At 38.4% G+C, this 57,671-nt stretch carries 41 protein-coding genes (1 of these 41 running past the window's edge); 2 read left to right on the top strand and 39 right to left on the bottom strand.

Translation table 11 applies throughout. The annotated features are described in order from the left end of the window. The 16 genes from N0M92_RS18305 to N0M92_RS18230 all read right to left on the bottom strand — a co-directional run. Positions 1–51, bottom strand: partial view of a CaiB/BaiF CoA transferase family protein gene (locus tag N0M92_RS18305; RefSeq protein ID WP_260287174.1) — the 5' end (the start) only. 1,203 nt of this gene lie to the left of the window's left edge; the window shows 51 of its 1,254 coding nt (coding positions 1–51); it begins with the start codon at positions 49–51; the stop codon falls past the left edge of the window. 404 nt (positions 52–455) lie between these two features. Beyond that, positions 456–1,859 carry an MmgE/PrpD family protein gene (locus N0M92_RS18300; protein WP_260287173.1) on the bottom strand — a complete coding sequence of 468 codons (1,404 nt, stop codon included), beginning with the start codon at positions 1,857–1,859 and terminating at the stop codon, positions 456–458. 68 nt (positions 1,860–1,927) lie between these two features. Beyond that, the gene (locus N0M92_RS18295; protein WP_260287172.1) at positions 1,928–3,121 is read right to left on the bottom strand and encodes an acyl-CoA dehydrogenase family protein; all 1,194 of its coding nucleotides are present in this window, start codon (positions 3,119–3,121) and stop codon (positions 1,928–1,930) included. A gap of 206 nt (positions 3,122–3,327) precedes the next feature. Beyond that, on the bottom strand, positions 3,328–4,116 hold the full coding sequence (locus N0M92_RS18290; RefSeq protein WP_260287171.1) for an enoyl-CoA hydratase/isomerase family protein: 789 nt from the start codon (positions 4,114–4,116) through the stop codon (positions 3,328–3,330). A gap of 530 nt (positions 4,117–4,646) precedes the next feature. Further along, the gene (locus N0M92_RS18285; protein WP_260287170.1) at positions 4,647–5,939 is read right to left on the bottom strand and encodes a TRAP transporter large permease; all 1,293 of its coding nucleotides are present in this window, start codon (positions 5,937–5,939) and stop codon (positions 4,647–4,649) included. 28 nt (positions 5,940–5,967) lie between these two features. Then, entirely contained in the window at positions 5,968–6,504 is a 537-nt protein-coding gene (locus N0M92_RS18280) for a TRAP transporter small permease (protein WP_260287169.1), read from the bottom strand. A gap of 242 nt (positions 6,505–6,746) precedes the next feature. Next, on the bottom strand, positions 6,747–7,811 hold the full coding sequence (locus tag N0M92_RS18275) for a TRAP transporter substrate-binding protein (RefSeq protein ID WP_260287168.1): 1,065 nt from the start codon (positions 7,809–7,811) through the stop codon (positions 6,747–6,749). Positions 7,812–8,285: 474 nt separating this feature from the next. After that, complete coding sequence (locus N0M92_RS18270) at positions 8,286–8,630, bottom strand: AtuA-related protein (RefSeq protein ID WP_260287167.1); 345 nt, start codon at positions 8,628–8,630, stop codon at positions 8,286–8,288. 4 nt (positions 8,631–8,634) lie between these two features. Next, positions 8,635–10,017, bottom strand: a complete 1,383-nt coding sequence (locus N0M92_RS18265; RefSeq protein WP_260287166.1) for an acyclic terpene utilization AtuA family protein — start codon at positions 10,015–10,017, stop codon at positions 8,635–8,637. A 446-nt stretch (positions 10,018–10,463) separates the two neighbouring features. Beyond that, positions 10,464–11,804: a CoA-binding protein gene (locus tag N0M92_RS18260; protein WP_260287165.1), complete on the bottom strand. Its 1,341-nt coding sequence runs from the start codon at positions 11,802–11,804 to the stop codon at positions 10,464–10,466. A gap of 389 nt (positions 11,805–12,193) precedes the next feature. After that, positions 12,194–13,279, bottom strand: a complete 1,086-nt coding sequence (locus tag N0M92_RS18255; protein ID WP_260287164.1) for a zinc-binding dehydrogenase — start codon at positions 13,277–13,279, stop codon at positions 12,194–12,196. Positions 13,280–13,394: 115 nt separating this feature from the next. After that, complete coding sequence (locus tag N0M92_RS18250; protein ID WP_260287163.1) at positions 13,395–14,516, bottom strand: zinc-binding dehydrogenase; 1,122 nt, start codon at positions 14,514–14,516, stop codon at positions 13,395–13,397. Positions 14,517–14,924: 408 nt separating this feature from the next. Further along, a complete protein-coding gene (locus N0M92_RS18245) occupies positions 14,925–16,937 on the bottom strand; it encodes a hydantoinase B/oxoprolinase family protein (protein ID WP_260287162.1) in 2,013 nt (670 codons plus the stop codon). A gap of 22 nt (positions 16,938–16,959) precedes the next feature. Then, positions 16,960–19,077 (bottom strand): hydantoinase/oxoprolinase family protein, encoded by a 2,118-nt coding sequence (locus N0M92_RS18240; RefSeq protein ID WP_260287161.1) that lies wholly within the window; start codon positions 19,075–19,077, stop codon positions 16,960–16,962. 236 nt (positions 19,078–19,313) lie between these two features. Continuing rightward, complete coding sequence (locus tag N0M92_RS18235) at positions 19,314–20,819, bottom strand: aldehyde dehydrogenase (protein WP_260287160.1); 1,506 nt, start codon at positions 20,817–20,819, stop codon at positions 19,314–19,316. 817 nt (positions 20,820–21,636) lie between these two features. Next, a complete protein-coding gene (locus N0M92_RS18230; protein WP_260287159.1) occupies positions 21,637–22,182 on the bottom strand; it encodes a TetR/AcrR family transcriptional regulator in 546 nt (181 codons plus the stop codon). Between the two features lie 399 nt (positions 22,183–22,581). Between N0M92_RS18230 and N0M92_RS18225 the strand changes: the two genes are divergently transcribed. Further along, positions 22,582–23,505: an alpha/beta hydrolase gene (locus tag N0M92_RS18225; RefSeq protein ID WP_260287158.1), complete on the top strand. Its 924-nt coding sequence runs from the start codon at positions 22,582–22,584 to the stop codon at positions 23,503–23,505. A gap of 499 nt (positions 23,506–24,004) precedes the next feature. Here N0M92_RS18225 and N0M92_RS18220 read toward each other — a convergent pair whose 3' ends face one another. The 14 genes from N0M92_RS18220 to N0M92_RS18155 form a co-directional block, all read right to left on the bottom strand. After that, positions 24,005–24,991: an MBL fold metallo-hydrolase gene (locus N0M92_RS18220; RefSeq protein WP_260287157.1), complete on the bottom strand. Its 987-nt coding sequence runs from the start codon at positions 24,989–24,991 to the stop codon at positions 24,005–24,007. A 245-nt stretch (positions 24,992–25,236) separates the two neighbouring features. After that, on the bottom strand, positions 25,237–25,815 hold the full coding sequence (locus tag N0M92_RS18215; protein ID WP_260287156.1) for a TetR/AcrR family transcriptional regulator: 579 nt from the start codon (positions 25,813–25,815) through the stop codon (positions 25,237–25,239). 539 nt (positions 25,816–26,354) lie between these two features. Then, on the bottom strand, positions 26,355–27,473 hold the full coding sequence (locus N0M92_RS18210; RefSeq protein ID WP_260287155.1) for an acyl-CoA dehydrogenase family protein: 1,119 nt from the start codon (positions 27,471–27,473) through the stop codon (positions 26,355–26,357). Between the two features lie 305 nt (positions 27,474–27,778). Next, complete coding sequence (locus N0M92_RS18205) at positions 27,779–29,062, bottom strand: TRAP transporter large permease (RefSeq protein WP_260287154.1); 1,284 nt, start codon at positions 29,060–29,062, stop codon at positions 27,779–27,781. 34 nt (positions 29,063–29,096) lie between these two features. Continuing rightward, a complete protein-coding gene (locus N0M92_RS18200) occupies positions 29,097–29,615 on the bottom strand; it encodes a TRAP transporter small permease (protein ID WP_260287153.1) in 519 nt (172 codons plus the stop codon). Between the two features lie 130 nt (positions 29,616–29,745). Next, the gene (locus N0M92_RS18195) at positions 29,746–30,840 is read right to left on the bottom strand and encodes a TRAP transporter substrate-binding protein (protein WP_260287152.1); all 1,095 of its coding nucleotides are present in this window, start codon (positions 30,838–30,840) and stop codon (positions 29,746–29,748) included. A gap of 79 nt (positions 30,841–30,919) precedes the next feature. Next, positions 30,920–31,666 carry an SDR family NAD(P)-dependent oxidoreductase gene (locus tag N0M92_RS18190; RefSeq protein ID WP_260287151.1) on the bottom strand — a complete coding sequence of 249 codons (747 nt, stop codon included), beginning with the start codon at positions 31,664–31,666 and terminating at the stop codon, positions 30,920–30,922. A gap of 584 nt (positions 31,667–32,250) precedes the next feature. Continuing rightward, positions 32,251–33,861, bottom strand: coding sequence for an AMP-binding protein (locus tag N0M92_RS18185; RefSeq protein ID WP_260287150.1), 1,611 nt, complete (start codon positions 33,859–33,861; stop codon positions 32,251–32,253). Positions 33,862–35,044: 1,183 nt separating this feature from the next. Then, positions 35,045–37,219, bottom strand: coding sequence for a hydantoinase B/oxoprolinase family protein (locus N0M92_RS18180; RefSeq protein ID WP_260287149.1), 2,175 nt, complete (start codon positions 37,217–37,219; stop codon positions 35,045–35,047). 21 nt (positions 37,220–37,240) lie between these two features. After that, entirely contained in the window at positions 37,241–39,316 is a 2,076-nt protein-coding gene (locus N0M92_RS18175) for a hydantoinase/oxoprolinase family protein (RefSeq protein WP_260287148.1), read from the bottom strand. A 477-nt stretch (positions 39,317–39,793) separates the two neighbouring features. Continuing rightward, complete coding sequence (locus N0M92_RS18170; protein WP_260287147.1) at positions 39,794–40,594, bottom strand: glucose 1-dehydrogenase; 801 nt, start codon at positions 40,592–40,594, stop codon at positions 39,794–39,796. Between the two features lie 76 nt (positions 40,595–40,670). Continuing rightward, positions 40,671–42,140, bottom strand: a complete 1,470-nt coding sequence (locus N0M92_RS18165) for an aldehyde dehydrogenase (RefSeq protein ID WP_260287146.1) — start codon at positions 42,138–42,140, stop codon at positions 40,671–40,673. A gap of 569 nt (positions 42,141–42,709) precedes the next feature. Beyond that, the gene (locus tag N0M92_RS18160) at positions 42,710–44,791 is read right to left on the bottom strand and encodes a sigma 54-interacting transcriptional regulator (RefSeq protein WP_260287214.1); all 2,082 of its coding nucleotides are present in this window, start codon (positions 44,789–44,791) and stop codon (positions 42,710–42,712) included. 439 nt (positions 44,792–45,230) lie between these two features. Then, on the bottom strand, positions 45,231–46,433 hold the full coding sequence (locus N0M92_RS18155; protein WP_260287145.1) for an MFS transporter: 1,203 nt from the start codon (positions 46,431–46,433) through the stop codon (positions 45,231–45,233). 277 nt (positions 46,434–46,710) lie between these two features. On the opposite strand from N0M92_RS18155, the gene N0M92_RS18150 reads away from it, so the two are divergent. Beyond that, positions 46,711–47,607, top strand: a complete 897-nt coding sequence (locus tag N0M92_RS18150; protein ID WP_260287144.1) for a LysR substrate-binding domain-containing protein — start codon at positions 46,711–46,713, stop codon at positions 47,605–47,607. Positions 47,608–48,295: 688 nt separating this feature from the next. Here N0M92_RS18150 and N0M92_RS18145 read toward each other — a convergent pair. The 9 genes from N0M92_RS18145 to N0M92_RS18105 all read right to left on the bottom strand — a co-directional run bounded on the left by N0M92_RS18145 (position 48,296) and on the right by N0M92_RS18105 (position 57,379). After that, on the bottom strand, positions 48,296–49,297 hold the full coding sequence (locus tag N0M92_RS18145) for a 2-keto-3-deoxygluconate permease (protein ID WP_260287143.1): 1,002 nt from the start codon (positions 49,295–49,297) through the stop codon (positions 48,296–48,298). Positions 49,298–49,365: 68 nt separating this feature from the next. Next, the gene (locus N0M92_RS18140) at positions 49,366–50,523 is read right to left on the bottom strand and encodes a UxaA family hydrolase (RefSeq protein ID WP_260287142.1); all 1,158 of its coding nucleotides are present in this window, start codon (positions 50,521–50,523) and stop codon (positions 49,366–49,368) included. A gap of 43 nt (positions 50,524–50,566) precedes the next feature. Beyond that, complete coding sequence (locus tag N0M92_RS18135) at positions 50,567–50,878, bottom strand: UxaA family hydrolase (RefSeq protein WP_260287141.1); 312 nt, start codon at positions 50,876–50,878, stop codon at positions 50,567–50,569. A gap of 17 nt (positions 50,879–50,895) precedes the next feature. After that, complete coding sequence (locus N0M92_RS18130; protein WP_260287140.1) at positions 50,896–52,014, bottom strand: UxaA family hydrolase; 1,119 nt, start codon at positions 52,012–52,014, stop codon at positions 50,896–50,898. Positions 52,015–52,142: 128 nt separating this feature from the next. Beyond that, on the bottom strand, positions 52,143–53,090 hold the full coding sequence (locus N0M92_RS18125) for a U32 family peptidase (protein ID WP_260287139.1): 948 nt from the start codon (positions 53,088–53,090) through the stop codon (positions 52,143–52,145). 45 nt (positions 53,091–53,135) lie between these two features. Next, entirely contained in the window at positions 53,136–54,602 is a 1,467-nt protein-coding gene (gene gucD, locus N0M92_RS18120; RefSeq protein ID WP_260287138.1) for an alpha-ketoglutaric semialdehyde dehydrogenase GucD, read from the bottom strand. 28 nt (positions 54,603–54,630) lie between these two features. Next, the gene (locus N0M92_RS18115) at positions 54,631–55,416 is read right to left on the bottom strand and encodes an IclR family transcriptional regulator (RefSeq protein WP_260287136.1); all 786 of its coding nucleotides are present in this window, start codon (positions 55,414–55,416) and stop codon (positions 54,631–54,633) included. Positions 55,417–56,101: 685 nt separating this feature from the next. Then, entirely contained in the window at positions 56,102–56,632 is a 531-nt protein-coding gene (locus N0M92_RS18110; RefSeq protein WP_260287135.1) for a peroxiredoxin family protein, read from the bottom strand. 39 nt (positions 56,633–56,671) lie between these two features. Next, on the bottom strand, positions 56,672–57,379 hold the full coding sequence (locus N0M92_RS18105; RefSeq protein WP_260287133.1) for a cytochrome c biogenesis CcdA family protein: 708 nt from the start codon (positions 57,377–57,379) through the stop codon (positions 56,672–56,674). Positions 57,380–57,671 lie beyond the last annotated feature (292 nt).

Genomic DNA, 57,671 nt, shown 5'->3' with positions numbered 1-57,671 from the left:
TACACGCATACCTTGTAAAGGTTTTTGTATTTCATTTGTTGAATCTATCATTTGGCAAACACTCCTTATTTTTGATAGATAGCAATAAATCCTCATCCTCACTTCATTTTTGTGGAATATTCTTAAAATTCACTCAATTATCTCGCTATTTTCTATTTAAATAAGATCTAGTCTTCTAAATACGGGAATTTGGGTTACCTTAATGTTAAAAATAGCAAATGAAAAATGATTAAAACAGAACTCCTGCCTAAATATTACAATATTACGGTAGTATCTACCACTAATCACCTGTTATACCACGGGGCGCATTTACCGTTAAAACCATAAGTTGGTTTTAGGCAGCGCACCGTGAATAAATAACTTTGCTGCGTTTAATTTTAACGATTTAGCTCTATCATTAATCTGAAAACTCCAAGCAGAAAAGAAAATTTATACTTCACTTTTCGGATTTTGCTTTAAGCCTGCATGTATTTAGTGATTTCGCTTACGTCCTTGACTTTCTCTACATTAAGCACCAATTCTTTGATTCGGCTTACTTTGTCAGAGGAAAGGACCGAGCTCGCATTATTTTCAAACTTGCCAATAATCTCTGCTTCACTCGCAGGATTTTCTCGGCCTCCCCGGTTAGTCTTCATTCTGCGCTCTAACACTCGACCGTCTTTTAGTTTAATCTTAACCCAGCCTGGGAAAGCTCCTGGATAACCCGTTTCTTCTGATGTGATGTAAGTGAATTTTCGAGCCAATCGCAAGACACTCTCATCCTTAATTATTTCACCGGTGAAGTCACCTAAACCGCACTGACCACGATGAAGCATGACGGATAACACGTAAGGAAGACTAAACTTAGCATCGTAAGGAGTCTTTGGTTCATACTTTTCTTCTAGCGGACTGCAAATGATTTCAGCTTGTTTCGGTGAAATAATACACTTAATTTCTTCAATCTCTTCTAATCGGAAGTCCTCTTCATTTCTGATTTGTTTTGTGCAGTCTAAGAAGGCTTGCGTATGGTGGCAGCACGGATATAACTTATAAGCTATGTCATTGACTTCCCATACTTCGTTTAGTCCCTCTAGCACTTTATTCTGATCATGATCTGTCTGATACAGGTAAGAGTTAAAGAAGCCGTACCTTCCTTCAAATACGCTCAATGGACCTGTCATGCCTTCCTCCGCTAGCATAGCGGCAATAATCCCACTATAGGCAGACCACCCTGGCTGCATTTGCTTTAAGGAAGAACCATTGGATAAGAATTCGATAATCCCTGACGCTTGACTTCCACAAATACCCAACGCATGGGTAATAACGGAGGGAGAAAGACCTTTTAATTTGCCAGTCATTACGGCTGATCCGAAACCTCCAAGGAGGGCAGTTGTGTGGAACCCTCTGGCATGGTAGTTTCCCGGCGCAACCATGCCCAGACGGTTAGTCACCTCATATCCTGCCATGACCGCCGTAAGATAATCCTTACCACTGGCTTTTACAGATTCTGCAACAGCTAGGCTGGCAGGAACGACCACTGAACTTACATGGACAACGGAACCTCCGTGCGTATCATCAAAGTCTGGTCCATGCGCCATGGTGGAGTTCGCCATGGCAGCAGCTGCCGCTGAAAATTTTTCCTGGGAACCGATTACGGTACTTTCACTAGTCGTACCCAATTTTCTCATGACATTTTTTACAGTTTGCGCGGTGTCACTTGTCGAGGCAGCGATGCTTATACCAATCGTGTCTAATACGTGATACTTGGCATTTTTCAAAGCTTCATCCTGAATTGCTTCATATTTCAAGTTGGTCACAAAGTCAGTAAGTTTTTCTGATAGAGTATTACTAGTACTGGCCTTTTTTTTCAACTGATACATTTCTACCACTTCCTTAATCTATTTTTAATTATAAGGTCTCTTAATAGAGAATTGGTTAAAAAATTTTACTATTGTTTGACAGTAGTATTTAATTTTCCAAAGTACCTATCGATTTTTTTCCAACCAAGCTCGTCTTGAGCGATAAGATTCCTTTGGATGTTTGGAGCACCTTCACCCGTACGGAAAACTCTAGAAATCATAAGGAAACGATTAATGGGATACTCATTAGCAAACGCATACCCTCCATATACTTCCATAGCTAAATCAGATACCTCTGTCACCGCCTCACCTGCAAAATATTTTGCCATGGAAGCAGCTTTTCCAAACGGTTCCTCTTGATCAGCCAATGAAGCTGCCTTTTGAACCATTAAACGGCTCGCTTCCACCAATACCGACATTTCTGCTATGTTATGCTGGATGGCTTGATATTCAGCTATTTGTTTACCAAAAGCCAATCTTTCCTGGGAATATCTAATACTGTGGTCTAGACAAGCCTGCCCTATCCCAACAGCACGTGCAGGTACACATACACGACCGTATTGTAAAGTCTGAAGAGCTACTTTCATTCCTTCGTTCTCTTCGCCGAGCAAGGCATCGGCAGGGATTTGACATTCATCAAAGACAAGATCTGCAGATGGGATGATATTTGTACCAATACTGCTTGGAATTTTTCTGCCTTCGAATCCTTTGAGATCCTTGGTCTCGACTAGAAAGGCCGAGACTCCTTTTGCCCCTGCAGAAGGATCCGTTTTAGCGAAAACTAGGATTAAGTCTGCAACGTTACCCAAAGTTGCCCACATCTTAGACCCATTAAGAACGTAACCATCTTTGTTGGATGTAGCTCTCGTTTGCATACCGGCATTATCTGAACCAGCATCTGGCTCAGTAAGCGCAAAGCAACCAATCATCTCAGCACTGATTAGTTTTGGAATGTACTTTCTCTTCTGTTCCTCCGTTCCAAACAAATAGATGGCCATTGGAACATTAACAGCTTGATTGTTCCAGCAAATAGCCGTTTCTACCGAAGCTCGAGAGAATTCTTCCATTATAATAGACAAGGTTAAAAAACCACTTCCAGTTCCGCCGTACTCAGGTGGAAACAAACACCCGAAGAAACCTTCTTTCCCCATTTTTTCGAAGACATCACGTCTAAATACCCCTTCTCTTTCGCGTTCCTCAATAAAAGGAGTAATTTCCTTTTTAGCAAAATCACGACAAAGTCTTCTCACTTCTTTTTGTTCATCAGTTAATTCAAAAACCATATTCTCATCCTCCTAATCATTCTTTTCTATTTATCTAGTCATCATTATCTAGGAAAGTAAATTACATCCTAAAGGTAATGACATTAGACATGTCCTTTCATTCATAAGCTTCACTATACGATGTATTCATTACATATATTTGGAATGCTTTTATTCCGTTTACTTGGCGTACAGAACTTTTGTAAACTTGGTTATCTTATTTAGGATTAATATCCTACATATGCTGGTTGTCTTTTCTCAAAGAAGGCTTTTACCCCTTCTTGTCCGTCATGGCTGCAGCATAATAGTGTAATCATTTCTGCGGTATACTCGATTGCCTTATTGTATTCCATGTCTTCAATATTATGGTAGACCTGACGCCCCAATTTTAAAGCAAGTGGACTTTTGGTAATGAGCTTTTCAGTAATTTGATTGGTAGCATCCCTAAGCTCATCTTTTTTGCAAACAAAGTTGACCAAACCGATTTCCTTAGCTTCTTCAGCTGGTACATTTTCTCCAAGCATCATCATTTCCAGCCCTTTCTTTCGTCCCACTGAGCGGAATAGGACAGGCATAACTACCATTGGCCACATTCCAATGTTGATTTCGGCGCAACGAATGTTAACATCTTCAGAAACAATCACCATATCACAGGCAGCAATCATTCCCACTCCGCCACCTAGCACATGACCACTTATCGAAGCCACAAGGGGCTTGCTTAAAGTAGTAACCATTTTCCATAAATCTCCTACTGTATGCGTATACTCTCTGTAAATAATATGGGGCTTATCTTTATACCCTTGCAGATCTCCTCCTGCACAGAAATACTCACCGGTGTGGGATAATACAATGACTCTTACCTCAGAATCCTCGTCTAATTCCTTAAAAGCGCTCATCATCTCTAACGCAGTGTTTCTACTCATTGCGTTCTTTACTTCTGGTCTGTTAATAATGACTTCCCCTACTCCATTACTTTTTTGAACAACGATATCTTGGTAATCCTGGTAATCTTTCATGAATTTCTCCTCCTAAAAAATAATGTTTTTAATCTTTCATTGAATATACTTGCAAGAAATATGCCAAGTGACGATTCAAAATTTTCAGATTTTGTTAGGCGCTGTCATTTAAAAATCTTTAATAAGTAAAAATGAAATAACTGCTTTATTTCCCATCCCCTTCTTACATTACTTGTTGAATTTCTTCATGATAAACCGTAATACTCCGTTTACTTTAATCAGTTTACTTGGTAAAACCCTTCAGCTTTTGTATACTTCCGCCTCCTATTAGTTTATTTCATTTATTCTTGCGAACTTCGTGCAAAACACAGTTATTATTAGAATCCAGATATTCTATGTCTAGTTATAAAAAGTTGATGTGTATTTTGCATTTTTGATGTAATTCTACATTTTTAATGTAACTTTGCATGAATGGAAGATTTATATCCTTTTAAGATTTGCATTACCTCTCAACCCTTCTTCTACCGAAAGACAACGCCAAAAATTTTTCCTGTGTTACCATCAATTAAACACATGAATTACATTTGAAACTATTTCATTATCATCTCCGGTAACCAAGTAGATATGACTGGGAATAAAATCAAAATCAGCAAGATAATAAGTTCGCAGATAACAAATCTCGTCACACCTCTAAACGCTTCATGTGTCTTGACCCCTGCCGCACCAGCAGCAACAAAGACATTCATTCCTACAGGAGGTGTTACTAAGCCAATTTCTGCTGTTTTCGTTACCACAATACCAAACCAAATTGGATTAAATCCTAAAGACATCATTAAAGGAAATGTAAAAGGCAATGTTAAGATAAGAATAGCTACTTGATCCATGAAGAAACCTAAAATTAAGTAGAGTACGACAACGATTGCTAACACAAGCCATTTTGACATCCCAGAATCGGTAACCACATTAATTAAATTTTGTGTAACTTGCGTTGCAGTCAAAAAATAACTGAAAATCATAGAACAAAAAACGATAGTTACAATCATTCCGGTCGCTTTTAATGTTTTTTGAAAAGCAGTTTGAGCGGCTTTAAATTTTAATCTGCGTGACGATAAAGCAATCAAAAAAGCTCCGAAAGCCCCTAATGCACCTGCTTCAGTCGCAGTAACTATTCCTAAATAAATACCCCCTATCACAATAATGATAAGTAGCACTGCAGCCCATATATTCTTTAGTGATTTAACTTTTTCACTTAAACTAGTTTTTTCATAAATTTTAGGGGCAACGTCTGGATGCCTTTTAACCCAATACACAACCGTTAAAATATAGCCCAAAGCAGTTACAATACCTGGTATAACTCCTGCAACCAGCAAGTCACCCACTCCGGTTTCGGTCAAGATTCCATAAAGAATAAGGACCATACTTGGGGGAATCATAATTGCCAATGTTCCGGATATACTGGCAACTCCCATGGAAAAATGGGTCTTATAGCCATATTTTTCCATTTCCGGCACAGCTGAAGTTGCTAGCGTCGCCGCACTAGCTGTACTGGAACCACTCAATGCCCCCAACCCAGCTCCAGCAATTATTGTAGCAATACCTAAACCACCAGGTAGGTTACTCAACCATTTATGTGAAGCGTAAAAAAGATCTTTTGTCATATTACTGGCCGTCATTAGTTCAGCCATTAATATAAACATCGGAATGGTTGTAAATAAGAAAGCAGCCACATTTTCATAAGGGGTCGTTTGCAACACTCCAAGAGCTAAATCAGAGCCCCCAAGGATATAAAGACCAACTACACCGGAAATCCCCATTGCAAATGCAATTGGCATTCCAGTTGCCAAAAATACAAATAATAATATTATTACAATAGCAACTGTCATCCACTATTTCCCTCCCACATTACATCCCTTAGTCTTCTGAACTGCTGCTATGAAAGCCAAATGCTTCAGAATCTTCTTGATTAAAAGTTAACAACATATAAACCACACTCAGTAATAAACGGATTGTGAAAATGTAAGGACCGATCAGAACCCATACCCATGACAGCCACGTTGGCCACGGAATAAGACCAGCAGCAACATAATTATTAATATAAGCTTCTTGAGTACTTATCATTGCCTGGTACCCAATGAGGAATATCAAGCAAGCGGCGGCTAAAGTATATAAAATATCCAGAACTTTTACTAGTTTGTTAGGCATGAATTGAGTAAGTAAGTCAATTCTAATATGTCCACCCAATTTCCATACATAACTAATACTCAAAAATACAAGAATCACCATTAAATACTTTTCTGAAAATTGGTAAGCCCCCACTATTGACTGATTAAATACATAGCGCATAAAAGCATCCGCTGAAATAAGTATCATCATGATGAATACAGCGATTTGCGCTACAAAGAAAATAACCGAATCAACTTTATCAAATAGATTCATAACTTTTTTCATTTCTAGACTCCTCCTCGTACCATGAATTGCGAAGGGAATTTGAAAGCGCTTCCATTTTAACTACACAATACAGATATATTTGTTAATATAGTCCTATAAGTTGAGATTTTCCAATTCTTGATATAAATAATATACAAGAATCAAATAAAACAAAGAAACGAGTGAGCTATTGGTGAACAGAACATCAATAGCTCCAATTTTCCTTGTGATGCCGTTTCTTGGTTTATTATTGGTACTTAATTTTACTGTTGAAATTCTTCAATATATTGTTGGAACTTCTCTAAAATCTCTGTTCCTGGTAATCCTTTTGCCTCCAAATCTTCAGCCCATTTTTCATTAATCGGTTTTAATTCTTCATTCCATTTCTTTAATTCGTCTGGTTGAATTTCATAAAACTCAATACCCTCTGCTTCATATTCCTCTTGTAAACTTTCCTCTAGTTCTGCAATCCCAGTTGATAATTTTTCAATAGTTTCTTCGCTTGCTTGCGAAACAACATTTTGTACATTTTCCGGCCAACTGTTCCACACCTCTTCATTTACCACATAGGCAAAACCAACTGAGGTTAATTGTGCATTAGTAGAGGAATATTTAGCTAATTTATCCACTTGATAACCAGGCCAACTAAATAAAGTCAACATTGCAGAATCAATTGTCCCTCTATCCCATGAAGTATAAATCTCACTTGCAGACATTGAAACCGGTGTAGAATTAAAATGATGCATGATTGCTTCCTGTACTCCACCTGATGTGAAGACCCTTAGACCTTTAAAATCTTCAACCGACTTAACAGGACGATCGGCGGTTACAATTTGGTAGGGATTCAAGGTAGCTGCCCACAATGGCTTAACACCATTGGGCTTAAACTCTAATTCATATAAATTCTCCTGTACAAGTTTGTTATACGCTTTTGAACCAACAACAGTCCCTGGTACAAGACCAGGATTCGAGGCAATACTGCTTAAAGGCATCTTATCAGCAAAATACCCAGGCATAACGTAAGTAATATCTGCCACTTTATTTTTAGCAAGATCTAATAAACTGGCTGCTTTGCCCAATTGTTCAGCTGGATAATATTCAACCTCTATTTTTCCTTCACCTAACTCTTCAATTCTCTCTATCCACGGAATTACTCCTAATTTTGCAATCGAATGTGTATTAGGAAAAGAGTCAGCTATTTTTATCTTGATTACTTCTTCATTCGATTTCTTAATAACTTCTGTTTGAGTCTTCTCTGTATTACTACAAGCCGCTAGTCCCAATGTTAACAGTACAAATAAAAGAATCATCATCCACTTGCCTTTCATAACAAATCCCTCCCCTTTGACTAGATTCTCTTTTTTCTAGTTTACTTATAAGTACATTCCTTCTAATAAAACTGCAAGCGATTGAATTTATGCCGATATTTCTGCTAAATAGAGCGGTTAAAACTGCAGCAATACAATGCATACTTACATCCTTTTACAATCTTTATGTTTGAATTGCCTTACCATTCACCGCAGCTCACTTACTGTCTGTTTTAACTATGGTTATATAGCAGACACAAAAGAAAACGCTTTTGCAATTAACCAAGCAAATCAAGTAAGCCTGAAAAACTTACCAAGGCAAATAACCATTTTAGAAATATCAAGTGATTTATGCCGACCTAACACACGATAATTGTAAAATGAATCATAAAACACATACGTGTAATGTAAAAAAATTTGATACCAAACTATGTTGTATCGGTGCTAGGTATGAGCAGTGGTGATCGCTTCGGCTAAATCGTATTTTTTAGTCTATTAATTATGCACGAGCTCAAGGTCGTTTTCTTCAACTTCTAATGTAAGTCGTAAAAGAGCCTGGCACATTGTCTTACCTGTGAAATCCATGCGTAAACTTCTAGTTGCCCCTCCACCTAAAGAATTTCTTAAAACAAAATTCATGGCATCAAGAGTAGCAACCTCATATCGTTCCACACTTCCTTTCACCATTTCACCAAAGAACTCTCTTACCTTTTCTGCTGTAAGGTATTTCTGAAGCAAAGGGTAATACCTTTTCTCTTTCGCTATCACAACAATGTTTGAGATATCCCCTTTATCTCCTGAACGTGAATAAACGATATCCTTTAATTGAATCTCTCTCATTTTTTTATACCTCCTTTACCACAACAGTTTCGACTTCCTTTATCTCCACACGAGTTTTAACTTCTTCTCGTGGGACTAACGTTGGCCACAAGGCAAATACTTCACGCGGAGCAGGAGCACCTAGTTGTCCGGTGGCACCAATCGGCCCTACTCCCATCAGTGAAGTGGTCTCTCTTGCCACTTTTGCTGCTTCCTTCTTTTCACGGCATTTGGCAGCAACTCTTAACCTAACCTCATTTATGTCAGGATCTGGTTCAGGAGATGCCGACCAATGACATGAATCCACCCCAATTAAATCGTAGCGCACTTCCTCAGCTTCCAGTTTTACAGTCTCGAAACGGTGCTTAAGAATTTCGATTGCCCTTCTAGCCTTCCCAACTGCGTCAGGCCAAGTAAAAGAGCACTCTCCCTCTCCAATATAGCCATCCGTGTAAGCGATTCCGGCCTTAAGCGATTCCGGCGCTGTTTTTCCCTTGACACCCCAGACCTTGACGGTATCCTTATCTATTTCCTCCATTTGGACGTTTGTGAAATCCGAAATTACCTCTGGCATAATATAGTTCCCGGGATCATGTACTTCGTAAAGGAGGTGTTCAGTAAGGGTCACCTTATTAATCAGACCGCCTGTGCCGGGAACCTTTGTAATGATTAACTCACCGTTTTCGTTTACTTCTGCGATTGGATAGCCCATGTTCCATGGATTTGGTACCTCTTTCCAAAGGCTAGTAATTCCTCCCGAACATGCTGCAGCACATTCAATTAAATGGCCAGCCATAATGCCTAGCGCCAGATTATCCCACTCATTCCATTCCCAACCAAATTCATAGATCAATGGGGCAAGAATAGCGGCATCATCTGTAGTTCTTCCGGAAACAATAATATCCGCTCCTTTTTCAATCGCTTCCACATAAGCTTCTGCTCCAACATACGTATAAGATCCAACAATGCGCTCTCTTATCTTGCTAATATCTTCATCACCCGTATCCAGATTAATCAGCTTTAACCTTCTTTCAACAAGGTCATCAATTTTATCCCCGATTTCATCAGTAATGACGACACCAATTTTTAGATTGTTGATTCCTAACTCTTTAGCTACCTCGGCAATTTTTTCCGCACAAGCTTCAGGATTAGCTCCTCCGGCATTGGTTAATATCTTTATTCCTTTTTCAAGGCAGAGAGGCAACACAGTCCGACAAACGGTGCTAATCGATGGCACATAACCTTTTTCCGGACTCTTACGACGCATTTTTTGTAGGAGGGGTATAGTCGGCTCCCCTAAAAAGTCGTAGGCAAGATAATTAATCTCTCCTTTCTTTACTAATTCAATAGCGGGGTCCAAATTATCGCCCCAAAAACCGCTCCCCGAACCAATTCGAACTGTTTTCATAATTACAATCATTCCTTTCTTTAGGTCTATTAATTAAAGATTTTCTTTCAACATTAAACTTCCAACCAAAGGACTTTTATCGCTGCCAAACAACATGTTCAGGAACATTTACAGCCCTTCCTCCAGTTAAATGAAACTTTGCACGAAGCTTCAAAGGACCTTGTATTTTTGCGCCTTTGGTTTATGTGTCCTTCACCTCCTGCTTGTTATGTTCGTCTTTTAATCTTGCAAAATTCATGCCAAAATAATTACTAGTATAAGTTTGATTTATCAAGTTTTTGGTATTTTAGAGTAGATGCAATTTTGCATTTTTAATGTAAATATACGAATATTTACATTTTTCAGAAATCCATGAATTTACCGCAAGGGACTGTATACATTACTAGCCAGGCCAGTTATTTTAGCGTACAGTCATAATAAGCCAAATATTTGTTTTAACGGAAATTTCAATCCATGTAATAATCTGTAAACCGTTTTACAGCAAAGATACAGGCATCAGTAGTGCGATAAAAAGGGAGTTGGCTTTCCATCAATATTTCGAAGCTCGTTTCCATTTCTCCCGATAATGATGCCCAAATTGGAATAATGGGTTTATTCATTCGCTTGGCTACCTTTATGGTTTGTCTTACCATTATTTCTGTATAGGTTCCTAATTTATATGGAAAAGGAACTAATACCACATCTAAATTTGGATCATTCGCAAATATCTCTAAGTACTCCCCAAAAGCCCTTAGGTTTTCAAAAATGGAAGTTGTCAGATGAATAGGGTTTGTAACCGTTGCTAAATTTGGTAAAAAGTCTTGTAAGAGACCTTTTGTTTTATTAGTAAGATTAGGAACATCAAGATTAACTAACCGACACTTATTCGTAATTAAGGTTTTAATCCCTGTTGAGTAAGCGAATATACCTATACGATTTCCGGTAGGCATTCCATATGTGTCAAAAAGCCAACCTACATCAAGCATTTCATCTACATCTGTAGTTGTAATAACACCTAACTGATTATCGTCTATTCCCATATCAAACTGGTTAATGTTTAATAAGATAATCGGCTTTCCTGTCCTATTTGCGAAATCTGCAGCATTTCGAAATTTCTGTTGATCTTTGATTCCGTCTACTATCGCAAAAATAACCCGTGTGGAGGAATCATATGCCAAAAAGTTGATAAAATCGGCAACTTCTAAATCCGCTTCGTTTCCTGTAGAAATCCAGTAATTAAAACCTATTCCTCGATCATTTGCATCTAAGATTGTCCTCCCTAATCCACCATCTACAGTAATAAGTGATATTTTTCCACTTTGTAAGCGATTTGGTTCATAAAGTAGAGAGGATGAAACTCCGAATGGTTCAGCAAGATTATATAGACCGAAACTATTTGGTCCTAAAATTCGAATCCCGGTCTTTTCAGAAAATGCTTTTAATGTTTCCAACAATTCATGTTGGTCATCATCTAAACCTGCAATGGAAGTTAATAGAATTATAAATTTCACTTTTTTCTTTTCGCATTCATTTAGTAAAGGAGGTACGGATGTAGCAGATGCCATGATGACAACTGTATCAACATGCTCTGGTATATCTTTTAAATTAGTATAGGTTCTCACCCCAAAAATTTCATTGTACTCGCTGTGAACTGGATAGATTTTACCCTTATAATGAGATTTTTGCAGATTAACAAGGACTCTTCCCTCGATTGTATCGGTATCCACAGAAGCTCCTATGAAGGCAACGGACTTCGGATACAGTAAATAGGATAAATCAAGAGTGTTATATTCTATCAGAATGTTCACCTCCTTTTAAATTTTATATTCAATTAACATGCAACAACTATGCCAACATGGAAGGGTTCAAATAAATGGATTTCTTTTCAATTAATTTATTCGAAAAAAATGCATTTTTCCATTTTCGATGTATTAATACATTATTGAGCCAATTGTTATTCATTTGTGATGTAAAATAATTATAGATTTCAAAGATTTCGTTTAACTATGGCTAAAAAATAGGACTCTCTATTTTTCCAATTCTCAAAAATACTTTGAATTTTTTAAGTAATATTCAAAACTTCCATCTGTTTTATGCCTGAATAAAAAAATGCAAGGGGAAGATGTACATCCCCTTGCTTTTACTTGCCTATTGCCCCATTCCTATAGGACTGCCATTTTAATAAATACATTTCGAATTAATCAATCACGATGGATGCTCTTGTTACTTCTCTTTTTAATGATTTGTTTAAAGCATCTTCAATTTCCTCAAACTTAAAATCAGCATCCACCAATTCTGTAAACGGATATTTATCGATATTAATGGATATAAACTCCAACGCCTTATTTAAAAACGAAGGTTGATAGCGAATAACCGGATAAATAGTAATCGATTTTCTGGTCAATAAACCCGGATCAAATTTGGTAGTCGCTCCAGGTATAATATTTCCTATAGATAAGTACCTTCCTCCTTGTCTAATATGATGGATTCCTTCACTAAAAGCATCCGGTACACCTGTAACCTCCAAGGCAACATCGGCTCCTTTTCCATTAGTGAGTTCTTTTATTTTTGCATTCCTTTTTTCCACAGTATCATATTCATTTAAATTAATTACATAATCAGCACCAAATTTCTTAGATTGATTTAATCGTTCTTCCACCGCATCGATGATAATCACTTTAGCTCCGCTTTCATTAGCAATAGCGGCTGCATATAGACCCAAACCACCTGCCCCTTGGATCAGGATCGTTTCATTTACTTTCAGCTGTATTTTGTCTATTCCATATAAAACCTGGGAGATGGCACAGTTTGCACTCGCTGCAACAGAGTCCGGTACGTTGTCAGGCACTTTATAAAAGTATTGATTAGGATGTACATAATAGTGTGTTGCATAGGTTCCATGAAAATGGGGAGATTCTTCTGGCAATCTACCCACAAATTCATACGTATTTTCACATAAAACTAAATCCCCATTTGCACAGAAACTGCATCTTCCACATGCCTGAAAATAGGTTGCAGCTACACGGTCTCCTACCCGAATAGGTTTTCCCGAATGATCCGTGGTAACTCCTTCACCGATTTTTTCTATTTCCCCTACCATCTCATGTCCCAAGACACCATCCTTTACCACTGGATGATCTCCATGCCAAATATGTAGTTCCGAACCACAAACGTTCGTCCTTACAACCTTCACCAACAATGCCCCTTTTTCTGGAGTTGGTAAATCATATTCTTGATATTCGATTATACTTGGTTCTACCATTACGGCTAATATTCCTTTCACATAAATAACCTCCTTTTGGATTGTCCCTTTTTGACGCTAATTATCTGTATATATTCATTGCTATAGTAATAAGAGCGATCTTACTATCACTATATAGCGAAGAGATCATTATTTACTAATAGGGCTTGATTAAAGGCTTAATCTCTTCAAATTCACGCATTTTCTCGATGGCCAAATTAATTTGGTTTAATTTGTAAGTATTTGAAAACATAAGGTCAAAATCAAATCTGTCCCGGTATTGTTCAATAAAACGAAGAGCCTTATAATATGCATCGATGTCTGCGGACAACATGCCAATTATAGTGGCGTTCTTTTTGGTTATTAAGTCCGCAGCGAAAGGAACCTCGGGGCCACCGACCTGCCCAAGCACAATATACCTTCCATTATTGGCTAAAATGCCCATCCCCTCAACAAAAGCTCCTATAGCTCCGGATGCTTCAATCAAGACATCGGCACCCTTACCGTTCGTTAATTCCATAATCACTTTCTGTCTGTCAGCAGGATCAGGATGCTGATCAATCGAAATGATGTGAGTAGCTCCCCATTCCTTGGCAATTTCCAATCGTTTATCAGGTGCACCTATCACGATGATATCCTTTGGTCCTTTCGTAGACGCAATTGCGGTGGCATACAGCCCTAAGGGGCCAGATCCCTGAATCACTAATGTATCATTCCAGTTCATACCGCCAATCCGGTCTATCCTGACGAAGCCATCAACTACTGTCCTGAAAGCACAAGAAGCACCGCTAGCCCATTCACTTTTTACACCATCAGGGATCTTAACCGACGGACTAAGAGGAAAAACATAACAATATTCGGCAAAGCCCCCCGTGAGGTATGGATATTTCTCGCTGCTTTGCATCATGTAGTATTTTCGGTTCTTACAGGCGTTTGGCATCTTTAACACCCTGCACGTCTCACACCTGCCACATGAGGCATGAGTGAATAAAATCCTATCTCCGATCTTAAGTTCCTGCCCGATGGAGTCATGGGTAACCCCTTCCCCGAACGCTTTTATTATTCCAACCATTTCATGTCCAAGAATAAAGGGAAACTCAAGCGGAAGACCTAAACGTCCTTCCCACTGGTGAACGTCACTTCCGCAAATTGAGGCAACATCAATCTTGACCAGCATAGCCCCGGGCTCCAGTGTCTCCGGCATCTTAACGTCCCGAACTTCAATCGGCGCTCCGTACTCCGTAACAACTGCGGCTTTACAAGTTTTAGGCAATGTCATTTGTTTTCCTCCATTCTTACTGACTTTTGGAGTGAATCAGCTGATTATAACTAATTGACTCCTAAATGTAGAACCCTTACTTAGAGTTTTTTTGTTGATTAATGAAAAATTCTCGCGATGCTCTTTCTGCAGGAGATGCTTCCCAGTCATAAGCTACAGCCCGGTAAGGAGGCCATTTATCCTCTAGAGTGGGGTGTTCTAACTTGACAATATGCATACAAATTTGGCACTTTGTTACCATTCTCGGACCTAAATGGCACGCAATTGGATATCTTCTAATGTTATCGCTTCCGCACTCTGGACAAGTAGCACCTGGTATGAGCTTTCGTTCCAGAAATATTCGTTCCTCTTTTGGAGGGGAGTAAATTACTCTTTCAATCCAAGACGTCATTCTGAATAACCTCCTTCTTATTTTAGGCTGTACATTCTTTCAAGTTCTCCAAATTCTTCAACGGTTTTTGGCCAAGATTGCAGCACTGCCATTGGTGCTTTCCATTCACCCATAGCTTCCTTTTTCCTCAATTCCTTACGGAGTTCTGTTGTGCCTATAGTATCAACAGCCAAAGTAACGGGATCAATAACCACACCATATGCATGTTTTGCAAACTCAAATGAAAGCTGTTCATTCCAAACGTCTAACCGAACTAACTTCGGGTCACGCTCTAAGGGGCTTCCATAGCCAGCGCCACTCGCGCAAAAGAGGTGATATAGTTCTCCTTCACGAAGCGGATATGAAGTAAGCTTCAGTGTTGATAATTCAGCACCTCCGCCACCCCATTCCCCATTTTCAGGATCAGGTGTTCCATCAACAGCGAACATTCCTGCAACAGGTATCAAATCACAAACTGGGGAAATGCCGTTGAAAAGCCTTATAGACTCATCGGGGTTTCTTTTTATTTTGGAAATATACGAAGGCATCCCCGCTCCCCCTCCGTTTGTTCCTTGGCGAGGGAACCTTCCCGAATCAAGAACAGCTGTAAGGGTACCTTTACCGTCATTTATCTCGTAAATTACATAACTGGAATATCCGGAGCGGTATTTTCCGGCACCAGCACTATCCATCATCAATCCCCATCCACGTATTAACATCGGCATGTCGCGTTCCAATAATTCCACCACATTGCTGCGGCAATTAAATATAGGAGAAACATTAAAACTAATGCCGTCACCCCTGCTGGTTCCACCATAAGAACCTCCTGCTAACGTAACTCCACCGAAGGGTATACCTTCACGTCCGGACCTTTGATCTACCCCGCTGTATAAATAAGCCGCAGTAGTAGCACTATCAGTTGCAATTGCTCGTTCAGGGATCATTTGGCCAAACAGATTTATCATCAGTGCAGCGACTTTTGTCGCCATTTCAACGTGTTGGCTTGCACTAGTAGGCGGTAAACCCATTACTAATGATCCAGGTGGTGCAATGACATGGAATGGTCTCATTGCACCTGCATTCATTGGATGTCTAGGGTCGAAAATTGTTTTAGGTCCGATCAAACAACGGTTTGTATCTTCCCAACATGTGGTGACTGCAGCTATAGATTGTTTATCGCTGCCTGAGTAGTCAATTTCTACGGAATCACTTTTAACCCTTGCAGTTGCCTTGATTCTTAACGGAGGGCCGCCGTTTCCATCATCATCTATAAATTCTTCTGCTTCATATATTCCATCCGTGACCTGTAATATCTCATTTCTCATCCGGCGCTCGGCAAGATCCAAGGTATAACTTCCCCCTGAGCGCACAGCCTCTAGTCCATATCTTTCTAACAAGCGGATTAGGCGGGCTTCCCCCACTTTAAGAGTGCCAAATAGAGCTCTTAGATCACCCAAATTATGTATAGGCAACCTAGTATTTTCAATTAATAGATTAATAGTTGACCGTACAGGTTTGTCTCCAGATAAAATTAATGTAGGTGGTATCCGTAACCCTTCCTCGTACAGTGAATTGGCTGGGGCGTTCACACCTCCTGCTACCGGACCACCAATGTCAAGCAGATGCGAAGCACAACTAAGGATGAAAACAACCTCACCTTGCCAAAAAACAGGACGGAATAGATTGGCATCCGGAAAATGTATACCGCCGCGCCAATTATCATTGCAAATTATGGTGTCACCAGGGCCTAAATTTTCAAGTCCCCATTCATCAATAACCATATTAGTCATATGTTGGTGAGTGAAGGCAAATTGGGTGACACCTTCAGTAATTGAAACCATTTCTGTCCCTTCTTGGCCCACCAAATGAACACAAACCCCCATATCAAGGGCTTCCCTTACTGCATTTGAAAAGGCGCTGTGTTGCAAGGAGGTAGCCATATGCCTGCTGGTCTCGATTAAACCGGCACGGATTGTTTCCGCTGTAATCAAATCAATTCCATACCGTTTTTCCACTTCTTGTGCATTAAGAAAAATATCTCTTTGTTTCATAAATATTTTCCCACCTTTCTATCTAAATAGTTAAACCCGAACTTTGATAATTATGCCTTCCTTCTTCTTGGTTATCTGAACTAAAAGTTATATGGATACTCCCAAACTTATCGACTTCAGCCACTGAACCAGGAATAAGTACAATGGTTCCAAGTTCGTCGTCAATTACCGCTGGCCCTTCCAATTTATTCCCACCTAATAATTGTTGCCGTACATAAAATTTGGTTTCATAATACTTTCCATCGAAATAAACTTGTTTAGTGGTTAATACAGAATCAGGATTAGGAGCCTCTGTTCCTTCAGGTATCCCTGGAATATTGATTATGTTAATAGAACCGTATCCCACTAAATTTATAGTTGTAGCAATAATTCCAATTTCCGGAGCAGAATATCCATAAACTTGTTCATAGAAGTTATGGAAATCCTTTATCCAGTTTTCGAGGGAGGATTCAGTTAAAGGCCACTCTTTCAATGCTAATCTGTTGTCAAAACTCTGGCCGTTGTACATTCCATAAAGATTGCGTTCTATCACGATATCCTCAGGTTTAGCTGACTGTTTAATCAATTCTTCCTTAATTTCGTTTTCGAGGTTATCAAATATTTCATTCAGTTTCTCAACACTGATATCATCTAGCGATTGTACTAAAGAGATAGATCGCTCAGCTTTCAAGCGGCTTGAGACCATACCCAAAGCACAAAACCCTCCTGGAAAGTACGGAACAATTACCTCTGGAATGTTTAAATTTTTTGCAACTTTGACTGCATGAATTGGTCCTGCTCCACCGTATGCGAACAAGGAAAACTCACGTAAATCGTGTGCACGTTCAAACACCATTTTACTAATTTCGCTTTCAATGGATGTATTCATGAGATCAATGGAACCTTGGGCAAGTTGAATGGATTCCATTTTTAAGGAATCACCAACGTTTTCCAAGGCTGAAAACGCCAGTTTCTGGCTGAGAGACTTTTTCCCAGACAAGAAAAGTTCAGGTTGTAGGTACCCTAAAGCAACGTATGAATCTGTTACTGTAGGTTGTTTACCACCAAGACCATATGCTGCAGGTCCAGGGTTGGCCCCGGCACTTTCAGGTCCGACCTTGAGGCTTCCGACCGTATCAGTTTGAATTAAACTGCCCCCACCGGCTCCAATACAGCGCACATCGATTGTGGGAACTCCTAAAGGGATACTAGGTTCAACTTCATAGTCTTCAGTTATCTGTGCATCCCCACCGTAAACAATACCTATGTCAGTACTGGTGCCTCCAATATCCATGCAGATGAGGTTCTTTTGTATAAGAAGTTCTTTGGCGTAATATTCTGCCCCGAGCAAACCAGCAGTAGGTCCGGACTGGAGGGTATATGCAGGAAAGTGTTCAATCGTATTTTCTATTGTCCGCAAACCACCATTCATTTGCATAACCATTACCTGACCTTGATATGAATCAGCGGATAATTTTTCTTTTAAATTTTTTAAATATTTCGTCACTTCCGGTCCTGTGTAGGCATCGATTGCTACGGTACATGTTCTGTTGTATTCCCCTACTACAGGATGGACCGTCGAGGATTGGATATAGGCTTCCGGAAGCATTTCTCGGACAATATTAACTACCCTTTGCTCTTGTTCAAGGTTTGCATAAGAATTGATTAGACAAACACCTACTGCCTCTATTCCTTCACGACGTAGAAATTCAATTTCTTTACGAAGTTTTTCTTCATCAAGTTCTACATAAACCTTTCCATTATACAAAGTTCTTTCGGAGACTTCTCTGACATAACGGCGATGAACAATAGGACGCGATTGGTGAGGACGAATCCAATTAGGATCATATAATTCATCACCCGACGGTCGTAATAAACGGCCCATGTCCAACAAATCGCGGAACCCTTGTGTACTAAGCAACCCAACCTTAGCACCTTTTCTTTCAAGTACTGCATTAAGTCCAACCGTGTACCCGTGGTGGAAGTAAGTTATTTCCTCCATCGGAACTCCGAATTCTTCAATAGCAGCCATTGTTCCCTTTGATTGATCTTCTGGTGTCGTTGGAACTTTTGCACGCTTAATTAAACCGCTTTCGATATTTATCAAAATTGCATCAGTAAATGTGCCACCTACATCAATTCCAAGTCTGTATTTAGCCACTTTATCTACCCCTTTCATATAGCTTCTGTCCTATCAAACACTTTCAATCTATTTTGAATCTAGATCCTTATGGAAAAAGGACCTAGATCCATCCTGACAAAACAATCCATAGTCTCCTTAGATATATATATTCATGTACTGCTTCAATTTCGTTTACTCTCTATATTGCTAGACTTAAACCGCAACTTAGACCGAAATGTTTCATGGTAACGTCTGCTAACGGTAAAATTGGATTATCAATTCAAGGTGCGAACAGTAAATGGATCTCTAATCTCATCAGAAAGTTCAACTAAAACACTTTTCGTTTGCATAAAGTCATAAATAGCGTCTATTCCCATTTCACGTCCTAGCCCGCTATTCTTATAACCACCAAAAGGGGAGCCGGGAGCTGATGTACGATAGGTATTGACCCAAACTGTACCTGCTTCAAGAGCTCGAGCCATCCTATGACTCCTATTAAGATCATTTGTCCAGATACCTGCTGCTAGTCCAAATTCCGAATCATTGGCCAATTTTACGACTTCCTCTTCCGTATCAAAAGTCATAACACTTAGTACTGGACCAAAGACTTCTTCTTGAGCGATTCTCATAGAATTACGAACGTTACCTAGAATTGTTGGAAGGTAAAATAATCCTTTTGATAATTCTGGATCACAAGGCCGTTCCCCTCCTGCCAGTACTCGAGCACCCTCATCTGTTGCAATATTGACATATTTCTCAATTTTCATAAGTTGAGCAGGTGTAGCCGCTGGACCCATTTGAGTATCAGGACTCATGGGATTCCCTAATCGTATCTCCTTTGCACGTCTCACAAGACTATCTATAAACTCGTCCGCAATGGACCTTTCAACAAATAAACGAGAACCAGCAATACACGTCTGACCGCTTGCTGCAAAAATACCGGAAATCACCCCTGCCTCGGCCGCATCCAGATTAGCATCTGCAAAAACGATATTAGGACTTTTTCCACCTAGCTCCAATGTGACACCTGTCAAATTAGAAGCTGCATTGACCGCTACTTTACGTCCGGTTTCTGGACCACCGGTGAAGGTTACTTTATTCGCTAGTGAATGTTTAGAAATAATATCTCCTACCGAATGGCCGTATCCTGTAACCACATTAAGGGTTCCAGGCGGAAAACCTACCTCATTGAATATCCTGGCAAATTCCAAAGAGGAGGCCGAAGTAAATTCCGAAGGCTTAAGCACAATGGTGTTCCCTGCGGCCAACGCAGCAGCCATTTTAAACGTTGCGATCAAAAGCGGTGAATTCCATGCTGTGATACATGCTACGACACCTAAAGGTTCCCGTAAGGTATAATTAAAAACACTTTGTCGGTCAAGTGGAATGACTGTGCCCTCTACCTTATCTGCTAAGCCAGCATAATATTCATACCAGGAAGGAATAATCATCATCTGACCCAGCATTTCCTTATAAAGTTTTCCATTATCTTGTGTTTCGGTTCTCGCCAGATGTTCCGCATTTTTCTCTAGGGCTTCAGCCAGCTTTCGCAGCAGTTTACCTCGTTTAGTAGGAGATAAACTACTCCACTCCTCTGATTCATAGCATTGCCGCGCAGCTTTAAAGGCTCTGTCAACATCTTCCTTTCCGCCTTTAGGTATATAGGCCCAAATCTCTCCTGTAGCTGGATTAGTAGATTCAATATATTCCGAGTTAGATGGATCAACAAATTCCCCACCGATATACATTTGATAATGTTTTATTGCAGTTTTCTGAACCATTTTTACACCTCTATTTTTCGTCTATTTTAATGACATTATGTAAATCTAGCTGCTAGTTTATCAAGCCGGGACAAGGTGATAAGCAACTGCACACCAACCACCGGGCATGTTATTGGCCCCCAAAAAACGATAAAGCCCTAATACTTTAAATAGCCAGGATAGGTACGGGTATGCATGTCTTTACAGTTCCCATATTCCGAATGAACATGGGAAATACGGAATCTAGTTCACCACTATGTGAAACGCTTTCATTTCTAGAGATACTTCCACCACACAGCCGCAATCCAATTCTAATAGAATGTCCGGCCAATTAATCTTTAAAACTATGGATGTCATTACAAATCTTCTGCGTTTTTAAGTCAGAATATTCAAATAATTCTTCGTAAACCTCCGTTCCTTGCATCCTTTCACCTCCTATTAGCTTTGTTAATGTTAAGAATGCAAGATTTGTACCAAATAAATTACGAGTTAAAGCTTGATTTTACAACACCTAAATATATAATAATGATGTAATTTTACATTTTTTAATGTAACTCTGCGCAATGTCTAAGCGCTTTAACTTAAACTAATACCCACACTTTTCCATAGATTTAACTATACAAAAATGAAAAAGGAGGGGAATATCTTATAAGACCTAAATCGTAAAAAGTCATAGAAAATAAAGGGTGATACATATTATACATTACTAATATGTAGCACTCTTTTCTTTCTTGTTCAATAAATGCGTCCGCTTGTTGAATGAAGGAATAACTCATACCAGCAGCTTTTTTAAAAGAAATCACCTAATGTAAATTCCTAATTGAATTTAATAATCTTTTTATAAATTTCTTTCAAGTAAAATACTAACTTGTTCCGCTATTGAATCAGTACTTTCAGGTGTTGCATCTAACATATACAATTCCATGACCCCGATAATTGCCATGCCTAAAAACCGGAAAAACACTTTCTCACTAATTCCTTTATTTTTCCCATTTTTAAAATCCACTTTTTCTTTTATTTCCTCAATTACAAAATGTAAGAAACGATTTCTAAATGTGATTGTCCCGTTACTTGAGAATAAAGGTGAAAAGAATGACTTATATTGCTCGAAATATTCGAACCAAATAATTGACCCCTCTACTAAACCCTTGTCTTTTTTTTGCTGACAAATAACTTTCAATTCAGCTAAGTGTTCTTCAATGAGTTTATCGAGTAAATCAAATTTATCTAAGTAATGAAGATAAAACGTTCTGTTCCCCACATTCGCTCCATTGCAAATATCCTTTACCGTAATTTTATCAAAATCTTTCTCCGACATGAGTTCCATAAAAGCGTTTTTTATGGCTTCTTGAGATTTAAGTATCCTTCTATCGACTTTAGTCATGGTCTAGTCACCAAACTTTCCTTAAGATTAATGCGCAATTTCAATAAATTCGTGCATTAATGCGTAAATTGATCGAAAATGACGTTTGAAAACATCCGGTTTTTCTTTTATATTATACACACGGATGAAATAATACATCAATAAGCATTATTTCATCCGTGTTATTTAACTACCTGCAACATATTAAAAGAGGAAATCTCAATGAAAGAAGGGATAGAAATTTGAAAATGAAGTGCTTACCCATCGTACTTTATGTGTAGGTTGATTTAAAAAAATGTTTTGTTATTATAGTGACCAAAAATTAGTTACTAAGTAAAAACATGGGTGTTAAAAAAGTAATGCTTTTTCCATATAGGCTGTGGGATAGAAACTAAATTTATTATAAAAGGAGAAAAAAGCATGAGAAAATCAGTAACATTTAAAAATGGTAATATTAATGTGGCAGGGCATCTTTATTTACCGGAGGGATTTGACGAAAATAAAAAATACCCTGCAATTCCCTGTGTTCATCCGGGCAGTAGTTGTAAAGATCAAACTGCAGGCATCTATGCCGAAAAACTTGCTAAACTAGGATATGTAACCATTGCATTTGATGCGTCATATCAAGGCGAAAGTGAAGGTGAACCTCGATATATTGAAGAGCCGTCTGCACGGGTTGAAGATATTCGTTGTGCGGTGGATTACCTGACTACGCTTGATTATGTAGATGAAAATCGTATCGGTGTATTAGGAGTTTGTGCAGGAGGAGGTTATGCAGTAAATGCCGCAATGACAGAACGCCGAATCAAGGCTGTTGGTACAGTCGTTGGTGCTAATATCGGTCGTTTAAATCGTGAAGGTGATGGCTCTCCTGGTGCAGCTATCAAAGCATTGGAGGCTATTGGTCAACAACGAACTGCAGAAGCCCGTGGAGCAGAGTCACTAATCACGAACTGGATTCCGAATAGCCCTGAAGAAAGAGAAAAGGCTGGTATTACTGATATAGATATAACGCAAGCCGTTGAATATTACACAACACCCAGAGGACAGCACCCTAATTCTCCTAATAAGTTGAAATTCACTAGTGTAGGTTCAGTTATAGGTTTTGATGCTTTCCATTTAGTAGAAGAGCTACTAACTCAACCTTTACAAATAATTATTGGTAACGTACAAGGTGGATTCGGTTCATATAAAGATGGTCATGAACTCTATAGTAGAGCAGCTTCAGAAAAAAAGGATTTGTTTGTTGTTGAAGGTGCAAGTCACTATGATTTATACGACCAACCAGAACCTGTTAATCAGGCTGTTGAAAAACTTGAAGCTTTCTATAAAGAAAACCTTTAAGTAGAAGGTTAATTTTAGACTTTAAATGTGATGTATAAATAAAAACAGAAGCTTGTTATCATTAAGAATATAGCCGTTTTCCTAGTTATTTAGGAAAACGGTTTTTAAATGGCTTGAAACTTCCTTAGCGTAGTAAATCCACATTTTTCTGACGTTACTCCTTTATAGGCCAATGAAAAAAGAATCTTTCTTTTAAAATGAATAAACTTAAAGGTTTTATACATAATAAACATGGTTAAAGGCAAAAGTAGCTTTTTACAAAAATTGCAAAAAAACAAAGGAGATTTATTAAAATGACACAAAATAATCAGAATAAACAACAACTTTAGCAATTTCAAAACCAAGTAGGGGATCAAGCTAACGCACAACAACAGCAACAAGCACAAAAACAAGTACAGCAAGCCCAATATACAGATCAGGTACATGGAGGAGTATTTCATTTTTGATTCCATTCCACCACAGCCATTTATTCTTTATATTTAATTTTCATCAGTTTACTCTATAAGGAATAGTACAGTACCTCATTTCTCTGCTTGACCTCAAGCTGATGAAGAATTTGCAGCAGGTCAATATGCCCCAAAGTCTCCGATATGGGCAGCGTTAGCTCTTTTTGATAGACATTTGGAAATAACATAGTTGTCAATTCATAAACTGTTTTTTCAGACTCCTTTAGCAGACCACGTATTGTATCTGTTCGTTTCCAATTTTCTAGTAGCCTTTGTAAAATTAAATCCCTATGGTTAATTACTGGTGCACCATGACCTGAAAAGATGATATCGATCTCCATGTTTGCACACATTTCCAATGAAGTACGGTATTGTATTAGGGATAGTGGCCGTTTGCTGGACGGATTGGGAGGTGGTTCAATTAAAGCATTGGATGAAATGTGTTTGATAATGTGATCACCCGAAATCATCACTCGGTCATCAGCCCGATATAAAGAAAGTTGGCTTTGTGAATGACCGGGTGTAAAAAGCACATGCCAATCTGGAAAATGTGGGAGCGCCTGATCGTGCTTTAAACATTCATCAATGTGGCTTCTCTCGGTATATGACATAGATAAATCATTGAATTCATTAATAATGATGAGGGATTCCTCGGGGACACCACATTCGTAATATAGCCTATTAAAAAACTTGGCTTGAAAATTCATAAATGAATCATCTATCTTCACATAAGGAATAGCTAGAGGATGCGAATATGTAAATGCTCCGGAAACTTGTCGAACACGTTCGAGTAAGCCGCAATGGTCAGGATGATGGTGGGTTAACACCACTTGTCGAATGTCTTTCACTTTGTACCCAATATCCCTAACTCCCTGATTCAACGTTTGCCACGCCTCCTCTGTTAGTGGTCCAGTATCAACAAGTGTAAGATAAGCACCTTCAAGCAAGTACACGTTTACTGGGCCTACAGGAAAAGGAGTGGGTATTTCGATTTGATATATCCCTTTGGCCACTTCTTTTGTTTTTCCTATCTTTTCCATCTACTTCCCTCCTGCATATCATAAAAAAGAATAAATAATGACATTAATATATTTACCTCTAACTTCTCTCAAGGCATTAGTATCAATTACTTCAGAATAGAGAGAAAATTTCGTTGAGTGAAATACTTCATTTCCATGCCTCCTAATTGGTCACGCCAAGAAATATAGAGTGATTAGCAGAAAGAATTGATATTTTTGAATTTATGAGAGTTACCAGTTTACATCCCTACTATAAACACCCTAATCTATTTTGATTGAAGAATTAGATCTGTTAGTTGAGAAAAGTAATCACATAGTTTTTCAAATGGAATATCTTTATTTGAATCCCACCAAATATATGTCCAATCTAAAGCACCTTTAATGTATAGAAATAGTAATTTTTTCTCTTCTTCATCAAATTTATTATCGGAAAGTACTTCAAAAAAGGGTTTGCGAAATAGGTGGTCGTATTCATTTTTTTTACTTTGAATTTGTTCCCGTAACTCAAATGATAATGAATCAATTTCACGATATAGAAGTCTTATATCAGTTTGAAAGTTTGAAATTATTAATAGATGATTAGTAATTGTAGATTTTATTTTTTTATTTAAACTCAAATCTGAATAAATAACCTCTTTTAACTTTTCAATACTTACATTTAGTACATTATCATGAAGTTGGAATAAAATTTTTTCCTTCGATGGAAAATAATAGTAAAGACCACCTTTTGATATCCCTGCAGCATTAGCAATATCTTGTAATGAAGTTTCATGAAATCCATTATTATTAAAACATTCACTCGCTGTCTTCAATATGTGCTTTTTTAAAACTTCATTTTCTTTCATTGTTGTTCAGTCCTCCTTATAAAATAGTATATACCACCACATCTGAATTAACTAAGCCATTTGTTACAATAGTAAAGTGCTATAATAAAACACAAAATAATTATGTATGTTCTATTCTACTGCTTTTCCTTTATTTTCAATAATACATAGAACCTTAACTATTTTTCTAGATCCAAGAATATGACCGTTTTAGTACATACTCTGTTTTCTAAATTATAAGGATAAATAGTTTACCAATATAACTCAAGCTTCAAAATAAAGACTTCTTGCAAATTACCTTCATTTATAAGAAGAAACATTATCTAAAACATGGCAAAATTAAATTAAAAAAATTTGTTAAAAAAATTGGGGGTGCCAATAGATTTATCTTTTTACTTTTCAGAAAGCCCTATGTCATACTGATATAGCACCCAAAAACATTTCTTGATGAACTCGTTCAACTGTAACGAGCTAAATTGAACTATGCCTCTTTTCTCCTGCATACCTCTTCTTGTCCATGCGACAAATCTTATCAGAATTTTTATACTACTTTATTCTCGTCACTCTTTTTCGCCATTAGTATTCCGTTCCTTTAATATTTGGGAAGCAATTAAATTCCTCATCACCTCTATTGAACCACCACCAACCTCAAGAGTTTTATTTGAACCATAAAGCTTCATGAAAGGACTATTGTTATAAAGTGCATTACCACCATTAATACGCATGCAAGTGGAAATAATATTTTCTGCAACTTGTACCGCTTTTAACTTAGCCATAGCAGTCTCTTTAGCATGTGGATAGCTCATGTCACTTTTCCAAGCCGCTTTATCTCTCAAAAGTCTTGCTGCCTCAAGTTCAGTATACATATCAGCTAAATACCATTGGATTCCTTGAAAATCAGTAAGGTAATTATCACCAACACGCCGCTTAGTAATAAAATTCATGGTCTGGTCTAGTGCTGCCTGCGCCCAACCAATCGACTTTGAAGCGTTTCCAATACGAGTGAGATCGAACCATGAAAAGAAAAGCTTATATCCTTCGCCCTCATGTCCTAATAATTGAGATACTGGCACCGTACAGTCTTTAAAACGGACTTGGTACACAGGTGCATCCCGAAGTCCAATAGGATCACGTTTATAATATTTTACTCCATCTACATCTTTGTCCACTAATATACATGTCAAACCTTTATCCGTATTGGTAAATACTAAAAGCACATCAGCTTCTTGTGCAACGTTGATATGAATCTTGTTTCCATTAATTACATAATTATCCCCTTGAACTATTGCAGTTGTAGAGAGACGCTTTAAGCTTGAACCTGCATCAGGTTCAGATACTGCTACTGCAGCTAGATACTCACCACTGGACAGCTTAGAAAGATACTTTGCCTTCAATTCCTCGATACCGTGATGTTGGAGCACTTTAGCTAGTGGATTACTCATATGGATTGCATACTGAGGAACTCCAGTGCGAGCCGTCTCCTCCATTAACACGGCGTATTCCCGTGCACCTTTTAACTCAAGCCATCCCTCTTGTGCAATCGCATTATGGACCTCCCAAGAAAACTCGCTGTAAGTTTCACTGTGTTCGATTTCCACATGATATTTTTTGCGTATCTCCTTAATCTTTTGCTTAACATCTTGTCTCCATTTTAATTGCTCCTCAGTATAAAAACTCATAATTTTTTACCTCCATAATCACTTTAATAACAATTAAGCCGGCCAGTCGGATTTTTTAAATTATAAAATCAATTATAACACAAATCATCTGAAAAGTTAGAATATTGATGCTTACCGCAAAAATTGTTTCACTTCTGTCGAACTGTATAAAATCCATAAAGAACTACGCAGCTGTAACACTTTAACGAGAAACATATTTTTTTGATTGGTTAGTTTATTACTTGCTTTTCTTTACTCATTTTTAAAAGTAAAGGGAATGCAAGGAAGTCCGTCTTTTTCATGAGAATTAATGCATTTCCATGCTTCTACCTCATTAGGCTTGGTAACCATGTTGCAATTTGTGGGAATAAAATAATTAGTATAATCATAAGCAGCATAATATAAAAGAATGGCAAGCTGCCTTTTATCACACTAGCTAAATCAACCCCTGTAGTTCCTTGTATTACAAACAGATTCATTCCTACAGGTGGCGTTATCAATCCACACTCAACTAACAATACTAAAATGACACCCATCCAAATCATATCAAAGCCAGCAGCCTGTATCAGTGGCATTACAAAAGGTAGTGTTAACAAGAATAATGAAATTCCGTCAAAGAACATTCCTAAAATTAAATACATCATTATTAGAAAAAGAAGTAATAGATATGGTGAAAGACTACTTCCAATACCAGCGATTAGATCAGGTATATTATGATAAGCAAGCATCATCGCCATAACATTTGAAGCTATGATAATAAGGTAAATCATACTCGAAGTACGAACAGTTTCTATACAAATTTCAGTAAAACTCTTTATCGATAATGATTTGAAAGATAATGCGATTACAAGGGCTGCTACAGCACCAATTGCAGCGGATTCGGTGGGTGTAGCAATTCCGCCATAAATACTCCCGAGAACAAAAAATGCTACCAATAAAAACGGCCAGATGTCTATTAAACCTTGTAAACGAACTTTTAAATTGTAATGCTCATTTGAGTTCTGAGGTACTAACTCCGGCTGCATTTTTACTTTTACTCCAATGTAAACCATAAAAAGAAGGGCCAAGAGTAAGCCTGGAAGAAGCCCTGCCATAAATAGCTTTCCGATAGACTGCTCTGTCATAACACCATATAATATAAACATAATACTTGGAGGAATTAAAATTCCTAAAGTCCCCCCAGCAGCAAGAGAACCGGTTACCAACTTCGGATCACAACCACGGTTTATTACCTGTTCTTTATAACTCATTGGAGCCAATGAAGCTGCAGAAGCCACACTTGATCCGGAACAAGCAGCAAATAATGTGCTAGCTAAAATATTTGTTTGAACAATCCCTCCGGGGATACCATGAATGAGTTTAGCTAAACCTGAATATAGTCGAGTAGCTAATCCAGAATAATTAATCACATTCCCCATAAAAATAAACAATGGTATTCCTGCAGTTGTAAAACTAGTTAACGTTTTCCATGAAATTAGGCCTATTAAACTTATTGTACGTTCACCTATTGCGTCAAAAAGACCTATTGAACCAACAAATCCTATGGCGAATGCGATCCATACACCGCCAAGAATAAATATTATTAGTGAGAGTGACATGATATAAATCATCTGTTTCCTCCAAATTTATATAGTGGTTTTCCTCTCAAGAAACATTTGCATTATCATTTGATTGTAATACTTGATCTGTTTGAAAACATTCAATAACTTTTACGATAATATCTAAACACAGTATGAAAGACCCAATTCCTATAAATACTGCCGGAATCCATAAAGGGGTATGAAGTGGTGTGATTGAAACAGTTTCGTTTGTTAAATACTTTGCAATAAGGCTTTTGGCGGCAACTAACATGACAACAGACCAAAGAAATGATAGGACTAATCCAATGAGAGTAAAACCCTTTTTATACCTTGAAGGCAGCCGATCAAACAATATTGTTGTTCGAATATGTCCATTCGTCCGAAAGGTGTAACCTAATCCCATACAAATAGCGAATATAACGATATATCCTGTCAATTCTTCAGTGAATGAAAATGGGGAATTAAATATATACCTAGCAACCACCGACAAAAATACGAAAATAATCATTAAGAAAATAAGAAACCCACTTAAATACGTTGCCGTACTAGAAATAACGTGTATGAATCGTAATATCTTTGACATGAAAAGTTGACACCTCTTTTATTTGATAAAGTAAATTACGGAAAGAAACAGAAGTGAAAAGTACTTTTTGGTCTCTTCACTTCAATTTCGTTCAATATTACTATTTGAAGAGTCTATTGCCTATCTACCGTTAATTATTCAGCTCTTCCTTAATGACATCCATCATTTGTTTACCTACATCTCCAGCTTCACTTTCCCATTTATCAATAATCGGTTCAGCGGCATCTTTCATAGCTTTTATATCAGCATCACTAGGTTGATAGAATGTTACACCCTTTTCTTGTAATTCTTTCTTAATTTTCGTAGCTTCTTCACGCATACGCTGCTGAATCTTAGCTTCTGCTTCGACAGCTACCTCTCGTACAATTTGCTGGTCTTCCTTCGATAATGCATAAAATGCGTCTTTATTCACCACTAAAAACCATGTTGCAATACCAGCACCAGCTGGATCAACTTCCAAGGCAAATTTAGCTTCTTCATAAAGCTTGTTACTGAGTGTAGCACTGTTTACCATCCAAGCTCCGTCCAGTACACCTTGTTGTAAGGCCGTATAAACTTCTGTATAATCAACAGGTGTGGGCACACCACCAATTGCATCCGTCAACTGAGTATCTGTATCCCCACTAGGACGGATTTTTAGGCCTTTGAAATCTTCAAGTGATTCAACTTTTGAAGTTGTTAAAATATTTCTCCCCTCAATCTGTGTGGCAGCTAGAGGAATCGCATTAAATTGTTCACCCATTCCTTTTTCCCAATAAGGCATTAATTTTTCTTTAACACTCCTCATTAATTCCAGTTCATTTGGAATTAGGAAAGGAAGTCCCATTATGTCTGCAATTTTTAAATCACCAGCAACATGTGGACCATACATCTGCCCAGTTTGCATTAATCCCTCCCCTACCGAACTTAATACATCGGCTTGAGGAATTCCTAAACCTCCACCCGAATAAAAATCAAACTTAATTCTTCCCTCGGTTCTTTTTTCTACTTCTTCAGCAAAATACGATTCAGCTTCAGTAATCAGATGACCTCGTGGAGTCAGAGATTGATGAACCCATTTTACAGGCTTTGTCACTGTTTTTTTGCCAGCATTTTCTTGGTTGTTGCCAGATTGGTTAGACGTATTTGAAACAGACTGGTCCCCTCCACCACAAGCGGCGAGTAAAAAAACAAGCATGATTGTCAACACTAATAGATATACTTTTTTCAGTTTCTCAAATTCCATATTTTACCTCCTGATGATTTTGTGTGAATAGGCCATCCAGTCATTTCAATCCTGACAAGTAGCTTGAACTAGAGTACGATCATCCGGCAAGAACACCACCATCGACAACCATCGACTGACCAGTAATATGGCTAGCTAGATCAGATGCAAGAAAAAGAACTGCCTGGGCGATTTCCTCCGGTTCTGCACAGCGCCCGTCAGGAATTGAAGCAGTTGAGTAACTCATTTTCTCCGCAGAACGGAGCATTGGGGTGTTAGTCGCCCCCGGACACACAGCGTTTACACGGATTCCTTGACGGGCGACCTCAAGAGCCACCGAACGCGTAAACCCCATAACAGCGTGTTTACTAGCAGCGTATACTGAAAGGCCAGGGACTCCTACGAAGCTGCCCCTTGATGCAATATTCACAACCGCACCAGCTTTCTGCTTTATCATAACTGGAAGAACGTACTTGAGCCCTAGGAAGACCCCCTTTAAATTAATAGCCATGACCCGCTCATACATTTCCTCGGAGTATTCATTGATTGGCTGGAATACGCCCTCGTAACCGGCATTGTTCACAAACACATCGATTCGGCGATAGGATGCCACAGTGTTCTCCACATACCTCTGAACATTGCCTGTATCGCTAACATCAGCTGTGAGGAGGATGGCATCTCCACCGGCTTCCTTGACCTTAACAACTGTTTCCGCACCAAGCTCCGGGTTGATATCCACACAGGCCACTCGTGCTCCAGCCTTTGCAAGTTCAAGACATATCGACCTACCTATTCCGCTCCCACCACCTGTAACCAGCGCGACCTTGTTGGTATAATCTACTTTCACGTTGTTAGTCAACTCCCTTAACTAAAATAGATTTGAAATCATAGTTTCAACGATTTCTGAAAAGTACAACAAAAATATTTTTGATTTTTTACTTCCATCGTCTAATGTACTTCCCCCACACACTTTCAGAAGTGAAATTACCCATTTTTCAAGTTTTGAAAATCCTTTTTTAAAGAGTGATGGGCCGGGGAGCATCGGTAAATATGCAATGCTTATTATACGTTTTTATATTCGTAACATCCTAAAATATAAATATGTTAAAAATCGCCTTTAAGGGTGAATTGCCCTTGTCTAATAACTAGGAATTTGGGGAACCCTTAAAAACACTAGATTTCATTTCCTTCCCCCTAATTATAGTTTTATTAATATCTTACTAATGATCCAAAATGTACGCCTACAGAAATTAATAGTAAAAACTTAATATTACTATTCTAGATATTTTGTCGATATGATTGGAAGTTCACCGGTTCAAATTTCCAAGCAATCATATAACGCATTCTTAATCTCTTATTTCAGTACTACTAATAAAGTCTTACTTATTAAAATCTCAAGGAATAAAACCTATCTGGTCTCGGCATGCTGCGTTAGGAACGTACGAGCTTGTAACCTGCCTTCTCCCTATCCCAGCTGTTACCGACACCTTGAGCCTCTAAGGCGAACCTGGCCACCTTTTCCGTTCCAGCAAGCCGCGGAAGTTCGGGTATAAATTCCACATACCGAGGGATCATGTAGTGCGCAATCTTACCTTCGCACCAAGCTACAATTTCTTCTTCCTTGAGAACCTCGCCTTCCCTGAGCTCAATCCAAGCCTTAACTTCACTCCCCACCATTTCATCTTTAATTCTCACCACAACACAGTCCAGGGCCTTGGGATGAGCGCGGATTACATTCTCCAAACCTGGGACGTCAACCCACTCACCCTTGATGTTGATGCCCTCGGCACTGCGGTGAGAATAATGCAACCTGCCTTCTCTGTCAATAAAGCCCATGTCATTCGTATGGAACCAAAAGTTTCGGAAGGCATCAAGTGTCTTTTCGCTCCTATTATAGTAGCCCTCGCTAATTACATGGGGCTTTAGTCCTCGAACGACTATCTCTCCTACTTTTCCAGGAGGAAGTGCCCTGCCCTCTTTATCCACCACAGCTATCTCTACATTCCTGTTCGGATAACCTCCTACCGAGTACAGACGTTTGTCATCATTAGGTAAGTATGATTCTGTAAACGGCAGGCGAAACTTCTCATAACAGACTATCCCAGCATCAATGGACCCGTAGCCTGAAATCCCCATGGGTATCCTAAACCGTTCCATGAACTCACGATCGGCTGGGAAGCACACCCGGATTAAATGATCAGTCTCCCCCGCTTGTACGGGTTGCTTTTTCATAAACTCTATAGGAGTGAAGTGAAGTACTAGAACTGTTGCTTTATGATACCTTACCTCCTCCCACAATTTAGATGCAGAAAAACGTGTTCCAATAACCATAGTTGCATTAGCGTAAAGACTGCCGGAAATCATAAACATTTGAGAATTACCGTGGAACATCGGGAGAGGATCGTACACTCTATCACTTGGCACAATCCCACTAAAATCCGCAAAGAATCTTCCCTGCTCTAGAAGAAAGGCGAAAGTCTGGATAATCCATTTAGGACGCCCCGTCGTTCCCGAAGAGTGAAGAAAAAGCATTGGGTCGGCATCACTCACCTGAACAGTAATATCCAAGGAAGCTTTAGCGTGTGAGAATAGCTGGTTGAAAGAAAATTCGTTAACCTGGTGTTGCTCTCGCCCCTTAGGAAATTCCGGATACCAAACGATTTTTTCCACTCCAGGTAATTGATCACGGATTTTTAAAAAGGCATCCTCTAACTCCGTACTCACTACCATGACCTTAGAATCCGCGGAGTTAATAAGGTACTCCAAGGATTCACCACGAAAAGTAGTAGCCATACAAGCACTAATCACCCCCACCTTCACTGCACCATAAAGAAAATATACAAATTCAGGACAATTTGGTAGAAGGAGCCCTATTTTTTCACCTTTTTTCAATCCTAACTCTTTTAAAATGTTGGCGATACGATTGGTATGCTGGCCCAGCTCAAAATAGGAAACTTTTTGGTCCTTAAAACATATTGCTGTTCTGTCACCATTAGCCGCACAGATTGTATTCAGCCATTGACTGGGATTATTATAAGACATGGGATAGACTCCTTTCGTTTAACTTATTGGGATTATTTCTTTCCACACTTGTCTGTTTAATTATTATTAAAAGTTATTTAAATACCTCAAGTTAGAAATAATGCAAATCCCCTAGTAACAAATTTTGTGTTGCATTTTATTTTTGAATTACAGTTGAGATCATGTTCCTTTGATTTGATACCATCCAACTAAATTAAAGCGCTTTCATAATTAGACTCGACTTATTTCATATCCTCTTATCTTTTCCAGTAGAGATAAACACTGTTACACCACAGTATTAATAGAGGTATCATTTGACAATTACACTCACTATGATTTACTACAATCCATAATATTGTAATGTTTTTGCTACGAAAACTTATAATGACTTTCATTCAACTAAAATTATTAATTCGGCCGGCCGGCTTAATTAGATTATAATGGAAAAACATAGCCTCTTCAATATATTTTTTAATAATTCTGAAATTTAAAACTAATTAATGATAGCCCTCTATTTTCTACAACATTCAATAAGGTCCATGGCAATTTTGCCTTGAATATTTACGCTTGTTTGGTTTGCCACCTAGAGAAGATATCAAGCGCCTGTGGGTGAATGATACCACAGGATAAACGTATGATTCCCTTACTTAATAGGAAAACAACGTATGCGAGTTACTCGTTTATTTTATTGACTACCAAATATTATTATCAAGAATTAAATGCGTTTATCTGTCTCATGTCATAGCACAGTAAAACGGGGTATTATTTTAGAGAGAATTCCTTTTGGAGCGGGTTGTACTTAAACAAACAGGTGTTTTAATTGAAGAAGAATTAAGTGTTTTATGACTAATTCATACTTTAGTTTAGTCCAGAAAAGGGTTCTTTAATTTAGGAGGGAGTGCGCCCCTTTCGTATTTAAGTGTTCATTGCAAAAAACAGCTAATACTATAATAAGATATTAGCTGTTTTTTCAACTTCAGAGTCAATAAAGTTATATTACCTTCAACCTAATAGGAATTCGTTGGTCCATATTAAGTTGCAAGGTTTCATAAGGATTCATGGTTATATGTTCGTTTAGAATATCCCAACACTGTAAAATTGAGATTCCTATGGTTGATTACAGATTGACCATGACCTGTAAAAATCTCGTCGAATTCCATGACTCCTCCACACATTTTCAATTTATTTACCCTATCACTTTTACTTAGTTCTCACCGATTGATGTCCCTATATGAAGCATACTTCCGCACCCTGGACAGATGTACTCATCTACAAATACAAATGGTGCTTCCTCACGATTTTTAACCCACATTCCAAATTTCCCAAGGGCTTTTGGTGCCTCTGTCTTCAGGACTTTTGCCCCTTCCTTCCAGTCTGAATTTTCATCTGCTAGAGGGTACTCACAACCTGAACAGCACACATAGCGGAGTCCTTTTATGTCTTCCTTAATGACTAATGATTCTCCCGATGACTTTATATGAGTTAATTCGTTAGAATTCACTAAACATTCTTTTTTTGGCTTCAGACCTTTGTGTAGCCGATTGCTTTTAATATTTATTCGGAGTACTTGTGTACCCTGCTCAACTATCCTTCCATTTTCATCAATTACAACCCCATATGCTTCCTTCGCCATCTTTTTAGTGATGTATCCATCTTGCCAATCCTGAAGAACAATTTCAGGGTCTCTCTTCAATGGATCACCTAGGCCCCCTCCTCCTCCTTCAAATTGAACAAAGACATCATCAGGATGAATAGGGAAACCAATATGCTTGGCTGGCAATAATTCCTTCTTACCAGCCAATTCGCTGTACATAGGAACCTTCCCTTCTTCCATGAACTGATGTACATTAGAATTTTTTATGACCCAGTATCCACTAGTTCCACCTGGATATCCCCCCATGATACCCCGTGGTGGCACCTGCCAACAAGCAGTATTTACTGTTTCATGACCGCCAGGCACTCCCCAAGGGATCCAAGCAAAATCAATTCCTTGACCTCCACGATATTTACCAGGTCCGCCAGAATTTACGTTCAACTGTCTCCATAAATAAAGAACCGGAAATGTTAACTCATTAATTTCTATATCAGGAAGTCCGTTGCTTAATTGTGTAAAACAGCCTGCCGCATCCATTCCATCTTGATTGGTTTGCGCTCCCCCACCTGCACCTCCACCGTTACTATCAGCAAGTATGAACATCTTTCCTTCACTGTCTGATCCATAAAAGATCCCCGCTGGCCATGCGTCATGAAAACATGCCATAGCATAACTCCTTGTCTTTTCTTCATCGCTTTCCATCATGGCTTGACTAATTAATTCGGTCAATAGTTTTGAGATACGCATTCCCGTTTCTGCATGCCCCATTGAAGTCGGAGCTGGCATTTCGGCACTTACCACGGTCCCTTCAGGGAGTATAAATTCTATTGCTCTTAAAATCCCCTCGTTAAATGGTATGTCTTGCGTTAATGCCAGCATAACAGGTGTAAGTGCACAACCGATTGCCGTTCCCTTAGATACATTGATAAATCCGTCAGTCTGTGCAACTGTTCCGTTAAAATCAAAAGTAAGGTGGCCTTCTCCAACGGTTAATTTGCAGTGAATTTGGAATAGATCGTTTACATGACCATTATGTTCTGCCCATTCTGTCCCTTCATATGTCTTCCTAGGTAACTGACTAATCCGTTTTCGAAATGCTTCTTCTGATAATAATTTGTTTAACTCCACATATTCATGAAACTCGTCCACTCCATACTTATTAATTAAATCAACGATTTGATTTTCACTAGCATTGCAAGCGGCGATAAAGGAACGAATTTCATTTATATTTCTTTCAGGAAGCCTCCAATTTACTTTTATGAGATGAACAATGTCTTTTACCAACTTCCCTTTTCTTACAATTTTAATTCCTGGAAATCTCAAAGCTTCAGAATATGCATCATGGGCTCCAACTGTAAATCCGCCGGGAGCCATGCCACCTACATCTAATACGTGTCCTTCTGCCCAGGACCACGCGATTAACTGGTTCTGATAAAATATCGGTTTCACAATTCCTACATCTGGCGGATGACAAGCAGCTGTCGTATGAGGGTCATTACATATAAAGGCATCACCAGGTAATATTTCCTCTTCCGAATAGTTTTGTAGAATATAGCGAATGGCTGCCTGTGCAGGGCCTGTATGCATCGTCATATATCCGGAGAAGGTGATAATTTCCCCGTTTTTATCCGCAATAAATGTAGAGAAGTCTACTGCTTCCGAAATGATTGGCTCACCCGACGTCCTAATCATTATAGTTCCCATATCCTTTGCAATACTGTATAGCTGCTGGCGGAAGATTTCTGCTTTCACTAAACGGTCTGTCGATACCATTATTTCAGTCATCCTAAAGTCCCCCTTCTCCCTTTACATTTCCAGAACATAATTTCGGTAATCATCCATATGAGCACTTGCACCATTGGGAATAAATATAGTAGTTTGTGACCTCTCTATTATGGCTGGACCTGATAAACAAGTGCCTGGGGTAATGACTTGATCATTGTATACTACAACCTTTTCTAATTTACGTTCCATCGGTAAATAAATACTTCTCTGTTTCTTAGGCAAATCTGAAACCATTTGTGGATTGTAATCAAACGATTTTGGCTTAAATTTAACTACAGACCCAATGCCTGTCACACGAACAGTAAGCAAAATAACTTCTGAATCAATCCATGCTGTACCTGGTCCGTATTCCGCTTCATACAACGGGGCAAAATTTTTGGAGATCTCATCCAGGTCTTTTTCATTCAGTAGTCTGGAAGGCAGTGGTACAGATATCTCAAACATTTGTCCTTCAAACTTAAAGTCACCAAATCTTTGAACCTGGATATCATTTCTTTCAAATCCACTTTGAATCAAGCTATCTGTTACCTTCTCTTCCATTTCCAATAAGTCATTATTCACTCCATCGACGTCTTGTCCCGCTCTCCAAAAGGAGGATTTGACCAAACTACGAACGTCATCTCCAGCTAATAGTCCTTGTGCAGAAAAAACAGCTGATGACGCAGGAATTACTGCTCTCTTAATTCCAATTTCCCTACAAACTTCTGCAGTAAACAAAGGCAGTGCACCTCCATAGGAGACAAAGGTAAAATCTTTTGGATCATGTCCCCGTTCCACACTTACACTTCGTATGGCACTACTTATCCTTGCAATAACAAGCTGATATATGGAAGCAGCAGTATCCAAAACACTCATTTTCAAGGGTGCTGCAAGTTGGTCACGGAAGATGTCCTCAGCTTTATCTTTCTCAAGATTCATCCTTCCACCTAGAAAATACGCCGGGTCAATAAAACCTAATATTACATTCGCATCGGTAACTGTAGGAAACTCCCCACCACGACCGTATGAAATAGGACCAGGATAGGAACTAGCACTTTGTGGCCCTACTTGAGGGATACCACGAGAGTCAATCCATGCGATTGAACCTCCACCAGGGTCGCTCGCTGTTACGTCAATCTTACTTAAGCCAGTCAAAAATTCACGCAAATAGACTCGTTGAGTTTGGGTGTATTTATTACCCTGAATAATAGAACAATCGAAGCTTGTCCCTCCCATATCTCCAGTTATCATACTTGTTATTCCTAAAGTTTTCCCAAGATAGTTCGCACCCAACACCCCTCCAATCGGGCCAGAATCCACCAGTTTGATTGGAGCTACTCTGACTTCTTCTGCACTAAGACTACCACCGAAAGATTGAATAAATACAATTGGAGTATTAAGTCCCCGTTCTTCTAAAGACTGATTGATAATATCAACATAACGCACTACCTTTGGACCAGTGAATGCGTTTAAAGTTGTAGTATTCATTCGCTCATACTCACGCATAACAGGGTGTACTTCGCAGGAAATAGATACATAAATGGAAGGATAATGTAATTCGATAATACGTTTTACTCTTTGTTCATGAATATCATTTAAGAAAGACCAAAGAAAAGTAACTGCAATCGTTTCTACATTTTGAACCTCAACCAATTGCTTAACAGCCTCAAGAACTTCCTCATCGGACATTTCCACAACCACACGACCATTCTTATCTAACCGTTCATTAATTTCAAGAATACAGTTACGTTCAACAAGATTAGGCATATTGCTTTGTTTGTGATGATCTCGATCCGATGTTCTTGGTGAACGTGCAATACGTAAAGTATCCTTGAATCCTCTAGTAACTAATAAGCCAACCTTGGCCCCTTTTAATTCAGCAATACTATTAGTCACAATGGTGGTGCCATGGACAAATCGAGTACACTGATGAAGGAGTTGAACTTGAGAGACACCCATTTGATTAGAAACATTTTCTATGCTATTAAGTAAACCTTCAATAAGATTATTGGGGGTTGTATCCGCCTTATCGGTCCATATTTCTCCCTTATGATTTATTACTACAATGTCTGTAAACGTTCCGCCCATGTCTATACCGATATGATATGAATCAGCCATGTGCATCCCTACCTTTCTCGATTGATTATGAATAATGTGTTTTCAAAGGTTTGACCTTACCGAGATTTAAGTATCATCCTTCAAAACAGTAATCTGGTTCTCCACTAGTAAAATTTCCGAATCTTCATTGACTCGGAATCAAAATGAAACCGTTTTCATTAATTTGTGGTTGGTTATTAATGAGCAATTCATTTTAGATTCAATCTCCCTCTATATGACCGGCTAACCAGATCCTCAGATACATGAGATGCACATGCTTGAATTTGGGCTCCTTTAGAAAGTCATTTTCATTACACTTTTCTTTTTAAAAATAGAGGCCACGAGTGAATAACGAGGCCGTCCATATGGCTCATCGCTTTCCGTGTCCTCAATTCATACAAAGTCACAATCTTGTTATATCTGCTATACACGGAAATTTCAGAACCAATTTAGTTTTAAGTTCCTCCGTGACTCAATATATGTGGGCCTTACTGAATCTTAGGTAGCCGTCCAGCCTCCGTCTACTGCTAAGTTAGTGCCCGTTACAAAGGTTGCAGAATCAGAACAAAGCCAGAGCACCGCTTCAGCAATCTCCTGTGGCTTCGCCAGCCGGCCAATCGGTTGTTTTGCAGCGTAGGCGGCCTCCCTTGAGGGATCAGCCTCAATCGACTTTTCCATTAAAGAAGTTCGCACTGCCCCCGGAGAGACACTATTTACCCGCAGCCCCTGTGCTGCGTATTTGGCCCCTGCCCACTTGGTCAGTCCAACTACACCATGTTTGCTCGCCACGTAAGCCGGATGTGTGACCACTAGCCCCCGATACCCTGCCACCGAAGCCATATTGACAATTGCTCCGCCTTCCTGTTTAAGCATTTGGGCGATTTCATGTTTCATGCAAAGGAAAACGCCATTGAGATTGACCTCCATCACTTGATCCCAGCTTTCCTCATTATATGGGTCTGATGGAGAGCCGAGACCTGCGATGTTTAGAGCAAAATCAAGGCCGCCATATAGTTCTACCGCCCGCTGTACCGCCGCTTCCACCGAGACGGATTTCGTAACATCGATGAACGTAAATTCAGCAGTCCCACCGGTATCTCGAATCATTTTACAAGTTTCCTCTCCAGCCGTAGAATTGACATCTGTAACCAACACCTGGACACCTGCATCGGCGAAAGCTATGGCGGTCTCCCTGCCAATACCAGAGCCAGCCCCCGTAATCATTGCTACTTTACTATCAAATTTTTTAGTCAACCGATGTATCCTCCATCCCGAAAAACATTTCTTAAAATCTTCCATAGAGTTTAAATTAAAAGAAAAAATATTTTTACTTTACTATGTCTAATTATATTAAAGTCGATGAAAATACAAACTATTAGTTCTCAAGATCCATAACCACCGTTTTTACTTGAGTAAAGTCTTTAATAGCCTCTACTCCATTTTCTTTCCCCCACCCACTAGCTTTATAGCCTCCATATGGGGTTACCCAACGAACATACCTGAAAGTATTTAACCATACCGAACCAGCCCGTATCTCTTTGGCCATTCTAATTGCTCTGGTCATATCCTTAGTCCAAACTCCGGATGTTAATCCATAGGAAACATTATTTGCAATTTCAACAGCTTCCTCTTCACTGGAGAATGGAATAATGGAAACAACAGGTCCAAAAATTTCTTCTTTCGCAATACGCATGGATGGTTCTACATCTACAAAAACAGTTGGATTTATATAATATCCTTTTTGCAAATCTTTTGGTCGCCCGCCACCTACTGCCAGCGTTGCTCCTTCTTCTTGTCCAATTTTAATATATTCAAGGGTCTTATTAAGCTGCTGTTCATGTGCATGTGGACCGAGATTCACATTTGTAAAAGGATCACCCACCGTAATTAATTTCACTTTTTCTAGATATTTAGAGACAAATCTATCATAAATGTCTCTATGCACAAGAAGTCGTGATCCTAATGTACAACTTTGGCCTGTTAATAAGAAAGCATTGGATACAGCAGATTCTAAAGCAGCATTTAAATTAGCATCAGGAAAAATGATTTGAGGAGATTTCCCGCCAAGTTCCAAACTTACCTTCTTCATATTAGATGAAGAAGCATAATTCACTATTTTCCTTCCGGTATTTGTTGCTCCCGTAAAAGAAATTTTATCTACATCCATATGTGAGGCTAATCTTTTTCCTACATTATTTCCGCGTCCCGTTACTACATTTATAACTCCTGGGGGGAAACCTGCTTTTTCAGTTAGTTTTGCTATTTCTAATGCGGTTATTGGAGTAGATTCAGAAGGTTTTAGTACTACAGTATTTCCAGTTGCTAATGCCATTGATAGTTTCATAGTTGTCATAGTAAGAGGCGTATTCCAAGCTGTAATTGCACCAATAACCCCTAAAGGTTCTCTAATTGTAAAAATATGCTTATTGTCTTCAAAAGGAATTGTTTCCCCGTGAATTTTATCTGCAATCCCTGCGTAGTAATACCACCATTGATGATGATTCTTAGCTTCAGGCAAAGCGAGATGATAAGGCTTCCCCATCTCCAATGTTTCAATTTTAGCCAAACGTTCTGCATTTGCTTGGACTAAATGGGCCATCTTTCGTAAAATCTCAGCACGTTCATACGTACTCATCTTGCGCCAAGGGCCATGATCAAATGCTGTTCTCGCAGCTTTAACAGCTTCATCGACGTCGGCCTCTAAACCTTCTGTTACTTGTGCCCAAACTTCCTCAGTTGCGGGGTTTATTATATTCATAAAATTCCCTGAACTAGCCTCGACCCATTTGCCACCAATAAAAAGTTTATCGTACGTTTCCACAAAAGGCTTATCCGATATTTTCAACCTAGCACCTCTCCCTTAATAATTCTATATAGGATTTTTTACTATTTGAAATAAAGTTGTGGCGGTATTTTCTAATTCTAACTAATTATTACTGAACTATTACTTTAAACATATCCAAATTGTAATTTCCCTTAACCAAATAATGATAAAATCCTCCCCGTTTCATAAGCGTATTGGTTTATCTTCCAACTTAAAATTCGATTACGAGTATTCGAATTTTTTTATTAATTAAGAATTATCCCTCCCTCTAAAATTTAAATATGCAAAATCTATGCCAAAAAAAAGGTGTCCTTTATTGGACTACCAAGCCTATTTTCTTAATAAAAGATGCATAATTCCATTATTAATGTCCTTATACATTGTTGATAAGCAAATTCCTTCATCAAAAAAACCTTTCACTATTTGTAAAAGGCTTTGATTATTATTTAAATTAGAACACTACCTAGAAAAGGTGGACGACCGAGAACATTCTTTTATCTAGTAGATATCTATTTATATAAAGAGGTTGATAAAACTTTTTTGGTTTTCAAGCATTCATTTTCCATTATAAGAATTATGTTATAGCGTGATTATACATTTTTAAGTTTTTGTAGCTTTCGAACAATGGTAGATTGGTCTACATGTAAAATTTCAGCGGCTTTATAGGTATTCCCATACTTCTCTAATGCCTTTCCAATCAGTTTTTTCTCATACTCCATAATCGCTTCCTTAAGTGGACGAATTTCATCAACATCCACCATACCTTGTTCCTTCGATACTTCCTGAGGAACGAATATTGGATATTTAATTTCTTTTACATTGATGTCATTCCCTTCTGAAAGAACAAAACAACGCTCAATTACATTTCTTAATTCACGGACGTTTCCTGGCCAGTTATATTTTAATAACATTTCATAGGAATCTGAAGTGAATTTTTTTGACATCCGGTATAATTGATTGAATTCATGAAGGAAAATCGCAATGAGCGGGATTAAATCTTCCGCTCGCTCACGGAGTGGAGGTATCATGATCGGAATCACATTTAAACGGAAAAATAGATCTTGGCGAAATTCCCCTCTCTTAACTTTTTCATCCAATTGCATATTGGTGGCAGCAAGAATTCGAACGTTCACCCCTATTGTCTTGGTTCCCCCGATGCGTGTCACTTCCCTTTCTTGAATTACCCTTAAAAGCTTCACCTGTAATGGAAGAGGAAGATCACCAACTTCATCAAGAAAAAGTGTCCCTTTATCAGCTAATTCAAACATTCCTGGCTTTCCTTTTTGCCCAGCTCCAGTAAACGCTCCTTTTTCGTATCCAAATAACTCAGATTCGAGAAGTGCCTCGGGAATTGCACCACAGTTTATCGTAATTAAAGGACCTTCACTCCTTGAACTATTAAGATGAATGAGCCTTGCTATTTCTTCTTTTCCCGTTCCAGATTCTCCTAATATTAAAGTAGTAGAGTCAAATGAAGATACTTTTTTGATTAAATGTAAAACGTGTTTCATTTTCGGAGATTCAGCTATGAAATTGACCCGAGATTTTAATTCCGTCCGATATTGGGATAATTCTTCCTTATAACGCTCAGTCAGTAATTTATTTTCTTCTACCTCCTTTTTTAATTGAATTAAGTCAGTAATATTTCTTACATTTACAACAATATAATCTATATTTTTCTCACCGATTACTGGATTTAATGTAATAATTAAGTTAATCCCTGCCTCTTCCATAACAACTGGTAGAGTCATTGATTTTCTTTCATTCAAAACTTGCTTAATGATATTCGTCTTAAACGAAGGAAAATTCTTAAATAAATTTTTATGATACCGTTTGGAATAATCCAATTCGAATAGCTTTTCTATCGCTTGGTTATATCGAATAAATTCTCCATTACAATCGGTAATGATTATTCCATCATAGGAAGCAGTAATAATGGCTTCTAATTGCTTGTTTAGTTTACGAACAGAGTCCAGTTCCTCTGATATTTTCTCAAGATTCGAGATATCCTGAAAAACAGAGACAACTCCTTTAATATCTGTTCCTTCCATAATGGGCGTTCTCGTTGTAATGTATTTTCTTCTTCCTACCTCTAACTTTTTGGCAAAGTGGGATTCTCCTGTTCTAAGGACTTCCAGCAAACCAGTATGAACAACCACATCCGATAACAGATGGCCATTAGCATCTTCTTTTTTAATGCCAATAATCTTTTCCGCTGCTGGATTTAAGGATGTAAATAATCCATTTTTATCGATCGATCCAATTCCAATTGGTGCATATTCAAAAACAGCCTCCATTTCCTTTAACCGGGATTGGAGCATATCGATATAAGCAGTATGTAATTGTCTTTTGCTAATGATGCCTACAATCGATTTATATTTATTTTTAACTAAATAAAAAGCTCTTTTTTGTTGAATTAACGAATTAATGTCATCCATTTCCGAAACAAATAGATAATCTTGTTTCAATAATAATTGTGATACTTCATTTACACCTTGCTGAGCTGCTATCATTACAGTGTCCCTATCCAATATCCCAATAATTCGATCATGAATACTATATACAGGTAGACCATCTAAGCTAGATTGTTCGAATAATGGCAGGACTTCTGTTACATATTGATTTTCTATTATTCGTATAGATGTTTTGACAGCAATATCTCGACATATCATCCTTTTCAATCCGAACACCTCCATTAATCTAAAAAAGGAATTTTATTGAAATCTTTGATTTTGAACGGTGCAAACCATTTGAGAACGGTTTCATTAATAAGAATAATATCAATATTCCGACAATTTTACAATTAAGTTATTTATTTATAATTAGACGATTTGTTGACCGTTTCTTCAATGAGACTATCCAGTAAATCATATATCCAAATAAACAAAGTATATAGTTATTCAGGCAACATTTACCCTGTCGGCTTATCCTTTATTTTTATTAAATCAAAACTCTATTCAGTCAACATTCAATAAAAGCACATAAACCCCCACTCTCACCAAAAAATGAAAGTGGGGGATGGCCTTGGTCCGATGAACTCCTTTATGAATGCCTTTTTTCAATGTTTAGTTATTTCCTATAAACCAAATATTAGAAACCCGTTATCATTTATTACTTCGAGGTCTCTTCTTGCAATGACGTTACATTACCTTTTTTCCTACCATGTAAGAAATAATATAAAATAACAGCAACTAAAACAACGATGGCCATCATAATATATAAATTCGTAAAACCTAAGACCGGAATTAAAAATCCAATTATAAATGGTCCAAATCCTGCACCGAAATCTGCAAACATAAAGAACGTTGATGTAGCCAAACCCATTCGATCGCGAGGTGCTACCTTAACAGCAATGGCTTGGGCGCTTGGAATAAATGACCCATAGCCGACCCCGATAAAAACAGCGGATAATAAAAGCATCGATCCATGATGTACTTGACTTATCATCAAGAAACCGATAGCAAATATGATAAGTGAGGGATACACCACATAATTTTCCCCTTTATTATCAAATAACCGTCCTGTGAATGGTCTCGATACCAAAGTAGCTATAGCATAAACAATAAAGAAGAAACTGGCGACATCGACTAAATTAATTTGTTGTGCATAGGTGTTAAGGAACGATAGAATACTGGAGTAAGTAACACCAATTAAGATACTAACAATAGAAATCGGTATTGCTTTCGGTTCAAAGAAGTTTCTTAGCTTAAACCCTTTCATGCTATTAAGTTGTTCTTTATTAATTTCCACTTTTTGAACCTTTAGAATAAGAGCAAATAAGAAACTTATCACGATTAATCCGGTACATACAACAAAGTTCACTTTAAATCCTAAATAATGATTAATAAATATACCGACAAACGGACCAATTGCGGAGGCAAGAGTAGTACTTAATGCATAGTAACCAGTCCCTTCGCCTCTACGCTCATCTGGAATAACGTCCGCTACAATGGTCCCTGTAGCTGTTGAGGCGATTCCAAATCCAATACCGTGTAAAAAGCGTACCAGTAAGAGAATGGATATGTTTGTTACGGTAAAATATAGTAGTATCGTTATCATTGAAAAAATAATTCCTGCATAGAGCATCTTCTTTCTTCCAATAAGCTCTATATATTTACCTGAATAAAGACGTCCAAATAGCATTCCTATGATAAAAATACCTGCAGCCAACCCGCTCATACTTGCAGAGGCATGAAACGTATCGGCTGTAAATACGGTAATACAGGCAATTAATAAATAATGAATAAAATAAAGAAAAAAATTAGTTAGAGATACAACAAAAAAATCTTTTGTCCATAAATTCTGTTTATCCAATTTTAATGAACCTCTTTTCTATTTCTGTAATTAAGTATTGGATTTTTTCACCTTGGATTAAAACTTACAAGTTACTTCATCTAATATTTCCACTTTAATATGCAACACATAACTTACTTCTATTCCATTAACTTAATGAACACTGATTTAAGTTTTATGTTTCATTTTCATCACTCCAAATTAGATTACATTTAAATTATATGGTTAATAATTATTAATGTAAAATTATCATTTATGATGTTAACATAAGAATAATTAATACAAAGAGGGGGATATAATGAACTTCGAACAACTGGAGTATATAAAAGAAGTAATTGAAACGCAGTCAATGTCTATCGCTGCGGAAAATCTTCACGTATCACAATCCGCAATCAGTCAATCTATTTCAATGTTGGAAAAAGAATTTGGAGTCCAAATATTTAAACGGTCACGGCTTGGGACCATTCCAACAGAAGAAGGAAAGAAAATTATCAGAAAAATACTTGAAATCTTAAAAAAGGCTAATGAATTAAAAGAAGAAGTTCAATCTATAACATCTTCCTTTAATGGAGAATTAAAAATTGCTACAAGTCCTAGCATTTTTATGACATTTTTACCTAGAACACTGTCCAGATTTAGAAAGGATTTTCCTCAAATAAATGTGATGATTAAAGAAATAGAAAGTAAAGAAGTTATAAAAGAGGTGGGGAATAACAATGTTGATTTGGGATTAATTACGTCATTTACTCCCGATGGGGAAAAGTTGTCTGAACATATTACATTCCAATCATTTCATTATCAAGGAAAAATTAATATTATCGTACCAAAAAACTCTGAGCTAGCTCTGAGTAAAGAATTGCTGCTATCGGATGTTAAGGATTACCCTTTTGTCATATATGATAGAAGTTTTTATAATAATCTTATTGAGGAATTTGCAAACCATTATGGTCCACTAAATATTATTTTTAAAACCACCAACTCGGAAGTCGTTAAGAAAACAGTATCAGAGGGGTTGGGTATAGGTTTGATGACTAGTCTAATGTTAAAGGACGATCCCTATTTGGAAAGTGGAAGAATTACTGCTATACCCTTGGGTTATCCATATAACTATAACCTTTTAGTCGGTGGAATTTATTTGAAAAACCGAGGGCAATACCGATTAATAAAAAAATTTTTAGAATATGTTGAAATCTAACAATTTGGGTGTATCAAAAGTATAGTAAGCACTCACTTATTTCAATTGAATGTTCCGTAAAAAGGGACTCTAAAAAAAGCTATCGATTTGAAGTTTCTTCGAATCGATAGCTTAACATTTGATAACATTTCTATAAATACCTGCTACAATCGGAGAGAATGCACCGCCAAAGTATCCACCAAAACTCATAATTGCTGGACCCACTATTTTTAATTACCTCCAATTTTAAATGATATGGCGAGTGTTCTTAGAATCATTGGGAACGCTGCTGCGCATGCAGATGAAGATACATTTAGCCATGAATTGGTACCTTCTATGATTGAGTTTACAAAGATTATTTTGGATTATGTTCATAATCTTCCTAATCAAATTGAACAAATTCAAGGTCAGATTGGCAAGAAAACTGAAACCTCAATAATAAAGGATCCCACTGTTATTGCAACCGGTGAGTAACAAAAAGAGTACAGGATAAATATTTAATGATAAATTTTTAAGTGTACATACCATACCTATTAGAAATAACCTTTGCTCCCATTGAGCAAAGGCATCATGTTTAACGAGTTTCTTCTATTAACTTTAGAAAATAAAATAAAATTAAATCCAAGCATACAAAAGGGTAGGAGTTAAAAATTCGTTCTTTATTTACAAAAAAACGCTTCCTAGTGGAAGCGTAAAATAATTATCTAAGTTATAAAACTGCTTCTTCCTTTGGCTGTGCAGTTTTTTCACTTTCTACCTTATTACTCTCGATTTTGGTGAATTTCACCAAAATCGTTAAGACAATTGGTATGAGAATAGCTGTTGTAACTGCTGAGGCTGCAACCTGTACAGTAGCGAGAGGAGCAATACTTGCGAATGAGGCATTTGCTGCCGCAATTACTCCAGGAACCATAACTGCATTTCCAGCCGTCGTACCTTCAGCTGCGCCGACAATCGGGTTCCATCCAAGTGCTTTAAAGGCGAGATAAGCAGTCCCTCCCGTAAATACCACTGTTATAACACCTAGTAAAATACCACTGGCTCCGCCTCGAACAACGTCGGTTAAATTAATACCCATACCAAGAGCAAATGATAGGAATGGAATAATGATGTCACTACCTTTTATAAGCATATCCCGTAAGTCCATGTCTGTATTACCGATGACAATACCTACTACAAGTGGAAGCAATACCGTGATGAACGCAGTTGCTGAAAACATTCCTTCTACGAAGCCCATCGCTCCAAAGATGGCTAATGCAACCATAGTAAGTAGTGGTCCATCATTTAAGACTAGGACAGAATAAGCGGCCTTATCTTCTTTGTTCCCATACTGTGAAGCAACCGCCATATATACAATTCCGTTACTGTTCGACATTGCTGCCATAACTGCGAGAGGAGCCAAACCAAGCCATAGTCCGTTGGGCCCTGCTAACATAAATGCAAGCAAGGTGAAGATTGCCGCTACAGCCCACTTGATTACTAGCAATGTTGCACCCTTAGCTACGCTCACCCCGAAGCTCTTCACATTCAATTGTGCGCCGGCAGTTAATAAATAAAGGGCGGCTAAAACCGATACAGAATCTACAAAGAGTGCCTGAGTAAAGCCACCAATTCTTAATAAATCTGGAAAGAACGTATTGATTAATGCAGCGGTTAAGAGCGGAACGACCATCATACCGCCAGGAATTTTTTCGAGATTATTTTTGATCATACAAACATTTACCCCCTTATGATTGAAAATTCAGACATATTAGAGCGTATTTACTTTCATCCCAATGCTTAAATGCTTTCTGCTAATCTCCAAATAGCAAATTCCTGGTTCTGATGATTCTCGGCAGCTGTCTTGCTTCCATTTGCTACGTTTAGTACTAAGTCATAGATTTCCTTGCCGATATCCTGAATACTGGCATTCCCCTCAATAATCTTACCGGCGTTCACGTCTATGTGTTCCTCCATAATTTCGTACACTTTCGGATTCGTGCCAATCTTGATGACCGGTACAATTGGAGATCCTGTCGGAGAGCCTTTACCTGTCGAGAACAAGACAATCTGAGCACCACCGGCGGCCAGTCCGCAGACTGATTCGACATCGTATCCTGGTGTATCCATGAAGACAAATCCTTTTTCTGTTGGTGATTGAGAGTACGAGATAACTTCTTTAAGCGGAGTGCTTCCGCCTTTTTTGATACAGCCCAGTGACTTCTCTTCAAGTGTTGTTAAACCACCGGCCATGTTCCCTGGCGTCGGATTGGCAGAACGGATGTCTTCACCTGTCTCTTTAATTCGTTGTTCATAGTTCCGGACAATAGCTAAGAACTTTTCTCGTACCTCTTCATCGATTGCGTTCCCGGCTAGAATATGTTCTGCCCCAATAGCTTCGGTTGTTTCAGCCAAAACACTTGTCCCGCCATCTTTAACAATCATATCGGAGAAAGCTCCAATCGAAGGATTTGCGGTAATTCCAGACCAAGCATCGGACCCGCCGCATTCCAAACCAACAATTAATTCTGTAATATCAGCTTCTTCTGTAACCTCAGACTTGCTCTTATCTACAGCTTCTTGGAGCCATTGACGCCCTTCTGCTAAAACTTCAGGAACCGACTTTCCGTTATTGAAATACACAGCATGGATTGATCTATTTTTCTGTTGCAGTGCGGCTAATATATCTTGAGCAATGCGATCTTCTTCCATTCCTAGTACGAGTGTGGCACTGATATTCGGATGGCCAGCAGTCCCAATGAGCGTCCGGATTGTTTGCTCGTAATCCTCTGGAAATTGAAAAGCTCCACTGTGATGAATAACTGGCGTAACTTCAGGAACCATTTTTGCGATTTTTCTCGTCAGACCGCTTAATTCACCGACTGTATTTATGACAATGACGTGGTTTCTAACCCCGATGCTTCCATCAGCTCTTCGGTATCCGTAAAACTTTTTCATATTTGTTGCCCCCTTTCTTATAGTAAGAAATATCATTAAACCTTTACTTTAGTGGCTGATTAATAATATTTAGACGTTCATTCTCATTTAACCCACGTACATTGCGTACATGGACGTGGTCACCTTCGAGAATCTCTTCAGTAGAAATCCCCATACATTCACCATACTTAGTGATTTTTTCACCTTCCTGAATGGTATTGAGAGCCACCTTATGACCATACGGAATATCTTTTATCGTGATGACTTCCTCCTTTAAGCCTTGAATAATAATCTTTTCGCCGATGCTAATGTTTTTTAACGCAACTGCGATATTATCGTAATGGTTAAGTCGGAGAGCATTATATCGATTTTCCAAATTAATTCCTCCGTTTCTTAGAAAGTTGTCCCGATATGTGGAATCGCGAATTCACCCAATTCATATTCTTCTAGCTCCGTCAGTTTGCCTGAACTGACGGACAGTAGTTCGCTGAAGAGGCTAACCACTTGCTGCTCGATTTGACCTGCTGTAATCCCACAATCCAAAAACTCGTTAGAGCTTTTATGTTCACTGTTTGGTGCCACCGTAATACAAGGGAGAATATTCGAACTTGTCAGAATTCCCCTTTTCGAAATGACTATAGAGATGTTACATCCAACCGATGCAAAATTCGAAAGGGTTTCGACAATGCTTCCAGATACTTTGATTAAATGTAATCCGATTCCTTCCGGTTTTTCATTGTAATTCAATAGGCTCTGAATCTCGTTTTCACCCAATAATTGAGCCTCAAGCTTGGCTATTTTTCGGTCTTCTTCTGAAAAGCCTTTACGGTTATATTCCTTTGCCTCTTCCCAGCGTCGACGACTAAGAGCTTCGCCCAGATGAGTTAGGCGTTTTTTTAATTCAGAATTATTGGTGTTGACAGCCAATACGTCACCTGCAGGTTCCAATGAATTGGTGAGTCCGAAAACAACTGTGACACCGTTTTTTATTAATAAATTTAAGAAATCGCTTACAACTGGAATGACAGTTTTTAACGATTCCTCATCGATATCCTCTGTAACAATACCGACCTTCAAAAGAGATACAGGCAGTTCTTTTCGTTCTTCTTCGTCGGCTTCTTTTGACCAGGTGCTCGCAATCGAGACGCCTCGCTCTACTGTGTTTCGACCACCAGCCATCTGTTGAATACCAAATCCTTCAATTGGCTTTGTTTTGGGTATGACTTCCAGCAGACCTGTAACCTGATTCGTTTCGCAACCAAGGCCAATCAGAAGTGCTCCATAGAAGTTTGGGTTTTCAGCAACACCCGTGAGCATATTCTTCGTGACTTGAAAATCATCTCCCAATTGCGCGCATCCATTTGCATGTACGATTGGAACAGAACCCGAAACCTTGTTTGCAATCTCGTTCGTTACAACACTCGAACAAATAACTGAGCTGATAATTCCAATATGATTCCTAGTTCCTGCAGAACCATCTCGTCTTAGGTAACCTCGAAAAGTATGTACCATGATTTTCACCTTTCTTTCCTTTCGGTTTGGAGTGATAAAGAATGGCGTCCAAACAATTAGATTGTTTGGTGCCATCTTAAGAATGTTGCAATTTTATATACAACTTTCAAACCAGTAATACAAGATGATTAAATTTCAGTCGGAAGCGTAACCTTCGCAATGCCAAGCCCTTCGGCACCTAGTTCAGATGTTGTGGCCTCCGGATAGTAACGCTCGATCATCTGGATGCCGATTGATGTTCTTCGTACACGTTCTTTCACGAGGTTGACGTTCAGATCTTCCAAATGCTGACCAGATGGGTAGACGTCCGGATGATTGCGAAGACCAAATTTAATATAAACCGGTGCAAGCACGCGAATAATCTCTGGGATTTCATAGTAACGAAGGAATCCACCCAAGTTATCTGGTACTTCCACGTAGAGATCGATTGGAATATCGATGGATTGACGAATTGCAGCAAGCTTTGATAGTGTAAGAGCAGTCGGAACGTTATAAGTATCTGCACCTAAGTCTTGCATAAGCTTAACCGAGACCGGGTTTGCAGCACCCATTTGAACCGAGGCTTTTACCACAAAATCCTCCGGAAGTTGACCAACTTTCTTCATTTCTTTCGTCAGAAGAAGAAGCCCTTCATCTGCGACAAGTGCTCCACGAAGACCAAGCTCTGCCCCCCGTTTGAGATCTTCCATTGCATATACAAGTTGGTCGGCCCCTTCGTGACGGTTTCCTATAAACTTCCCACCTGATGTGAAGTTTTGTGCACTAATGTCCCAAGAGCCACGAGGACCAACGAATAGGCTTAGCTCAATCCCTCGTTCAGCAGTCAACTCACACATTTTTCGGATTTCGTCATCCGTTTGCAGCATGATGCCGCTACCTTGGGAAATTCTATGAACTTGGATGCCACGGCGGTCCATCTCGTCTAAGGTCTCCTTTAATGCTACAGGCCCTTCTGTGCTTGGAAGTTCAATCCGGTACTGTGCACCGTCTGGAAACCGTTTTGTAGAAGTAGGCAGGTCTTTTAAGTCAGTTGATGGATATCCTAAGCTTTCAAGAAAATTACGTGATTCATTCATCTAAATTCCTACTTTCTCATCATTTTTATTTCACTATTTATGAAATTAACCTTTAATCAAGATTGTCTTGAATTCTGTATAAAATTCCTGAGCGGCTTCACCCTGCTCACGCGAACCGACACCGGAGCCTTTCATACCACCGAACGGTGCCTGAAGTTCCACGCCAGCACTTTCTGCATTTATTCGAACTAGTCCGGCCTCAATTTCATCGGCGAACTTAAGGAAGGAACCAATGTTGGATGTGAAGATTGATGCGCTAAGACCGTATTTAGTATTATTCGCTGCTTGAATAGCCTCTTGAATGTCCGCAACTTCGATGAGTGCGATGACCGGTCCGAAAATTTCTTCTTGGACAATCCGCATGTCCAACTTTGCGTTTGCGAAGATCGTCGGTGTAATGTAGAATCCGTTATCATACTCTTTGCCTTGAAGAACTTCTCCGCCTGTAATTAGCTGTGCACCTTCTTCTTTTCCAATTTCGATATAGCTCTTAACTGTATTAAATTGACTTTCACTTGCACATGGACCCATCCAAATTCCTTCATTCAAGCTGTTACCAACCGTAATTTTTTCAGTTTCCTGAACGAGCTTTTCCTTGAACGCCTCATAGATAGCGGCTTCCACTATAACCTTGCTTGTCGCTGTGCACTTTTGACCGGTGGAGCGGAATGCTCCACTGATGACGGCTTCGACTGATTTATCGAGATCCGCATCTTTGGCAACGATTACCGGGTTTTTCCCACCCATTTCAACCTGCGACTTGATGCCTCGCTCGGCAGCGGATTTCGAAACTACCTTTCCGACTGCTTCAGAACCTGTGAATGTAATCGCATTTACTTGTGGATGTTCGATGATACCTTGTCCAACGATTGATCCGGAACCTGTGATAAAGTTCAGAACACCTTCCGGAAAACCGGCTTCACTAAAGCACTCGATAACTTTCGCCGCTGTGACTGCCGCTTCAGTTGCGGGCTTGAAGACAACTGTATTTCCGTAAACGAGAGCCGGTGCTAGCTTCCAAACCGGAATTGCGACCGGGAAGTTCCAAGGCGTAACGATGCCAACCACACCGATTGGTACTCGTTTCGTAAACATGAGTGCCTCATTATCAGAAGAAGGGATGACATCACCATTTTTCCTCACACCTTCGCCTGCGTAGTAGCGAAGGATAGCTACTCCGCGAGCCGTCTCCCCTTTTGCCTCTGGGAGCGTCTTACCCATTTCACGAGTCATTGTTTCTGCGATATCATCGATTCTCGATTCAAGAATATTTGCAACTTTGAAGAGAATTTGACCACGAGCATGCTGTCCGATTTTCCGCCAATTTTCTTTTGCGTTATGGGCTGCCTGAACCGCCTTGTCAAGGTCTTCTAGTGTCGAATTTTGAATATGGCCAACTACTTCGCTCTTATTCATCGGACTGATGCTCTCCAATACTTTTGTAGAATCAGACTCCTTCCACTCGTTATTGATGTAGTTTTTGAATGTTGCATCTTTAGTAATTGAAACCATCTTTACATCCTCCTTCGTTTTTTCATTTTTATTGGGCACCTTCTTGAGTTGTGTTTCCTGAGTAACCAGCTAATCTGGATAACCTGGATGCCAAGTTCAAAATCTCGTCTTTGGCCGCTTCAAATTTCACTTCCCAACTGTCTGTTGGCATGGAAAAACTGACACTGGCAATGATTTGATGTTCAAAGTTATAAATCGGTGCTGCAACACAGTGAAAACCAAGTGCCGACTCCTCGTTCTCTACAGAGTATCCTTTTGCTTTTGCCATTCTCACTTTATCGTACAATTCATTTAGGTTAGAGGTAGTATGGATCGTCTTTTTATCCCAATCAACATCAGAAAAGAGTTTTGCCAGTTCCTCTTTATTGAAATGAATCATCTGTGCTTTTCCAATCGCTGACGCATAAGCCGGAAATCTCATTCCAGGGTCTGTAACTAGACGAACATTTGTTTTAGCATTAACTTTGCCTAGATAAACCACATCTTTATTGTCTATGACACCCAGCTGGATTGGCTCATTGATTTTTGATACTGATTTAGAAGCTTCCCTATAAAAGCACTGAATTAAATTGAATTGACTTAGATACATAGAATTAAACGTTCCTAATGTCGGCCCCAGGTTATATGTATCGCTACTTGTTTTAACGACCCATCCTAATATTTCTAGCGTATTTAATAGAGAGAAAAGTGAACTCTTATTGATTTCTAATTTCTTTGACAAATCAATCAGGCGAAGTTCATCTGGATGCTGACTTATTTCCTTGAGTACGCTATTCGCTCTTTCGATAGCTGGAACCCAATATTTCTCACTCAATGATCCTTACCTCCTTCTATTTAGTTTTTTATAATAAACCAAGTTTATTGTTTGAAACCACAAATTTAGTTTACCAATTATTGAAAGCGATTTCAACATATTATTATTATTTTCTCTAAATTCAGTTAATTATTTTACTTTATATGATATTGAAGGATATGCTCCTCCATAGTTTGGGTTAATAGGCTATCCCTTTTCATATCAAATATAAAACCACAATTATTTATCCTGAATTAAAGGAGCATCGGAAATTGAAATGCCCCCCAATTGTCAGATGGTGTCTAACAATTGGGGGGGCAGTTCAACTACTTCGGTCTTTTTGTTGAACTAAACCAGCAAATAGGATGTCAATATCTTTCTCTAATATTTTCATTTCTCTTATGAAATACTATTTTTGTTCATGACAAATAACCCTCCAAAATCCTTTTGGAAGGATCTTTCTCCGTTTCACAAAATCGTTAATCAGGTTAAATCTAGGAATGCTTCTTTTCTCTTTAAGCCCGGTAGATTACCGGGTTCATGCCCTCAAGGCTGCCTAAGTAAATAAAGTGTCTAACTTTTTGGGTTCACTTCATTTTTGTTGAACTAACGCACCCGTTAGTTTAAGTACAATCCTTCACAATCTGCTTCTTTTATAAATCTAAAAACATTGCAAAATTAGTGAAATCCTATTTCTATTTATTGCTTAATTTAGTTTATTAGATAAGTTTTCCATAATATCAACACTCATTGAACCACTATAATTATTCTGAACAAGTCCTTTACTGTCAATAAAAAAGGTAGTAGGAATATTAAATACTGGATAAAGTTCATTTACCTTATTCTTTGAGTCAAGAAGAATTGGGAATGTAATATGATTTTTTTTGACAAAACCTTTGACGTCTGAATAAGTATCGATATTGACTGCCAAAATCACAACATCTTTACCCTGTTTTTTGTGAAATTTTTCGATTTCTGGCATTTCAACCTTGCAAGGTTTACACCAGGTTGCCCAAAAGTTCAGTATTACCTTTTTCCCTTTAAACTCAGAAAGTTTTACTGTTTCTCCAGATAGTGTCTTTAATTCAAAATCAGGGGCGATGGAACCCATTTTAAAACTCCTAAAATTGGCTGTTTCTTCACTAGTATTTTCGGGTTCTATCCTGTTTTCCATTGCTTTCACAATCGCTACTGTAAATAAAGTAATTAACAGAACTGCTGCAATCACTTTTTTCATCGTTAAGAACCCTCCTAATGGAATTAACGTTTAATTCAATTAAAACCCTGTAAAGCCTCTAAACATGTTATTTGTTAGAAACGAAGTAATAATAGTCATCCAATCAAAAAATAGAACAAAGCCCATAATAATTGTTAAATATCCACCAAATTGGACTATACTTTGATTGTATTTTTTGATCCACGCCGACCTGCCAATAAAGAATGACATAATAAAGAACGGAATAGAAAACCCAAGTATATAAGCAGTCATATATAATAAACCCTGACCAGTATATAAACCAAGGGACATAACAGCACCTAATATTGGTCCTATGCAAGGAGTCCAGCCAGCTGCATATCCTAGTCCGATTAAAACAGATCCTAAATAACCTGATGGACGATTTTTAAATGATATTTTCCTATCAACCATCAAGAATTTTAGTTTTAAAAAACCTACAATAATCAAACCGAAAAATATTATTAAGATTGCAGCTAATTGCCTAATTAAGTCACTATACTGATAAAAAAGGCTATAAAGATAGGTTGTCGATAACCCTAAAACCACAAAAATAATAGAAAAACCAACCAAAAAGAATAAGGTATGTAGCATTGCTTTTTGATTAAATTTCTTTTTTTCATCTTTTAAGTCAGTAACTGAAACACCAGTAATATACGATAAAAATGCAGGATATAAGGGCAGACAACACGGTGATATAAAGGATAAAACTCCTGCACCAAAAGCAATAAAAACATTCAAGGAACTCATTTTTTTCTCCTAATCCTTTTTATCCTTATTTTAACACTTATGGTTAAATAACGTTATTCATTTAATGATGTCGTGTTAAACTAACCTGCCCCTATAGTGCCATAAGAAAAAGAGCTGATCGTCGTCACAGCTCTTTAAAGAACACTTATACTAAACTGCCACAAATGGATTTGAGTCAATATTTTGGACACTAAAAAGTTAAATCTTAAGCTGTATTCCTAATTCGATCTTCAATGGCTTGTGGGGTTTGATAGCCCAAGCTGCTGTGAATTCTTTTTCGGTTATACCAACC

Source organism: Peribacillus aracenensis (genome assembly GCF_025175645.1).
Lineage (GTDB): Bacteria > Bacillota > Bacilli > Bacillales > DSM-1321 > Peribacillus > Peribacillus aracenensis.
The sequence above is the reverse complement of the archived record's forward strand: the minus strand, read 5'-3'. Positions and strand labels throughout refer to the sequence as shown.

Coding starts and splice junctions, on each gene's coding strand:
- N0M92_RS18195 (WP_260287152.1), bottom strand. CDS start 30,840: ATGGAATTTGAGAAACTGAAAAAAGTATATCTATTAGTGTTGACAATC.
- N0M92_RS18220 (WP_260287157.1), bottom strand. CDS start 24,991: ATGGAAAAGATAGGAAAAACAAAAGAAGTGGCCAAAGGGATATATCAA.
- N0M92_RS18250 (WP_260287163.1), bottom strand. CDS start 14,516: ATGACATTGCCTAAAACTTGTAAAGCCGCAGTTGTTACGGAGTACGGA.
- N0M92_RS18185 (WP_260287150.1), bottom strand. CDS start 33,861: ATGTCTTATAATAATCCCAGTCAATGGCTGAATACAATCTGTGCGGCT.
- N0M92_RS18140 (WP_260287142.1), bottom strand. CDS start 50,523: ATGAAAAAGTTTTACGGATACCGAAGAGCTGATGGAAGCATCGGGGTT.
- N0M92_RS18210 (WP_260287155.1), bottom strand. CDS start 27,473: ATGAGTTTTTATACTGAGGAGCAATTAAAATGGAGACAAGATGTTAAG.
- N0M92_RS18145 (WP_260287143.1), bottom strand. CDS start 49,297: ATGATCAAAAATAATCTCGAAAAAATTCCTGGCGGTATGATGGTCGTT.
- N0M92_RS18295 (WP_260287172.1), bottom strand. CDS start 3,121: ATGGTTTTTGAATTAACTGATGAACAAAAAGAAGTGAGAAGACTTTGT.
- N0M92_RS18270 (WP_260287167.1), bottom strand. CDS start 8,630: ATGAGAGAGATTCAATTAAAGGATATCGTTTATTCACGTTCAGGAGAT.
- gucD (WP_260287138.1), bottom strand. CDS start 54,602: ATGGTTTCAATTACTAAAGATGCAACATTCAAAAACTACATCAATAAC.
- N0M92_RS18245 (WP_260287162.1), bottom strand. CDS start 16,937: ATGAAACAAAGAGATATTTTTCTTAATGCACAAGAAGTGGAAAAACGG.
- N0M92_RS18175 (WP_260287148.1), bottom strand. CDS start 39,316: ATGGCTGATTCATATCATATCGGTATAGACATGGGCGGAACGTTTACA.
- N0M92_RS18280 (WP_260287169.1), bottom strand. CDS start 6,504: ATGAAAAAAGTTATGAATCTATTTGATAAAGTTGATTCGGTTATTTTC.
- N0M92_RS18180 (WP_260287149.1), bottom strand. CDS start 37,219: ATGACTGAAATAATGGTATCGACAGACCGTTTAGTGAAAGCAGAAATC.
- N0M92_RS18200 (WP_260287153.1), bottom strand. CDS start 29,615: ATGTCAAAGATATTACGATTCATACACGTTATTTCTAGTACGGCAACG.
- N0M92_RS18110 (WP_260287135.1), bottom strand. CDS start 56,632: ATGAAAAAAGTGATTGCAGCAGTTCTGTTAATTACTTTATTTACAGTA.
- N0M92_RS18215 (WP_260287156.1), bottom strand. CDS start 25,815: ATGAAAGAAAATGAAGTTTTAAAAAAGCACATATTGAAGACAGCGAGT.
- N0M92_RS18160 (WP_260287214.1), bottom strand. CDS start 44,791: ATGATATGTCGAGATATTGCTGTCAAAACATCTATACGAATAATAGAA.
- N0M92_RS18205 (WP_260287154.1), bottom strand. CDS start 29,062: ATGATTTATATCATGTCACTCTCACTAATAATATTTATTCTTGGCGGT.
- N0M92_RS18265 (WP_260287166.1), bottom strand. CDS start 10,017: ATGAAAACAGTTCGAATTGGTTCGGGGAGCGGTTTTTGGGGCGATAAT.
- N0M92_RS18225 (WP_260287158.1), top strand. CDS start 22,582: ATGAGAAAATCAGTAACATTTAAAAATGGTAATATTAATGTGGCAGGG.
- N0M92_RS18125 (WP_260287139.1), bottom strand. CDS start 53,090: ATGAATGAATCACGTAATTTTCTTGAAAGCTTAGGATATCCATCAACT.
- N0M92_RS18235 (WP_260287160.1), bottom strand. CDS start 20,819: ATGGTTCAGAAAACTGCAATAAAACATTATCAAATGTATATCGGTGGG.
- N0M92_RS18150 (WP_260287144.1), top strand. CDS start 46,711: ATGAACTTCGAACAACTGGAGTATATAAAAGAAGTAATTGAAACGCAG.
- N0M92_RS18230 (WP_260287159.1), bottom strand. CDS start 22,182: ATGACTAAAGTCGATAGAAGGATACTTAAATCTCAAGAAGCCATAAAA.
- N0M92_RS18170 (WP_260287147.1), bottom strand. CDS start 40,594: ATGGAAGATTTTAAGAAATGTTTTTCGGGATGGAGGATACATCGGTTG.
- N0M92_RS18285 (WP_260287170.1), bottom strand. CDS start 5,939: ATGACAGTTGCTATTGTAATAATATTATTATTTGTATTTTTGGCAACT.
- N0M92_RS18300 (WP_260287173.1), bottom strand. CDS start 1,859: ATGTATCAGTTGAAAAAAAAGGCCAGTACTAGTAATACTCTATCAGAA.
- N0M92_RS18130 (WP_260287140.1), bottom strand. CDS start 52,014: ATGGTACATACTTTTCGAGGTTACCTAAGACGAGATGGTTCTGCAGGA.
- N0M92_RS18105 (WP_260287133.1), bottom strand. CDS start 57,379: ATGAGTTCCTTGAATGTTTTTATTGCTTTTGGTGCAGGAGTTTTATCC.
- N0M92_RS18275 (WP_260287168.1), bottom strand. CDS start 7,811: ATGAAAGGCAAGTGGATGATGATTCTTTTATTTGTACTGTTAACATTG.
- N0M92_RS18290 (WP_260287171.1), bottom strand. CDS start 4,116: ATGAAAGATTACCAGGATTACCAAGATATCGTTGTTCAAAAAAGTAAT.